Genomic DNA, 57,671 nt, shown 5'->3' on the forward strand with positions numbered 1-57,671 from the left:
TTCACATAGAGCTTTTCGACCTTCTCGCGGGCCCAGGGGGTCTTGCGCAGGAAAGTCAGGCTCGACTTGATGCTCGGGTCGCTCTTGAAGCAGCGAATGTCGATACGCTCGGCCAGCCCCGACCATTCGTAGTGTTGAACCAGCGCATTGAGGATCTGTTCAAGCGTCACGCCATGCAGCGGGTCAGTGGTGTGTTCGGTCATGCCGGGCCTTTGAACCTAATCAGGATGGGAAGGCGCGCACCTTAGCCGAGGGGGACAGCGGGTGGAAGGATTCTGTGCGCTCTGGGGTAAATGTAGGTCACCTGACCGGCTGCGTACGACTGTTACCGAATCCGAAAGGAAGCATGTCGAGAAAAGCCCTTTCTCTATTTGTAACAGATCATTATCCTTACGCCCTTAAGCTGAAACGCTTCCGCTGCCGGCCGCAGCTCTTACCCGCGCAGCTCACTCCCTTAGAAAAAGACCCAGAATTTCTTCTTTATGCCTTACTTGCAGATCTCCAGAGACAGCGCTGTCTCAACACCGGCTGCGCGCCGTAAAACCCTGAACCTGATCGGCGGCTTCACCGCCCTGGGTCTTGCCAACTGCGTTCAGGCCGCCCCGGCGTTCGATAGCCAATCGCCGTGGATGCTCGGCGATTGGAACGGCACGCGCACTGAACTCGCGCAACAAGGCTACGACTTCAAGCTCGACTACACCGGCGAAATGGGCAGCAACCTGCACGGCGGCTACGACCACGATCGCACTGCGCGCTACAGCGACCAGTTCGGCCTGGGCACCCACCTGGACCTGCAAAAGATCCTCGGCTGGGACGACGCCGAGTTTCAACTGACCATCACCAAGCGCAGCGGCAACAACATCAGCAACGACCGGATCAACGATCCACGGGTCGGCGGCTTCACCTCGGCCCAGGAAGTCTGGGGCCGGGGCCAGACCACACGCCTGACGCAGATGTGGTACCAGCAGAAATTCCTCGACCAGAAACTCGATATCAAGGCCGGCCGGTTCGGCGAAGGCGAGGACTTCAACAGCTTCCCCTGCGACTTCCAGAACCTGGCGTTCTGCGGCTCTCAGGTCGGCAACTGGGCTGGCGGCATCTGGTACAACTGGCCGGTCAGCCAGTGGGCACTGCGGGTCAAGTACCACCTGAGCCCGGAGGTCTACGCGCAGATCGGCGCCTATGAGCAGAACCCGTCCAACCTGGACAAGGACAATGGCTTCAAGCTCAGCGGCAGTGGCACCCAGGGCACCGTGGTCCCGGTGGAACTGGTGTGGACCCCGAAATTCAATGGCCTGCCGGGTGAATACCGCGCCGGTTACTACTACAGCAGCGCCAAGGCCAGCGATGTCTACAAGGACAGCAATGGCCAGCCCGCCGCCCTGAGTGGCGAGGCTTATCGCAGCTCGTCGAGCAAGCATGGGGTGTGGCTGGGTATCCAGCAGCAAGTGAGCAGCGTGGCCAGCGACAACTCGCGCGGCCTGAGCCTGTTCGCCAACGGCACGATGCACGACAAGAAGACCAACGCGATCGACAACTACGTGCAGGCCGGCCTGGTCTACAAAGGCCTGTTCGATGCCCGCGCCAAGGATGACATCGGCTTTGCCATGGCCCGCGTCCACGTCAACCCGGCCTATCGCAAGAATGCCGAGGCCAGCAACCAGGCCCGCGCGATGTTCGATTACGACAACCCGGCCTACCTGCCGCCGCAAGACACCGAATACAGCGCCGAACTCTATTACGGCGTGCACCTGACCAACTGGCTGACGGTACGTCCGAACCTGCAGTACATCCGCCATCCCGGTGGCGTGAACGATGTGGATGACGCGCTGATTGGCGGCATCAAGGTGCAGTCGTCGTTCTGACCCGAGCTACAAACCCTGTAGGAGCGAGTGCCCGCTTGCGGCCCGCTCGCGATGGATCCGAAAGCTACGCGGGGTGTCAGGCACCCACCGTCATCGTTCACGCCCATCGCGAGCAGGCTCGCTCCTACAGGGATCACCGTTTTTATCTGAACCACGCCCGCGCACGATCGTCATCTACAGTGAACTTGCGCAAGGCTACTTAAAACGTCACGGAGAATCGCACTATGAGCACTGAAGGTGCTTCAAGTCCAAGCCGCCTGATGCCGAGCCTGCTCGGTATCCTGCTGCTGCTAATGGGCCTGGCCTTGTTGGCCGGGGGGATCAAGCTGAGCATGCTTGGCGGCTCGTTGTACTACCTGCTGGCCGGTATCGGCCTGGTGCTGACCGGCATTCTGCTGCTGGCCGGCCGTCGTGCAGCCTTGGGCCTGTATGCACTGGTGCTGCTGGCCAGTACTGCGTGGTCGTTGTGGGAAGTTGGCCTGGACTGGTGGCAACTGGTGCCGCGGCTGTCGCTGTGGTTCGCCCTCGGCATCGTCCTGCTGCTGCCGTGGTTCCGCCGTCCGCTGCTGCGCCAGGGCCCTGCGCCGCTGGGCACCGCCGCCTTGAGCGTGGCCGTGGTCCTGGCCGGCGCCGCTGCTGTGGGCAGCCAGTTCACCAACCCGGGCGAAGTGCTCGGTGAGCTGGGGCGCGACAGTGCCGACACCACCAACACCGCACCGACCATGCCTGACGGCGACTGGCAGGCCTATGGCCGCACCGAGTTCGGTGACCGCTACTCGCCGCTCAAGCAGATCACCCCGGACAACGTCGGCCAGTTGCAGGAAGCCTGGCGCATCCGCACCGGCGACCTGCCAACCGCCGGCGACCCGGTGGAGCTGACCAACGAAAACACCCCGCTCAAGGTCAACGGCATGCTCTATGCCTGCACCGCCCACAGCAAGGTGTTGGCGCTGGACCCGGACACCGGCAAGGAAATCTGGCGCTTCGACCCGCAGATCAAGAGCCCGGTAGGCTTCAAGGGCTTCGCCCACATGACCTGCCGTGGCGTTTCCTACTATGACGAGAACGCCTACGCAGCCGCTGGCGCTTCTGCGACCGTGATCTCCGACGCCGGCAAGGCCGTGGCCCAGGCTTGCCCGCGCCGCCTGTACCTGCCGACCGCCGACGCCCGCTTGATTGCCCTGAACGCCGACACCGGCAAAGTCTGCGAAGGCTTCGGCAACCAGGGCGTGGTCGACCTGACCACCGGTATCGGCCCGTTCACCCCGGGCGGCTACTACGCCACCTCGCCAGCAGCCATCACCCGTGACCTGGTGATCATGGGCGGCCACGTTACCGACAACGAGTCGACCAACGAGCCGTCCGGCGTGATCCGTGCTTTCGACGTCCACGACGGTCATCTGGTGTGGAACTGGGACAGCAACAACCCGGACGCCACCGAGCCATTGCCGGCGGGCGAACACTACAGCCGCAACTCGGCGAACATGTGGTCGCTGGCCAGCGTCGATGAAAAACTCGGCATGGTCTACCTGCCACTGGGCAACCAGACTCCAGACCAATGGGGCGCCGACCGCACCCCGGGCGCCGAGAAATACAGCGCCGGCCTGGTGGCCCTGGACCTGGCCACCGGCAAGGTGCGCTGGAACTACCAGTTCACCCACCACGACCTGTGGGACATGGACGTTGGCAGCCAGCCAACCCTGCTGGACATGAAAACCGCCGACGGTATCAAGCCGGCACTGATCGCGCCAACGAAGCAGGGCAGCCTGTACGTGCTGGACCGTCGCGACGGTACGCCGATCGTGCCGATTCGTGAGATCCCTGTGCCGCAAGGCGCGGTCCCGGGCGATCGCACCGCACCGACCCAGGCCCGTTCGGACCTCAACCTGCTGGCCCCGGAACTGACCGAAAAAGCCATGTGGGGCGCCAGTCCGTTCGACCAGATGCTGTGCCGCATCCAGTTCAAGGAACTGCGCTACGAAGGCCAATACACCCCGCCGTCGGAACAGGGCAGCCTGATCTACCCGGGTAACGTAGGTGTGTTCAACTGGGGCGGCGTGTCGGTCGATCCAGTGCGCCAGATGCTGTTCACCAGCCCGAACTACATGGCCTTCGTCTCGAAAATGGTGCCCCGCGCCCAAGTGGCGGCCGGCAGCAAGCGCGAGAGCGAAACCGCCGGGGTGCAACCGAACACCGGCGCACCTTACGCGGTGATCATGCACCCGTTCATGTCGCCGTTCGGCGTACCCTGCCAGGCTCCGGCCTGGGGCTACGTGGCTGGCATCGACCTGACCACCAGCAAAGTGGTGTGGAAACGCAAGAACGGCACCAGCCGCGACAGCTCGCCACTGCCTATCGGCCTGCCGATCGGCGTACCAAGCATGGGCGGCTCGATCGTCACTGCCGGCGGCGTCGGCTTCCTCAGCGGCACCCTGGACCAGTACCTGCGCGCCTATGACGTCAACACCGGCAAGGAACTGTGGAAATCCCGCCTGCCAGCCGGCGGCCAGGCCACGCCAATGACCTACACCGGCAAGGACGGCCAGCAATACGTCCTGCTGGTAGTGGGCGGCCATGGCTCCCTGGGCACCAAAATGGGCGATTACGTCATCGCCTACAAACTGCCGAAATAAGCTGCATCGGCCGTAACCAGAAGGCGACTACCGCAGGGTAGTCGCCTTTTTTGTGCCTACCCACATCACAACCCGCGAGGCTTCGTTCGGCTGCGCAGCAGTCGTCTGAATCGCCATCAAGGCCTGGCGAGGACTGCGTCCTCGAACGCAGCCTCGCGGGCTCGGCAGCTGCTACGGGGGATTGGGGGTCATGTCGATATCTACGGTGTGGCGCAGATCGCCAGGAAGTGCAACGCAGCAACGGATCTGCCCCCCCCAAGTAACAACCCGCTTACCAAACAAACACCCCCCACCATTGAAACCACCCGCCACCTGCCCCATCTAACTCCCATACCCCATTGCGCAGGTGCCCCATGAGCGACCAGCAAGCATTCCCCGAAGACCCCAGCGAATACGCCGACCCGGAAAACGCCGAACACCCCGAACACCACGCCTCCTCCGGCACCGGCCTGGCCCTGCCCGGGCAGAACCTGCCGGACAAGGTCTACATCATCCCGATCCACAACCGGCCATTCTTCCCGGCCCAAGTCCTGCCGGTGATCGTCAACGAAGAACCCTGGGCTGAGACCCTGGACCTGGTCGCCAAGTCCGAGCACCACTCGCTGGCGCTGTTCTACATGGACACCCCCCAGGAAGACCCACGGCATTTCGACACCAGCGCCCTGCCGCTATACGGCACCCTGGTCAAGGTCCACCACGCCAGCCGCGAAAACGGCAAGCTGCAGTTCGTCGCCCAGGGCCTGACCCGTGTGCGCATCCGCACCTGGCTCAAGCACCATCGCCCACCGTACCTGGTGGAAGTCGAATACCCGCACCAGCCCAGCGAGCCGACCGACGAGGTCAAGGCCTATGGCATGGCGCTGATCAACGCGATCAAGGAACTGCTACCGCTCAACCCGCTGTACAGCGAAGAGCTGAAGAACTACCTCAACCGCTTCAGCCCCAACGACCCGTCGCCGCTGACCGACTTCGCCGCCGCCCTGACCTCGGCTACCGGTAACGAATTGCAGGAAGTGCTCGACTGCGTGCCCATGCTCAAGCGCATGGAAAAAGTCCTGCCGATGCTGCGCAAGGAAGTCGAAGTCGCGCGCCTGCAGAAAGAAATCTCCGCGGAAGTGAACCGCAAGATCGGCGAACACCAACGCGAGTTTTTCCTCAAGGAACAACTCAAGGTGATCCAGCAGGAGCTGGGCCTGACCAAGGATGATCGCAGCGCCGACGTCGAGCAGTTCGAGCAACGCCTGACGGGCAAGGTCCTGCCGCCCCAGGCGCAAAAACGCATCGAAGAGGAAATGAACAAGCTGTCGATCCTCGAGACCGGCTCCCCCGAATACGCCGTGACCCGCAACTACCTGGAGTGGGCGACGGCCGTGCCCTGGGGCGTGTACGGGAAAGACAAGCTCGACCTCAAGCACGCACGCAAGGTGCTCGACAAACACCATGCCGGCCTCGATGACATCAAGGACCGGATCCTCGAATTCCTCGCGGTCGGCGCCTACAAGGGCGAGATCGCCGGCTCCATCGTGTTGCTGGTAGGCCCGCCGGGCGTGGGCAAGACCAGTGTCGGCAAGTCCATCGCCGAATCCCTGGGGCGGCCGTTCTATCGTTTCAGCGTCGGCGGCATGCGTGACGAAGCCGAGATCAAGGGCCACCGTCGCACCTACATCGGCGCCCTGCCGGGCAAGCTGGTACAGGCGTTGAAAGATGTCGAAGTGATGAACCCGGTGATCATGCTCGACGAGATCGACAAGATGGGCCAGAGCTTCCAGGGCGACCCAGCCTCGGCGCTGTTGGAAACCCTCGATCCGGAACAGAACGTGGAATTCCTCGACCACTACCTGGACCTGCGCCTGGACCTGTCGAAAGTGTTGTTCGTGTGCACCGCCAACACCCTGGATTCAATCCCCGGGCCGTTGCTCGACCGCATGGAAGTGATTCGCCTGTCCGGCTACATCACCGAAGAAAAAGTCGCCATTGCCAAGCGCCACCTGTGGCCCAAGCAACTGGACAAGGCCGGCGTGGCGAAAACCAGCCTGTCCATCAGCGACAGTGCACTCAAGGCCTTGATCGATGGCTATGCCCGCGAAGCCGGGGTGCGCCAGTTGGAGAAACAACTGGGCAAACTGGTGCGCAAGGCGGTGGTCAAGCTGATGGACGATCCGCAGCAAGTGATCAAGATCGGCCCCAAGGACCTTGAGGCCTCCCTGGGCATGCCGGTGTTCCGCAACGAGCAAGTGCTGTCGGGCACCGGGGTGATCACGGGCCTGGCCTGGACCAGCATGGGCGGCGCCACCCTGCCGATCGAAGCCACCCGCATCCACACCCTCAACCGTGGCTTCAAGCTCACCGGGCAACTGGGGGACGTGATGAAGGAATCGGCAGAAATCGCCTACAGCTACGTCAGCTCCAACCTGAAGTCGTTTGGCGGTGACCCGAAGTTCTTCGACGAAGCTTTCGTGCACTTGCACGTACCGGAAGGTGCGACTCCAAAAGACGGCCCTAGCGCCGGAGTGACCATGGCCAGCGCCCTGCTGTCCCTGGCACGCAACCAGCCACCGAAAAAAGGCGTGGCCATGACCGGTGAACTGACGTTGACCGGGCACGTGCTGCCGATTGGCGGGGTGCGCGAAAAAGTGATTGCCGCACGCCGACAGAAGATCCACGAACTGATCCTGCCGGAACCCAACCGTGGCAGTTTCGAAGAATTGCCCGATTACCTGAAAGAGGGCATTACCGTGCACTTTGCCAAGCGTTTTGCCGACGTGGCCAAGGTGTTGTTCTGACAACTGTGTAACGCCTGGACTGACGCCATCGCGGGCAAGCCCGCTCCCACAGGTTACTGCAATCCTTGTGGGAGCGGGCCGGGCGGCGGCACTGACAACCCTATCCAGGCCTAACGGTCACATTTTGTCTCATCTTCAGTTATGCTCGCCGTTCGTCGCGAATTCCGGAGTGCCTGACTTGATGTCCCCCACCCGCCTGCTATTGCCCTTGAGCCTTGCCTTGCTGACGGCCTGCGCCTCGCAGCCGAAACAGAACCTGACCGTGGAGCAGCAGAGCCAATGCCCGGTGCAACTGCACAACGGGCAAAACCTGATCCTGACCTTGCCGAGCAACCCGACCACGGGTTATCGCTGGGCGATCCAGGATTCGGCCGGCGGTGTGTTGCGGGCCATCAGCCCCGAGGTCTACACCAACCCGGAAAACAGCGGCCTGGTGGGCAGCGCGGGGCAATCGACCTGGCGCTTCCAAGCCTTCACCAGCGGTAACGGGCGCTTGCGCCTGACTTCACAGCAGCCGTGGGCACCGGAAGTCGAGCCGGTAGAGATTTTCGACTGCGCAATCGTGGTGAACTGAGCATGGGCTGGCTGATTCTGGCATTGATGGGAGCCGTCACGTTCCTCTATGGCGTGAGTGTGCATGCCGAACTGCTGTGCCTGTTGGTCAAGCCGCTGCCGGTGCTGGCCCTGCTGGGTTGGTTGCACGATGCACCGCCCAGCGACTACCGGCGCTGGGTCAGCCTGGGCCTGATCTTTTCCCTGCTGGGCGATGTGCTGCTGGCCTGGCCCGGCGACTTGTTCGTGTTCGGCCTCGGCGCATTCCTGGTGGCCCACCTGGCCTACCTCAAAGCCTATCTGAGCGATTGCCGGCGCCTGGCCCCTGGGCCCTTGCTCCTGGCGCTGCTGGTCGGCGCACTGCTGCTGGGGATCCTGATCGCCCATGGCCTGGGGCCGTTGCTGATTCCGGTGATCGTCTATGGCACGGCCATCAGCGCCATGCTCTGGCGCGCCCTGGCCCGCCTGGGCACCGACGTGCCGAAACGCTCGGCACTGTTGGCCGCTGGCGGCGCCCTGGCCTTCGTGTTCTCCGACAGCGTGATCGGCATCGACCGTTTTGCCATGCCCTTCGCGGCCGCGCCGTATGTGATCATCCTCAGTTACTGGCTGGGGCAATGGGGCATCGCCGCGTCGGCGTTCCACACACGAACGCGCTGAATTCATCGCGAGCAGGCTCGCTCCCACACGTACGGTGTTTAGCCTGTGGGAGCGAGCCTGCTCGCGATACGCCAATACCTGCCAGGGCGCTTTATCAGACAAGCCGCGCATCTGCGCGCCAACTTGGCTAAAATGCCGGCCTTTTCCAATTCCGCCGCTGGAACCGCCGTGAGCAAAGAACCCGATCGCCTTTTCGCCCAGCCTTTGGCCCAGGTACCCGACTTCGCCTTTAACGAGGATGTGGTGCGAGTGTTCCCGGACATGATCAAGCGCTCGGTGCCGGGTTACCCGACCATTGTCGAAAACCTCGGTGTGCTGGCGGCGCAGTTTGCCCAGCCAGACAGCGTGCTGTACGACCTGGGGTCATCCCTCGGCGCGGTGACCCAGGCCCTGCGCCGGCACGTGCGTACGGACGGTTGCCGGGTGATCGCGGTGGATAACTCCGCCGCCATGGTCGAACGCTGCCGTGAATACCTCAACGGCCAGGACTCGATGTTCCAGGAACTGCTGCCGGTGGAGGTGATCGAGGGTGACATCCTGGCCCTCGAATTCAAGCCGGCCTCGGTGGTGGCGCTGAACTTCACCCTGCAGTTCATCGCCCCTGAACAACGCCTGGCCCTGCTCGGGCGTATCCGTCAGTCGTTGTTGCCCGGCGGCGCGCTGATCCTCTCGGAAAAACTGCGCTTTGCCGATGCCCAGGAGCACCAGCTGCTCGGCGACCTGCACATCGCGTTCAAGCGCGCCAACGGCTACAGCGAACTGGAAATTGCCCAGAAGCGCAGCGCCATCGAAAACGTCATGAAGCCCGACAGCCTCGAAGAACACACCGAACGCCTGCTGGCCGCCGGGTTCTCGAAAGTCGTGCCGTGGTTCCAGTGTCTTAACTTTGCCTCGTTGATTGCCTTGCCATGATTGATCTGTCTCCCCTCGCCCGCCGCCTGGCCGGCACGCCGCTGGCCGACTGGGCTAACACCCTGCAAGCGCAACTCGACGTGAAAATGGAGAAGGGCCACGGTGACCTGGAGCGCTGGCAAAGCGCGCTGGACGCCTTGCCGAAGATCCAGCCAAGCGAAGTCGATTTGCTCAACGGCCTGAAGCTGGACACCGATTGCGACGATGCAACCCGCGCGCAAATGCGCACGGCCCTGATGGGCCTTTCACCATGGCGCAAAGGGCCGTTCGACCTGTTCGGCGTGCACGTCGACACCGAATGGCGTTCGGACTGGAAATGGTCGCGGGTCGCCCCGCACCTGGACCTTGTGGGCAAACGCATCCTCGATGTCGGCTGCGGCAATGGCTACTACATGTGGCGCATGCTCGGCGCCGGGGCCGACAGTGTGATCGGCGTCGACCCCAACTGGCTGTTCTTCTGCCAGTTCCAGGCCGTGCAGCGCTACCTGTCCGAGCCCAATGCCTGGCACCTGCCGTTCCCGTTCGAAGACTTGCCAGCGAACCTGGAAGGCTTCGACACGGTGTTCTCCATGGGCGTGTTCTACCATCGCCGCTCGCCGATCGAGCATTTGCTGGCGCTCAAGGATTGCCTGGTCAAGGGCGGGGAACTGGTGCTCGAAACCCTGGTGATCGAGGGCAACGAGCAGCAGGTACTGGTGCCGGAAGACCGTTACGCGCAGATGCGCAACGTCTGGTTCCTGCCTTCGGTTCCAGCATTGATGCTGTGGCTGCGCCGCGCCGGGTTCAGCGACGTGCGCTGCGTGGATGTCAGCACCACCACGGTCGAGGAACAGCGCGGGACGGAGTGGATGAAGTATCAGTCGCTCAGTGATTTCCTCGATCCCGAGGATCACAGCAAGACCGTTGAAGGCCTGCCGGCGCCGATGCGCGCGGTGATTGTGGCCAGGAAGTAACCCGATCTTCCTGACACAAAAAAAACTGTGGGAGCGGGCTTGCCCGCGATAGCGGACTAACATTCAACATCTTCGTTGACTGAAAGGGCCTCATCGCGGGCAAGCCCGCTCCCACAGGGTTAGTAGTTATTCTGAAGATTTAGCTCTGCGGGCCTTGAAGAACTCGCTCAACACCGTCCCGCATTCCTCGGCCAGGACTCCGCCTTCGTACAGCACCCGGTGATTCAAAAAGCCCTGGGTGAAAAACTGCCCCTGGCTCTGCACGATCCCGGCCTTGGGCTCCAATGCGCCGTATACCACCCGAGCGATGCGCGAGTGGACGATCAGCCCGGCGCACATGCTGCACGGCTCCAGCGTCACGTAGAGGGTGCTGCCGGGCAGGCGATAGTTGTTCAGGGCCTGGGCGGCGGCGCGGATCGCGACCATTTCGGCGTGGGCGCTGGGGTCGCTGCCACTGATCGGGCAGTTGAAGCCGCGCCCGATGATCTCCCCGTCCTGCACCAGCACCGCACCCACCGGTACCTCGCCGAGGGCCGCTCCCTGGGCCGCCAGCAGCAGGGCTTCGCGCATAAAGTGCTGGTCACGGCTGCGGTCGATAATGGCGCTCGGGCGAATCTGGCGCATCACTTCACCTCGATCGCGGCCATCAGGCCGGTTTCCATGTGGTCGATCACATGGCAATGGAACATCCACACCCCAGGGTTATCCGCCACCAGCGCCACTTGCGCGCGCTCGTTTTTGCCCAGCAGGTAAGTGTCGGTGAAGTACGGGATCACCTTGTGCCGGTTCGAGGCAATGACCTTGAAGCTCATGCCGTGCAGGTGGATCGGGTGTTGGTACTGGGTCATGTTCTTCAATTCGAAAATGTAGCTTTGGCCTAGCTTGAGCGTAGCAATCGGGCGGTCGGCGCAGGTCTTGTCGGTGATGTCCCAGGCCTGGCCGTTGATCTGCCACAGGCTGGGGGGCTTGCCGTTTTCGACATTGACCGAGACCGAACCGACCCACTCGAAGTTGAAGTTGAGCTTCTGCGCAGTGGCCATGTCCGGCTCGGCAACCGGGTTGGCGGGCAGCGCCGGTGGCCACTCACCCGGTGCATCCGTGTTGGCCACCGAACGCAGGGTGCCCAGGCGCACAGGGCCGTTGCGCAGGGACAACTCAGTGCCCGCTGGCGGTGCCTTGATCGCCAGGCAGATGCGCATGCCCGGACCGAGCCAGTACTCCTTGCCCAGCGGCCGCGGCTGTACCGGGTTGCCATCCAGCGCGTAGATCTGCGCCTCGACCCCGGGAATGTTGATGCGATAGGTCAGGGTGTTATCGAGGTTGAGCAGGCGCACGCGAGTGATCTGCCCGGCAGGCAAGTCGATGACGGGCAACGGCACGCCGTTGATGGTCGACAGGCGCCCCGCCGTGCCGCCACGGGCCGCTTCCCGGGGGATGCTGAACTCGACAAAGTTGCCTTGTTCATCGATGTGCCAGTTTTTCAGGCTCAGGGTTTGTTCGTACTTGAAGCCGGTGGGCTCGCGCTCCTCGACAATCAACGGCCCGACCAGGCCGCGACCCAGCTCCTCGCTGCTGCTGACGTGCGGGTGGTACCAGTAGCTGCCGGCATCCGGCACGCGGAACTTGTAGTCGAAATACTCGCCCGGCAGCACCGGAAGTTGCGAGACGTAGGGCACGCCATCCATCTCCAGAGGCAGGCGGATGCCGTGCCAGTGAATGGTGGTCGCCACCGGCAGGTGGTTGATGAAACGCACCCGCAGCCACTCGCCCTGGCGCACCCGCAGTTCGGTCCCAGGCGCCGAAGGGCCAAAGGCCCAGGCCTGGGTCTTGTGCCCGGGTACCAGCTCCACGTCCAGCGGCGCGGCAATCAGCTCGTAGTCATGCCCGGCATTGGCATCCGCCACTTTCCCCAGCCAGTAACGCGATGCACCACCGGCCCCGACGCCAACCACTGCCAGACCGGCCAGACCACCGAGTATTTGTCGACGGGTAAAGGACATGGACTCAACTACCTCACGTATCTGCCGCAGGCCCAGGGCCCGCAAAAGGCGAATACGATACACCCGCAATTGTGAAAGAAACAGCAAAGCGGACGTGACCACGGGACGCAGGCAAATCAGACGAGCGCCCCCCACAACGCAAAAAGGCCGCATGAACACCAGGTTCACACGGCCTTTTTTGATACCGGCGATCAAGCCATCAAGGCTTGCGCGGGATCATTCCCACTCAATGGTCGCCGGCGGCTTGCTCGACACGTCGTAGGTGACGCGGGAGATGCCTTCGATTTCATTGATGATGCGGCCGCTGACGGTTTCCAGCAGTTCGTAAGGCAGGTGTGCCCAACGCGCGGTCATGAAGTCGATGGTTTCCACGGCACGCAGGGCCACGACCCAGGCGTAACGACGGCCATCGCCAACCACGCCAACCGATTTCACCGGCTGGAACACTACGAACGCCTGGCTGACCTTGTGGTACCAGTCGGCCTTGCGCAGTTCTTCGATGAAGATGTGGTCGGCACGACGCAGCAGGTCGGCGTATTCCTTCTTCACTTCACCGAGGATCCGCACGCCCAGGCCCGGGCCCGGGAACGGGTGACGGTAGACCATGTCGTACGGCAGGCCCAGTTCCAGGCCCAGACGACGGACTTCGTCCTTGAACAGCTCGCGCAGGGGTTCGACCAGCTTGAGGTTCATTTCTTCCGGCAGGCCACCCACGTTGTGGTGCGACTTGATCACGTGGGCCTTGCCGCTCTTGGCGCCAGCCGACTCGATCACGTCCGGGTAGATGGTGCCCTGGGCCAGGTACTTGATGTTGTCCAGATTGTTGGACTGGGCATCAAACACGTCGATGAAGGTACGGCCGATGATCTTGCGCTTCTTCTCTGGGTCGCTTTCGCCAGCCAGGTTGTTGAGGAACTGCTCTTCGGCGTTGGCACGGATCACCTTGACGCCCATGTTCTCGGCGAACATGGCCATCACTTGCTCGCCTTCGTGCAGGCGCAGCAGGCCGTTGTCGACGAAGACGCAGGTCAACTGGTCGCCGATGGCCTTGTGCAACAGCGCGGCAACGACCGAGGAGTCGACACCGCCGGACAGACCCAGCAGCACGTTGTCGGTACCTACTTGGGCACGGATGTTGGCGATGGCGTCTTCGGCGATCTTCGACGGCGTCCACAGGGCTTCGCAACCGCAGATGTCGAGGATGAAGCGCGACAGGATGCGCCCGCCCTGCTTGGTGTGGGTCACTTCCGGGTGGAACTGCACGCCGTAGTAGCCGCGTTCGTCGTTGAACATGCCGGCGATCGGGCAGCTCGGGGTGCTGGCCAGGATGTGGAAGTCTTCCGGCATCTTGGTGACCTTGTCACCGTGGCTCATCCATACGTCGAGGCCGAACAGGCCGTCGGCGTCGATGTGGTCTTCGATGCCGTCGAGCAGGCGGCTCTTGCCGACCACGTCAACGCGGGCATAACCGAACTCACGCAGCTCGGAACCTTCGACCTTGCCACCCAGCTGTTCAGCCATGGTCTGCATGCCGTAGCAGATACCGAAGACCGGCACGCCCAGGTCAAACACCGCTTGCGGGCAGCGCGGGCTGTCGGCGACGTGCACGGACTCGGGGCCGCCGGCGAGGATGACGCCTTTGGGAGCGAACTCGCGAATCGCTTCATCGTCCATGTCGAACGGGTGCAGTTCGCAGTACACGCCGATCTCACGCACGCGGCGGGCGATCAGTTGGGTGTACTGGGAACCGAAGTCGAGGATCAGGATGCGGTGAGCGTGAATGTCGAGGGCCATGATTCAGTCTCGTCTTAGTAATTCAGAAACAGTCTTGATTCAGAAACAACTCGGGGCTGAATAAAACAGCCCCGGTTGCTTGATGATTTGCCTGAAGCCTCAACCTACGCGGTAGTTTGGCGCTTCTTTGGTGATCTGCACGTCATGAACGTGGGATTCGGCCATGCCGGCACCGGTGATCCGCACGAACTCAGGCTTGGTGCGCATTTCTTCGATGTCGGCGCTGCCGGTGTAGCCCATCGAGGAACGCAGGCCGCCCATCAGTTGGTGAATGATCGCGCTCAGGGTGCCCTTGTAAGGAACACGGCCCTCGATCCCTTCCGGAACCAGTTTCTCGGCGCCTGCCGAGGAGTCCTGGAAGTAACGGTCGGAGGAGCCTTGCGCCTGGGACATGGCGCCCAGCGAACCCATGCCGCGATAAGCCTTGTACGAACGGCCCTGGTACAGTTCGATCTCGCCTGGCGCTTCTTCAGTACCGGCGAACATCGAGCCCATCATCACGCAGGACGCACCGGCCACGATGGCCTTGGACAGGTCACCGGAGAAACGGATGCCGCCATCGGCGATCAACGGCACGCCAGTGCCTTCAAGGGCAGCGGCAACGTTGGCGATGGCGCTGATTTGCGGCACGCCGACACCCGCGACGATACGGGTGGTGCAGATCGAGCCAGGGCCGATACCGACCTTGACCGCATCCGCGCCCGCTTCGGCCAGGGCCTTGGCAGCAGCGCCGGTGGCGATGTTGCCGCCGATCACCTGGACTTGCGGGAAGTTCTGCTTGACCCAACGCACGCGGTCGATCACGCCTTTGGAGTGACCGTGGGCAGTGTCGACCACCACCACGTCAACGCCGGCGTTGACCAGGGCTGCGACGCGATCACCGGTGTCTTTACCGGTACCGACGGCAGCGCCCACACGCAGACGACCTTGATCGTCCTTGCTGGCCAGCGGGTAAGCCTTGGCTTTTTCGATGTCGTTGACGGTCATCATGCCTTTGAGGGCAAACTTGTCGTCGACGATCAGCACGCGCTCGATGCGGTGCTTGTGCAGCAGTTCGCGCACGTCGTTCTTGTCGGCGCCTTCCTTGACCGTGACCAGGCGCTCTTTAGGCGTCATCACTTCACGGACAGTGGCTTCCATACGGTTTTCGAAACGGACGTCGCGGGAGGTTACGATGCCGACCAGGTCGCCATCGTGCAGCACAGGAACACCGGAGATGTTATGCAGGCCGGTCAGTTCGAGCAGTTCGCGAACGGTGGCGTCAGCCTCGATGGTGATCGGGTCCTTGACCACACCGGCTTCGTAACGCTTGACCTTGCGCACTTCGGCAGCTTGCTGCTCGATGGTCATGTTCTTGTGGATAATGCCGATGCCACCTTCCTGAGCCATGGCGATTGCCAGACGGGCTTCAGTGACGGTGTCCATGGCGGCGGAAACCAGTGGGATATTCAGCTCGATGCCACGGGTAAGGCGGGTCTTCAAACTGACTTCATTAGGCAGTACTTCGGAATAACCGGGCACTAAAAGAATGTCGTCGAAGGTCAGAGCTTCTTGGCTGATACGCAGCATCGCGGGGGCTCCCGAGCGGGAAATTGGAAGCGCGACATTATAGTCAGACACCCCCTCAGGTTCAATGTAAAACTCTGTCTATTATCGACGCGGTGATCGACGGGGGTTGTTGTCGCCTACAACTCGACCTTGACCCAACTGACCGGCAAGTCCAGCCACTCGGCAAATTCGTCGATAAAGCTCTGCTTGAAGCCGGCCTCGGCCCAGTTGTTGAAGATGAAGCCCAGGTTGGAAAACCCGCACTCCTGCAAGAACAGGAAGCCATTGATGTCGTCTTCATGCCCGCATTCGGGGCAGATGAAGTTGTCGGTGCGCCCGGGCATCCAGTCTTCCAGGCTGTCGAACAGCGCCTCGCCGACTTCCTTGCGGCACTCGGCGCAGCCGGCCTCCTCGAGAAACCCTTTGGCGGGGGTATAGATGCAGCGCTTGGTGATGATTTCCAGGCCGTTGATCGACTCACCGAACGGCAGCGCCTGCGGGTGCAGCACCACGTCGCGCGCGCCGGGGGCAATGGCGTGGGCCATGCGATTGCCAGTGCGCCCGCAGGTTGTGAGTTGTTCTTCGATGATGTTCTTGCGCACCAGCCACCGCACAATCGCCCGCGCCCGGGGTTCGTGCACCGGCAGGGTGGAGATTTTCGGGACGAGGATGCTTTGCGAGTTCATGACGAGTCCTGCTGTATGGCTACTGCCGCCATCGCGGGCGAGCCCGCTCCCACAGGTGATCGAGTCTGATGTGGGAGCGGGCTTGCCCGCGATGACGCCCTAAAGGCCGGCAGCTTAATCCCTGACAGACTCAGGTCAAGTGCTGAAGTAGCGGGTCAGCAAGGCAATCCCGCTGGCCAGCACCAGCCAGGTGACCAACCGCACGAAGGCCTCGCGAGACAACTTCAGGGCCAGGCGCCGGCCGATCCACAATCCCAGCGCCATGGCCGGCAACAGACACAGGGCCAACAGTAACAAGGGTAGCTCGGCGTAGACCCCGGCGATCAGGAACAGGCTCAAGCGCACTAGGGTGCTGCAACTGATCAAGGCACTTTGCGTGGCGCGGGCGGCGTCCTTGGACAGGCGGCTGTTGAGATAAATCGCATACAAAAAGCCGCCACTGCCGAACAACGCGCCAAACAAGCCACCGACCGTGCCCATGGGAATCGCCCAACCGGCGGCCAGCTGCGCCGGGCGTACCTTCACCCATAGGCTGTACATGGCGTAGGCCGTGATGAACAGGCCCATCAATAGCAACAACAGGTCAGACTTGAGGTTCAGCAGGAAGATCACCCCCAGGGTGCAGCCCAGCGCCATGCACGGCAGCAGGCGCAACAACTCCGGCCTGGCCACATCACGGCGCGAGGGCAGCAGGTTGCCGAACGCGGCGACAAAATCCAGCAGGACCAGCAAGGGCACGATTTTCGACAGCGGCAGGAACAGGATCAGGATCGGCCCCGCCACCAGGGCCGTACCAAAACCGGCAATGCCAAACACGATATAGGCCAGGCTGATTGCCAGGGCGATGATCAGCCAGTCCGTGGCGCCGAATGGCCATTGCTGCAATAACTCGATCAGGTTCATCAGGGCTTTCCTTAATTTGGCGCTGATCACTTTAGCCAGCGTGGAGCATTGCGACTAATATCTTCCCGACCCTCAACCCATCTCAAAAAGGCATGGCTTGTGCTTTCGACCCGTCAATTGCGTTACTTCGTGGAAATCGCCGAGTGCGGCAGTTTCAGTGCCGCCGCCGAACGCCTGTTCATCGCCCAATCAGCCCTGAGCCGGCAGATCAAGGACATGGAGAACCGCCTGCAGACCCCGCTATTCGAGCGCACGGCGCGTCAGCCACGGCTCACCGCCGCCGGTCAGGCTTTCCTGCCTCGGGCCGCAAGCCTGCTCAGTGAACTGCTCAAGGCCAGTGAGATGGCGACGCAGGTCGGCAACGGCCAACTCGGCACCTTGCGCCTGAGTCACTCCAGCACCGTTCCCATGAGTGGCCGGGTGCTGCGCGGCATCAGCGCTTACCTGGAGCAGCAGGTGGACGTGTCGATGGACATCGTCAAGCTGTCCTCCGAGGCCCAACTGCAGGAACTCGCCGAGGGCCGCCTGGACGTTGGCCTGCTGCGCCTGCCCGTGCTGCGCCAGCGCGAAGGGGTGCAGATCATCGAGCTGTACCGCGAACGCTTGCTGCTGGCGGTGCCGCCTGGGCATGCATTGGCGCGCAATACACCCGAACAAGGCATCGAGCTGGGGCAACTGAGGGAGTTGCCGTTCATCTCCATTCCGCACCCGCAACGCGGCGGCTTGAGTTACCTGTCCGCCGAGCTGTGCATGCGCCAGGGTTTCTTTCCCAAGGCCGCGCGGGTGGTGTCGCGCAAAACCACCCAGTTGCAATTGATCCAGGCCGGGTTCGGCATTGCCCTGCTCCCGGAATCGATGCAGGACATCGCGCCGCCGGACATTCACTTCCTGCCCTTGGCCGACCCGGATTGCTACAGCAGCGTCGCCCTCGCCTGCCGGCAAGATCCCAGCGCGCTGGTCGAGCAATTCGTTGAACACATCAGCCGGCCGACGTAGGGGATCGTGCATTGCGCGGGAGATTGGCTTTATCATGCGCCCCATGATTAAAGATCCCTTTGCAAGACTCGGCCTGGACCGCGAAGTCCTCACCGTCAGCCAACTCAATGGCCGCGCGCGGGTGCTGCTCGAAGACGTGTTCAGCAACATCTGGGTCGAAGGCGAAATCTCCAACCTCGCCCGCCCGGCATCGGGCCATGTGTACTTCACCCTCAAGGACAGCGGCGCCCAGGTGCGTTGCGCGCTGTTCCGGCAGAACGCCGCACGGGTGCGCCAGGCTCTCAAGGATGGCCTGGCCGTCAAGGTGCGGGGCAAGGTCTCGCTGTTTGAAGGACGCGGCGACTACCAGCTGATTCTCGATACTGTCGAGCCCGCTGGCGAAGGTGCACTGCGCCTGGCATTCGATGCACTGAAGGAAAAGCTCAGCGCCGAAGGCCTGTTCAGCGCCGAGCGCAAAGTGCCGCTGCCGGCCCATCCGCAACGCATTGGCATTATCAGTTCGCCCACCGGCGCGGTGATCCGCGACATCATCAGCGTGTTCCGCCGCCGTGCGCCCCAGGTGTCGCTGACCCTGATCCCCACCGCCGTGCAAGGCCGCGAGGCCACCGCGCAGATTGTCCGCGCCCTGCAACTGGCCGACGCCAGGGGTTTTGACGCCTTGATCCTGGCCCGGGGCGGCGGCTCGCTGGAAGACCTCTGGTGCTTCAACGAGGAAGCCGTGGCCCGTGCCGTGGATGCCTGCGTCACGCCAATCGTCAGCGCCGTCGGGCATGAAACCGATGTGTCGATCAGCGACTTTGTGGCGGACGTCCGTGCGCCCACGCCGTCGGCCGCCGCCGAACTGCTGGCACCGGACTCCAGCGACCTGCTGCGCCGGGTCGAAAGCCTGCATCGGCGCCTGGTGATGCGCATACGCGACCGCCTGATGCGCGATCGCTTGCGCCTGGAAGGCATGTCCCGCCGCCTGCGCCATCCGGGTGAACGCCTGCGCCAACAAGCACAACGCCTCGATGACCTGGACATGCGCCTGCGTCGAGCCTTCGAGCGCAGCCTCAACACCCGCCGCGAACGCTTGATCCGCCTGGAAACCCGCCTCGCCGGGCAACATCCGGGGCGGCAACTGGCATTGCTGCGCCAGCGCCTGGATAGTTTTGCCGAACGTTTGCCCCGGGCCATGCGTGAAGGGCTCAAATCCCGGCGCCTGCAGTTGCAAAGTCAGGTCCAGACCCTGCAGGTGGTCAGCCCGCTCGCGACACTGGCCCGTGGCTACAGCATTTTGCTCGATGAACGTGGCAATGCGATCCGCAGCGCCGGACAAACCCATACCGGCCAGCGCCTGACAGCCAAGCTGGGCGAAGGCCAATTGCAGGTCCGGGTCGAAGACAATCACCTGACACCCGTCACCCTTTCTCTACTGGATTGATCGATGCCGCGTTTTTTTGCTCCGCTGCTGCTGTTATGCCTGACCTTCAACGCCCACGCCGACAGTTACATCACCCGCCTGCTGAACAAGCCAGTGCCGGGTGGTGTGGCGGTGGTCGACCTCGGTTCTGCGGCGCAGGCGCCCAAAGCCAGCTACCAGGGCAAGCCGGTGTTGGTGGTCAAGGAACAGAACAACTGGCTGGCGATTGTCGGCGTGCCCCTGACCGTCAAGCCGGGTACCCAGCAAATCAGCAGCGCGGGACGCAACTTGAGCTTCGCGGTGGGTAACAAGAAATACCCGGAACAACGCATCACCCTGAAAAACACCCAGCAGGTCAACCCCAACCCGGCCAACCTCAAGCGCATCGAGAGCGAGCTGGCCGTGCAGATCCAGGCTTACCGCACTTTCAGCCCCAATACCCCGAGCAACCTGCTGCTGGACAAACCGGTCAACGGGCCACTGTCGAGCAAGTTCGGCGTGCGCCGTTTCTTCAACGGTGAAGAGCGCAATCCCCACTCGGGCCTGGACTTCGCCGTACCCGCCGGGACCCCTATCAAGACCCCGGCCAATGGCAAGGTGATCCTGATCGGTAACTACTTCTTCAACGGCAATACCGTGTTCGTCGACCACGGCCAGGGCTTCATCAGCATGTTCTGCCACATGTCGAAGATCGACGTGAAGCTCGGCCAGACGCTGGCACGTGGTGCTGTGGTCGGCAAGGTCGGCGCCACCGGCCGCGCGACCGGTCCGCACATGCACTGGAATATCAGCCTGAACGATGCGCGGGTTGACCCGGCGATTTTCATTGGGGCATTCCAGCCCTGATGGATTGGTGAGGCTAGCGGCCTCATCGCCAACTTTCAATTGCGCATTGCTCCACCCCTACGCAAACATCCAGATAATTATCAAAACAGCCCGCAATAAAATCTCGATAAAAGTGACTTTTCGAGTATTCCTATCAAAGTTTTTCGACTGCTTGCCATCTTTTCCCGGCGCGGTTAGGGTTGAAAGCATGAAAACCTCTCACACCCTCATTCAGCTTCGCCAGCACCGCAGCCTGTGCCTCGTCAGCGCACGACTGCCGGGCTGAATCGCAGCGCCTCGCCCCTAGATTTATCCAACGCAACAGTGATCCACCGGCAGGCCGCCTCTTTTCGGCCAACAACAGAATAAGGACTCCCAGATGAGCATGCTCAAAGACCCGTCTTCGAAATACCGCGCGTTCCCGACCATCGACATTCCAGATCGCACCTGGCCGTCGAAGACCATCACGTCCGCGCCGATCTGGTGCAGCTCCGACTTGCGCGATGGCAACCAGTCGCTGATCGAGCCGATGGATGCGGTGAAAAAGCTGCGCTTCTGGAAAACCCTGGTGCAGGTGGGCGTGAAGGAAATCGAAGCGTCCTTCCCGGCCGCTTCGCAAACCGATTTCGACTTCGTGCGGACCTTGATCGAAGACGGCCACATCCCTGACGACACCACCATCCAGGTGTTGACCCAGGGTCGTGAAGACCTGATCGCCCGCACCTTCGAATCCCTGCGCGGGGCGAAAAAGGCCATCGTTCACCTCTACAACGCCACCTCCCCGTCCTTCCGCCGGATCGTCTTCAACCAGGACAAGGACGGCATCAAGGAAATCGCGGTCAGCGCCGCCAAGCTGTTCGTCAAGTACGCCGCGCAGCAGCCGGAGACCGAGTGGACGTTCGAATACTCGCCAGAGACCTTCAGCGCCACTGAGCTGGAGTTCGCCAAGGAAGTCTGTGACGCGGTGATCGAGGTCTGGAACCCGACGCCGGAACACAAGATGATCCTCAACCTGCCTGCGACCGTCGAGTGTGCCACGCCGAACATCTATGCCGACCAGATCGAGTGGTTCGGCCGCCACATCAACCGTCGTGACAGCGTGCTCATCAGCCTGCACACCCACAACGACCGTGGCACTGGTGTTGCTGCCACCGAGCTGGGCCTGATGGCTGGCGCCGACCGTGTCGAAGGCTGCCTGTTCGGCAACGGCGAGCGCACCGGCAACGTCGACCTGGTCACCGTGGCCTTGAACCTCTACACCCAGGGCGTGAACCCTGAGCTGGACTTCTCCGACATCGACGGCGTGCGTAAAGTCGTCGAAGAGTGCAACCAGATTGCCGTGCACCCACGTCACCCTTATGTCGGCGACCTGGTGCACACCGCGTTCTCCGGCTCCCACCAGGACGCTATCCGCAAGGGCTTCGCCCAGCAGCAGGCGGACGCCCTGTGGGAAGTGCCGTACTTGCCGATCGACCCGGCCGACATCGGGCGCAGCTACGAGGCGGTGATCCGCGTCAACAGCCAGTCCGGCAAAGGCGGGATTGCCTACCTGCTGGAACAGGAATACGGCATCAACTTGCCGCGCCGCATGCAGATCGAGTTCAGCCAGGTGGTGCAACGCGAGACCGATCGCCTGGGCCTCGAGATGAGCGCACAACAGATCCACGCCTTGCTGCACAGCGAGTACTTGCAGGCCAACACCCCGTACGCGCTGGTCAGCCATCGCCTGCAGGAAGAAAACGGCCACAGCGCCGTGGAAGTGGAAGTCTCGAGCAAGGGCCAGGGCGAAACCAACCTGCACTGGCGCGGCAAGGGCAATGGCGCCCTGGAAGCCCTGGTGGCCGGTTTGCCGATCCCGGTGGAGATCATGGACTACAACGAACACGCCATCGGCGCGGGGACCAATGCCAAGGCCGCGGCCTACATTGAACTGCGAGTCAACGGCGAACGCGCAGTGCATGGCGTGGGCATCGATGAAAACATCACCACCGCCAGCTTCAAGGCCCTGTTCAGCGCGCTGAACCGCTCCCTGAGCCAGCCACAGGCCAAAGCGGCTTAAGCCTACGCGGCAATGCAAAAGGCCCCGAATTTCGGGGCCTTTTTGTTTGTCCTTGAGGGCCTCATCGCGGGCAAGCCCGCTCCCACAGTAGAGGGTGTGCAATCCATTGTGGGAGCGGGCTTGCCCGCGATGAGGCCAGATCAGACGATGCGAAATTCAGGTGAACTCGAAGGTATCGGCATCCAGGTTCGCCGGGAACCGCGTGCGGTAGGCGGCCAGTTCGGCCGCGTCGAGCACCACCTGGAACACCCCGTCCGCCTCGCCAGCGCTGAGCAGGGTCTCGCCCTGGAAGTCCAGCACCTGGCTGTCGCCGGTATAGGCAAAGCCCTTGCCATCGGTACCCACCCGGTTCACCGCGGCGACGTAACACAGGTTCTCGATGGCCCGGGCCGGCAGCAGGCGATTCCAGTGCTGGCGGCGCGCGCCCGGCCAGTTGGCGGTGTACAGCAGCAGGTCAGTGTCCTGGGGATCGCGGCTCCACACCGGGAAGCGCAGGTCGTAGCAAATCAACGGGCGTATGCGCCACCCCTTGAGTTCGAACTGCACTTGGCGCTCGCCAGGCGTGAAGTGATTGTGTTCGCCCGCCATGCGGAACAGGTGACGCTTGTCGTAATGCCAGACTTCGCCATCGGGTCGCGCCCACAGCAGGCGGTTGCGGTGGCTGCCATCGGCGGCCTGGACGATGATGCTGCCGGTAATCACCGCATCCAGCTTCGCCGCCTGGGTCCGCAGCCATTTGCTGGTCGGGCCGTTTTCCGCTTCGGCGAGGGTGGCCGACTCCATGGAGAAACCAGTGGTGAACATCTCCGGCAGGATGATCAGGTCCGCGCCGCGCGCCTGCTCCAGCAACAGTTCGAAGTGCTCGAGATTGGCCTGGCGGTCGTGCCAGGCCAGGGTGGTCTGGATCAGCGCCAGGTTGAGGTTGGGCAGGTTGCTCAGATCACGCATAATTTTTCCGCCGCCTCACGCAGCGTCTCCTCTCGCTTGGCAAAACACAGGCGCACCAGGCGCTGTTCCTGCGGTGGGTTCTGGTAGAACACTGACACCGGAATCGCCGCCACGCCGTGCTCACGGGTCATCCAGACAGCCATGTCGACATCGTTCAGGTCCGGGCGGATCTGCGAGTAATCGACCAGTTGGAAATACGTCCCGGTGACCCGGGTAAAGCTGAATCGCGATGGCTGCAACAGATCGCAGAACAGGTCACGCTTGGCCTGATAGAACGCCGGCAGTTGTTCGACGTGCTCCGGATGGGCCGCCATATAGTCGGCCAGCGCGTACTGCAACGGGGTCACGCCGCAAAAGCTGACGTACTGGTGCACCTTGCGCAGCTCTGCCGTGAGGGCCGGTGGCGCCACCACGTAGCCGGTCTTCCAGCCGGTGACGTGGTAGGTCTTGCCGAACGAACTGACCACAAAGGCGCGTTGATACAGCTCTTCATGGGCCAGCACGCTGACATGGGGTACGCCGTCATAAACGAGGTGCTCATAGACCTCGTCGCTGACCAGGTAGATGTCGCGGTCACGGATCAACTCGGCCAGTTGCTCCAGCTCGGCACGGGAAATCAGCGCGCCACTGGGGTTGTGCGGCGAGTTGAGGATGATCATCCGCGTGCGCGGGCTGAGCGCATCCTTCAGAGCCTGGAAGTCGATCGAGAAATCCTTCGCCGCCAGTTGCACGTGCACGCAGCGCCCGCCTGCCAGGGCCACCGAGGGCTCGTAGCTGTCATAGGCCGGGTCAAAGACGATGACCTCGTCACCGCTGTGGATCACCGCCTGGATCGCGCAGAAGATCGCCTGGGTGGCACCCGGGGTGATCGTCACCTCATCCTCGGCATCGACGCTGACCCCATAGCTGCGGGCGATCTTGGCCGCCACCTGTTGGCGCAATGCCGGCAGGCCGGTCATGGGGCAATACTGGTTGTGCCCATTGGCAACATGCCACCCCAGCGCATCGCGCAGGGCTTGCGGGCCATCGAAATCGGGGAAACCCTGGGACAGGTTGAGCGCGCCGCTCGAAGCCGCGAGCTGGGACATTTGGGTGAAGATAGTGATGCCGACATTCGGCAGCTTGCTGGTGATCATCAGTGGGCCCCTGCTGGTGAGCCATGAGTTTCAAGCGACAAGCGGCAAGTGGTCAAGCCTCAACCCAGCAGATGCAAAAAAGGGTCCTGAAGAGGACCCTTTTTCTGGTTTGAGCTACAAGCTACAAGCTCATCACTCGAAGCGGCTCACTTTTTATCGCGGCGCTTCTTGTCGGCTTTCTTGTGGTGCGACATCAAACGACGCTTCTTGTTGACCTGGCGGTCGGTGAGCGTGTTCTTCTTCGCCTCATACGGGTTCTCGCCACCCTTGAACTCGATGCGGATCGGCGTACCGACCAGCTTCAGCACACGGCGGTAAGTGTTTTCCAGGTAACGCACGTAGGAATTCGGAACCTTCTCGACCTGGTTACCGTGGATCACGATCAGCGGCGGGTTGGCACCACCCAAGTGGGCATAGCGCAGCTTGATCCGGCGGTTGTTGACCATCGGCGGCGCGTGCTCGCCCACGGCGTCTTCGAGGATCTGGGTCAGGCGGTTGGTCGGCCAGCGAGTGATCGCCGACTTGAACGAGTTCTGTACCGACTGGTACAGGTTGCCCACGCCAGTGCCGTGCAAGGCCGAGATGAAGTGGATGTCGGCGAAGTCGACGAAGAACAACCGACGCTCCAGCTCGATCTTCACGAAGTCGCGTTCCGACGACGTCATGCCGTCCCACTTGTTCAGTGCGATAACGATGGCGCGACCGGCTTCCAGGGCAAAGCCCAGCAGGTTCAGGTCGTGGTCGACCACGCCTTCACGGGCGTCCATCACAAAGATCACCACGTTGGCGTCTTTGATCGCTTGCAGGGTCTTGACCACCGAGAACTTTTCGACTTCCTCGTTGATCTTGCCGCGCTTGCGCACACCCGCGGTGTCGATCAGCGTGTACTTCTCGTCGTTACGCTCGAACGGGATGTAGATGCTGTCGCGAGTGGTGCCGGGTTCGTCATAGACGATCACCCGGTCTTCACCGAGCATGCGGTTGACCAGGGTCGACTTGCCGACGTTCGGCCGGCCGATGATAGCGATCTTGATGCCGTCTTTTTCGCTTGGACCAGGAATCCGTACCGCTTCTTCGCCTTCGGCGACGTTGGCGTTCAGATCCTCTTCTTCGGTGTCACGCGGGAATTCGGCGAGGGCGGCTTCCAGCAGGGTGTTGACACCGCGACCTTGTGCACCGGCAACGCCAATGGCGTGGCCCATGCCCAGGGGGGCAAATTCAGCGCGGGCCATTTCCGGATCGATGTTGTCGATCTTGTTGGCAACCAGCAGGGAGCGTTTGTTGCGCTTGCGCAAGTGCTCGGCAATCATCTGGTCAGCGGCGGTGAAGCCCGCCTTGGCGTCTACCAGGAACAGAACGACATCGGCTTCTTCGATGGCCAGCAGCGACTGCTCGGCCATCTTTTCGTCCATGCCGTGTTCGTCACCGGAAATACCACCGGTGTCGACCAGGATATAGGAGCGCCCTTGCCACTTTGCCTCACCGTATTGGCGATCACGGGTCAGACCGGAAAGGTCGCCGACAATAGCGTCGCGGCTTTTGGTCAGGCGGTTGAACATGGTGGATTTGCCGACGTTCGGTCGGCCCACCAGGGCGATTACGGGAACCATGCGGCTCTCCACTTCGTTATTTCAGAAAATACAAAAGCCGCTGCGAGGCAGCGGCTGGTGCTCGTGTAGGAGCGAGCTTGCTCGCGAAGAACGTCACCACACCGCGTTTATCCAGACTGCACGCGTAATCATTGACGTCCATCGCGAGCAAGCTCGCTCCTACCTATAGGTCCAGCATAGTTCTTACTTGATGGTCAGCGCTTCCAGTTTGCCGCTGTTGCCATACACATAAATCGTGTCACCCACCACCAGCGGACGGGCACGAAGGCCGTCGCTGTCGATGCGTTCACGGCCGACGAAACGGCCATCCACCTGACTCAACAGGTGCAGGTAACCTTCCAGGTCACCGACTGCAACGTAGCTGGAGAACACTTCCGGGGCCGACAGTTGACGACGGGCCAGCGAATCGTTGCTCCACAAGGCTGTGGTGGAACGTTCGTCGACGCCTTCAACGGTACCCGAAGACAGACTCACATAAACGTTGCCGAAACCTTGAGCGACACCGGCGTAGCTGGAAGCATCACGCTGCCACAGCTGACGACCGCTCTCCAGGTCCAGTGCCGCAACGCGACCCTGGTAGCTGGCGACATACAGGGTACCGCCGGACAACAGCAGGCCACCGTCGATGTCGACTACACGATCCAACTCGGAACGGCCCTGCGGGATCGCTACACGCGTTTCCCACATCGGCACGCCGTTGTTGATGTTCAGCGCCACCACTTTACCGGTCGACAGACCGGCCAGCGCCAGGCGGTTGGTCACGATCGGCGCACTGGTACCGCGCAGGGTCAGGACCGCCGGGGTGCTGTCGTACAACCAACGCTGGTTGCCAGTGGCGGCGTCCAGACCGATCAGGCGATCGTCCTGGGTTTGCACCACGACCACATCACCGTTGTTGGCAGGCGGGGCCAGCACTTCGCTGGTGACCCGGGCACGCCACTTCTCTTCACCGTTGATGGCATCCAGGGCAATGACTTCACCCTTGAGGGTACCGACCATGACCAGCCCGTAACCCACGCCGACGGCGCCGGAAACCGGCAGCTCGAGGTCTTTCTCCCACTTGACGTCACCGTTGCCGCGATCCATCGCCATGACCGTGCCATTCACGTCACCGGCATAGATGGTATCGCCGTCGATGGCCGGCACCAGCATGTTGTAGGTTTCGCCCTGACCGTCACCGATCGAACGACTCCACTGCTTTTGCAGGACCACTTCTTCCTTGAAGTCGACCAGTTCGGCCGGTGGCAGTTCTTTTTTGCTGTTGCTGCTGCAACCCGCGGCCAGGACGGCCAGAGCCAGCAATGCTGCATGTTTCCAACGAATCACGTCACGCATCCCCTTTGGCCAGGTCGTCCAGCTTGATTTGTAGGCCACCGACCGCTGCTTCATCCGACAGCGCCGCCTTGGCTTTCTGGTATGCCGCATGGGCTTCGTCGGTACGACCCAACTGGACCAGCAGGTCACCCTTGAGTTCCTCGCGAGTGGCCAGGAATGCCTTGTCCGCGTCGCCTTCGAGCAGCTTCAGGGCTTCGTCGGTCTTGTTCTGCGCCGCCAGCACCTGGGCCAGACGCTGACGCGCCACTTCGCCCAGGGTCGGGTTGACCGGCTTGTCAGCCACGGCCTTGAGTTCGTTGGCAGCGTCGTCGAGCTTGCCGCTGTCGACCGCGACCTTGGCCACGAACAGGCGACCGTACTGCGCGTAGGCAGTACCACCGAACTCGCTGTTGAGCTTGTTGGCGAGGTCCGCGACACGGGCCGCGTCAGGCTTGCCGTCCGGGGTCAGCGTGGTTTCCAGCAATTCCTGGTAGAGCATCGAGGCGCCTTGCGACTGGTTGCTCTGATACTTCTGGAACGCCTGCCAGCCGAACACGATGACCAGCGCCAACAGGCCGCCAGTGACCAGGGGTTTACCGTTGCGCGTCCACCAGTCCTTCAAATCCGCCAGCTGTTCATCTTCGGTACTCGACACCCCAATACTCCTTATTCGCTAAATCGGCTGTTTGACAGCTTCAACCCTGCACGACGCAGGTGGCCAGGTGAGCGGCGAGCGCGTCCCAGGCAATGCTTTGTTGTTCGCCCTGGCCACGCAGGGGTTTGAAACCTACCACTTGCTGGGCCATCTCGTCGTCACCGAGGATCAGTGCGTACAGCGCACCGCTCTTGTCGGCTTTCTTGAACTGGCTTTTGAAGCTGCCAGCGCCGGCGTTCACTTGCAGGCGCAGGTTGGGCAACTGGTCACGCACCCGCTCGCTCAGGGTCAGGGCGGCCAGTTCGGCAGCCTCGCCAAAGGCGCACAGGTAGACGTCGACCTGCCGGGAAATCTCTTGCGGGATCTGCTCCAGGGTTTCCAGCAGCAACACCAGGCGCTCGATGCCCATGGCGAAACCCACGCCGGTGGTCGGTTTGCCGCCCATCTGCTCGACCAGGCCATCGTAACGGCCGCCCGCGCACACGGTGCCCTGGGCGCCGAGCTTGTCGGTGACCCATTCGAATACGGTCTTGCTGTAGTAATCCAACCCGCGCACCAGCTTGGGGTTGATCACATAAGGAATGCCGGCGGCGTCCAGGCGGGCCTTGAGGCCTTCGAAGTGCGCGCGCGACTCGTCATCCAGGTAGTCGGCCATCTTCGGTGCATCGACCAGTACCGCCTGGGTATCGGCGTTCTTGGTGTCGAGCACGCGCAGCGGGTTGGTCTTCAGGCGACGCTGGCTGTCTTCGTCCAGTTGGTCCAGGCGTGCCGAGAGGTACTCGACCAGCGCCTCGCGGTAACGCCCACGGGACTCGCTGGTGCCCAGGCTGTTGAGCTCGAGCTTGACCGCATCGCGGATCCCCAGCTCGCCCCACAGGCGCCAGGTCAGCACGATCAGCTCGGCATCGATGTCCGGACCGTCGAGGTTGAACACTTCGACACCGATCTGGTGGAACTGGCGATAGCGGCCTTTCTGTGGACGCTCGTGGCGGAACATCGGGCCGATGTACCAGAGTTTCTGCACCTGGCCACCGCCGGTGATGCCGTGCTCCAGCACGGCCCGGACGCAGGCTGCGGTGCCCTCGGGACGCAGGGTCAGCGAATCGCCGTTGCGGTCCTCGAAGGTGTACATCTCTTTTTCGACGATATCGGTCACTTCACCGATGGAGCGCTTGAACAGCTCGGTGAACTCGACGATCGGCATGCGGATCTGCTTGTAACCGTAGTTATCCAGCAGACGCGAAACAGTGCCTTCGAAATGACGCCACAGTGGGGTCTGTTCGGGCAGGATGTCGTTCATGCCACGGATGGCTTGCAGAGACTTGCTCACAAAAATTCCTTAATTCGTTTGATCAGCCGCGAGCGATCAGCGCTGCGTCGGCTTCGACCTTTTCGGCCGCTTTCTGGCGGATCAGCCGTTCCAGCTCATCCACCAGATTGTCATTCGTCAGTTTCTGCGCCGGCTTGCCGTCGATGTAGATCAGGTTCGGCGTGCCGCCAGTAAGGCCGATATGGGCCTCCTTGGCTTCGCCAGGACCGTTGACCACACAGCCGATGACCGCGACATCCAGCGGCACCAGCAGATCTTCCAGGCGCCCTTCCAGCTCGTTCATGGTCTTGACCACATCGAAGTTCTGCCGCGAGCAGCTCGGGCAGGCGATGAAGTTGATGCCACGGGAACGCAGGTGCAGGGACTTGAGGATGTCGTAGCCGACTTTCACTTCCTCGACCGGATCAGCCGCCAGCGAGATGCGGATAGTATCGCCAATCCCTTCGGCGAGCAGCATACCGAGGCCCACCGCGGATTTCACTGTGCCTGAACGCAATCCACCGGCCTCGGTGATGCCCAGGTGCAACGGCTGGACGATTTCCTTGGCCAGCAAGCGGTAGGCTTCGACGGCCATGAACACGTCGGAGGCCTTCACGCTGACCTTGAAGTCCTGGAAATTCAGGCGCTCAAGGTGCTCGACGTGACGCAAGGCCGACTCCACCAGCGCCGCCGGCGTTGGCTCGCCGTATTTCTTTTGCAGGTCTTTTTCCAGGGAACCGGCGTTGACCCCGATGCGGATCGGGATCCCACGGTCGCGGGCGGCATCGACCACCGCACGCACACGATCTTCACGACCGATGTTGCCCGGGTTGATCCGCAGGCAATCGACACCCAGTTCAGCGACCCGCAAGGCGATTTTGTAGTCGAAGTGAATGTCGGCCACCAGCGGCACCTTCACCAACTGCTTGATCCGACCGAAGGCTTGCGCAGCGTCCATGTCCGGGACGGAAACCCGCACGATGTCGACGCCAGCGGCTTCCAGACGGTTGATCTGGGCCACGGTGGCAGCAACATCGTTGGTGTCGCTGTTGGTCATGCTCTGCACAGCGATAGGCGCATCACCGCCCACCGGTACCGAACCGACCCAGATCTTGCGGGATTCGCGACGTTTGATTGGAGATTCGCCGTGCATGACTTATTGACCCAACTTCAGGCGAGCAGTCTCGCCACTGGTGAACGGAGCTACATCGACTGCTTGCCCGTTGTAGCTGACTTGCGCGCCGCGGGCAAAGCCCAGGCGGACAGCAAAGGGTGGCTTGCCGCTGACATCGACGGTCTCGCCCTTGCGTTTCAGACCGCTGAACAGCACTTTGCCGTTGCCGTCGGAGACCTGCGTCCAGCAGTCGGACACGTACTGGATACGGACCTGGCCAGAGCCGGCCACCGGTGCGGTTGCCACCGGGGCAGGCACAGCAGGCGCTACCGGCGCACTGACCACGGGTTCCGGGGCCACGGGAGCAACCGGGGCGACAGGTGCCGCCGGGGTGACTGGCGTCGCAACCACAGGCGCAGCAGGCGTCGCCGCCGGGACCTGGGTAGTTTGCGCGGCAGGGGCCTCGGAGGCACCTTCAGGCAAGGCCAGTGGAGTGGTGCTTTCGGTCTGGGCTTGGACGACGGCCTGGTCTTCCGGCTCGTCCAGCGGATGGATCTGGGTAGTGCCGTCGGCGCCTTCGACTTCGACGTGCTCGGGGTTCAGGCCGATCAGGTCCTTGGTGCGCAGCGAGGTTTGATCCTGCCACCAGACAAAACCGCCGCCCACGACCGCAATCAGCAACAGCAGGCTGACAATGCGCAGGATGGTATGGGAAATACGGCTGGGCTCCTCGATACGTCCCAGGCTATGGACGTTGCTGCCCTGGGCGTCGGTGCCGGTGTGCTGGTCGAATTGCTGAACCAGGACGGCCTGATCCATGCCGAGCAATTTGGCATAGGTACGGATATAGCCGCGGGCAAAGGTATGCCCTGGCAACTTGTCGAACGCGCCAGCTTCCAGGTTACCCAGGGAAATCACGGTGAGATTGAGCTTTACCGCTACTTCAGCCAACGACCAACCATTGCTTTCGCGGCCCTGACGCAAGGTCTCTCCGGGGTTTACGCGAGTCGCTGCTACAACTTCGGGATGCGCCGCTTTCATCATTGCTCCGACAGGTATTGCTGATATTCCGGCGTACCGGGATAGAGTCGTTTTAATTGCAGGCCCAGACTGGCAGCCTTGTCGCGATCTTCGAACACACTGGCCAGCCGAACGCCGAGCCATAGACTACGTGCATTTTGCTCGGCGAGCAGGCTAAAACGGTCGTAATAGTCACGCGAGGGCACATAATGCCTGTCTTCGAAGGACAACTCAGCCATTTCCAGCAAGGCCCGCGGTTGCTGGCGGTTCAGGCGCAGGGCTTTTTCCAGCTGTTGCCGGGCCAGATCACGCTGACCGAGCATCGCGGCCGTCATGCCGAGGTTCTCGAAGACCCGCGAACGTTCAGGATAAAGGCTATCGGCAGCGGCCTGTTGAAAGCGCTCGTAGGCTTCTTTGTAGCGTTTCTCTTCATAGAGAAAACTGCCGTAGTTATTGAGGATACGCGCATCGCCCGGGCGGGCCGCGAGGGCCTTGCGAAAGTGCTGCTCGGCCAGTTCCGGTTCCATTTCTGCCTGGAACACCAGGCCCAGGGCGGCGTTGGCATCGGCGTCACTGCTGTCGAGCTCGAGGGCTTTGCGTAGCGGGACTTTCGCCTGCTCGCTCATGCCCTGGCGCAGGTAGCCCATGCCCAGTTGCACATAGGCACCTCGCGCCTCGTCACGGCCCTTGCTGGTCTTCATTGGATCGAAATCACCCGATGAGACGCAGCCAGCCGAGAGGCTGGCCAACAGCAGGAGCAGCGCAACGCGCAGGGACATAGAGATCCTCTCTTAGGTACGATTCGCAGCGTCTTGCGCCAGATCGCTGTCGGCGTTCAATTCCCGCACAGCAATGTAACGTTCGCTACGGCGGGTGCGATCCAGCACCTGCCCGACCAATTGACCACAGGCGGCATCGATGTCTTCGCCGCGGGTGGTGCGCACCGTGACGTTGAAGCCAGCGTGGTGCAGTTGGTCCTGGAAACGCCGGATAGCGTTGTTGCTCGGCCGCTCGTAACCGGAGTGCGGGAACGGGTTGAACGGGATCAGGTTGATCTTGCACGGGATGTTCTTGAGCAACTCGATCATTTCCACCGCGTGCTCGACCTTGTCATTGATGTCTTTGAGCAAGGTGTACTCGATGGTCAGCACACGTTTTTCGCCCAGGGACGACATGTAGCGCTGGCACGACTCGAGGAGCATCTTAAGTGGATACTTCTTGTTGATCGGCACCAATTGGTTACGCAATGCGTCATTGGGTGCGTGCAGCGACAACGCCAGGGATACGTCGATGTGCTTGGACAGCTCGTCGATCATCGGCACCACACCGGAGGTCGACAGGGTCACGCGGCGCTTGGAAATGCCGTAGCCCAGGTCGTCCATCATCAGGTGCATGGCGGCGATGACGTTGTCGAAGTTCAGCAGCGGCTCACCCATGCCCATCATCACCACGTTGGTGATGGCACGGTCGGCGGTCGCCGGGATGCTGCCAAACGATTTATTGGCAATCCACACCTGGCCGATGACTTCGGCGGCGGTGAGGTTGCTATTGAAGCCTTGCTTGCCGGTGGAGCAGAAACTGCAATCCAGGGCACAGCCTGCCTGGGACGAAACGCACAAGGTGCCACGTTTGCCCTGGGGAATGTACACGGTCTCGACACAGCTGCCGGACGCCACGCGCACCACCCACTTACGGGTGCCATCGCTGGAAATGTCCTCGCTGACCACTTCGGGACCACGGACTTCAGCAATGACCTTGAGCTTGTCGCGCAGGGCCTTGCTGACGTTCGTCATGGCGTCGAAATCGTCGACGCCAAAGTGGTGAATCCATTTCATTACCTGACCGGCACGGAAACGCTTCTCCCCGATTGAGTCGAAGAATTTTTCCATTTCCAGCTGAGTCAGACCCAGCAGGTTAGTTTTAACAGTCGATGTAGTCATGGATTCACCTTCACTCTTAAGCCAATGCTTAGCGAGTGGTTACTTCAGTAGCTGCGAAGAAGTACGAGATTTCGCGAGCAGCAGCGGCTTCGGAGTCCGAACCGTGTACAGCGTTGGCGTCGATGGAGTCAGCGAAGTCAGCGCGGATGGTGCCGGCAGCAGCTTCTTTAGGGTTGGTAGCGCCCATCAGCTCACGGTTCAGAGCGATAGCGTTTTCGCCTTCCAGAACCTGTACAACAACCGGGCCGGAGATCATGAAAGCAACCAGGTCGCCGAAGAAACCACGAGCGCTGTGCTCAGCGTAGAAGCCTTCGGCTTCAGCTTTGGACAGTTGCTTGAGTTTCGAAGCTACAACGCGCAGGCCAGCTTTTTCGAAACGAGTGGTGATCTCGCCGATAACGTTTTTTGCAACAGCGTCAGGCTTGATGATGGAGAAAGTACGTTGAACAGCCATGGTGTAACTCCAGAAACGGTAATTTGCGAAAAATTAAACCCGCGAATTATACGCGGGTTCTTGGGTATTGCCTAACCTGCGGGGACGATCAGTCCAATTCTTCAGCCCAGAGCGTCTGAACCGCTTCCAACACCTTCTCGCCAACACGACCAGAGGTATTGTCAAAATCCGGCAGCTCTTTGATCCATTGCTGCAGATCGACGAAATTGACAGAAAACGGGTCTACGCCCGGCTTGGCCTCGGCCAACTCTTCTGCAATGCGTTGAACATCATTCCAACCGTAGCTCATGACAGTCTTACCAGTCAGTGCGGCGCTTCAGCCGCATGGTTAAGCGAATATTTCGGGATTTCGACGGTGATGTCTTCTTCACCCACTATAGCCTGACAGGCCAGGCGGGACACAGGCTCCAGACCCCAGGCCCGATCAAGATAGTCCTCTTCCAGCTCGTCGGCCTCTTCCAGCGAGTCAAAACCCTCACGAATCAGGCAGTGACAAGTAGTGCAAGCACAGACGCCGCCGCAGGCGCTTTCCATCTCGATGTGGTGTTCGTGGGCCAGCTCGAGAATAGAGGTGCCGGGCTCAGCCTCGACAACCATGCCGTCCGGGCAGAACTTCTCGTGTGGCAGAAAAATGACCTGCGGCATCAGATATCCTCGATTTCATTCAGATTGCGCCCCGACAGAGCGGCTTTCACCGTCTGATCCATGCGACGGGCTGCAAAAGCATCGGTCACTTGCGACAGACGCTTGGTCTGCTGCTCGATGGCGTAACCATCAGTACCTTTCATCAGTTCGATCAGTTCCTGCACCTGCAGGTCGATAACCATGCGCTCTTCGGCGTCGAGCAAGCGCTCACCATCAGCCTCCAGGGCACCCTGCACCGCCTCGACCAGGCGCTGGGCATCAACTTGCTGCTCGCGCAGGACGCGGGCGGCCTTGTCGTCATTGGCGTGTTGGAACGAATCCTTGAGCATGCGGGCAATTTCGCCGTCGGTCAGGCCGTAGGACGGCTTGACCTGGATGCTCGCCTCGACGCCCGAACCCAGCTCGCGCGCCGAAACGCTGAGCAGGCCGTCGGCGTCGACCTGGAAGGTCACACGAATCTTCGCTGCACCGGCAACCATGGCCGGAATCCCGCGCAATTCAAAACGCGCCAGGGAGCGGCAATCGCTGATCAGCTCACGCTCGCCCTGCAGCACGTGAATCATCATGGCCGACTGGCCGTCTTTGTAAGTGGTGAAGTCCTGGGCGCGCGCCACCGGGATCGTGGTGTTGCGTGGAATCACCTTCTCCATCAGGCCGCCCATGGTTTCCAGCCCCAGCGACAACGGAATCACGTCGAGCAGGAGCAGTTCGCCACCGTCACGCTTGTTGCCCGCCAGGGTATCGGCCTGGATCGCAGCACCAATGGCCACCACCTGATCCGGATCGATTTCCGTCAGCGGCTGGCGACCAAACGCCTCAGCGACAGCCTCACGCACCCGCGGCACACGGGTGGAACCACCGACCATGACCACCGCGTGCACGTCGTCCAGCTCAATGCCAGAGTCACGCACGGCACGACGGCAGGCCTTGAGGCTGCGCGCGACCATTGGCTCGATCAGCGCATCAAAGGCTTCACGGGTCAGCTCGGCTTTCCAGGCACCATGGACCACTTCGACCGACGAGGCATTGGTCAACGCTTCCTTGGCCGCGCAGGCGGTTTGCAACAGTTGACGCTGCGCGCCCGGATCGAGGTCGGCGGACAAGCCGGCGCTCTCGATGATCCAACCCGCAATCGCGTGGTCAAAATCGTCGCCACCCAGGGCGCTGTCGCCGCCGGTAGCCAGGACTTCAAACACACCGCCGGTCAGGCGCAGAATCGAAATATCGAAGGTGCCGCCGCCCAGGTCATAGATAGCGACCAGGCCCTCGGCGTGCTGGTCCAGCCCGTAGGCGACCGCCGCAGCCGTTGGCTCATTGAGCAAGCGCAGCACGTTCAGGCCGGCCAGCTTGGCCGCATCCTTGGTGGCTTGGCGCTGGGCATCGTCGAAGTAGGCCGGAACCGTGATCACGGCACCCACCAGCTCACCACCCAACGCCGCTTCAGCGCGCTGACGCAGGACCTTGAGGATGTCGGCGGAGACTTCGACCGGGCTTTTCGGCCCTTGAACAGTGTCGATGAACGGCATGTGCGACTCGCCACCGACAAAGCGGTACGGCAGTTGCTCGCCCAGCTGCTTGACGTCGGACAGACCACGACCCATCAAGCGCTTGACCGACAGCACCGTGTTCAACGGGTCGGTAGCAGCAGCCAGCCTGGCGGACTCGCCCACTTCGACGCGATCTGCGTGATAGCGCACGGCAGACGGCAGGATGACCTGCCCGTCAGCATCGGCCAGCGGCTCGGAAAGACCACTGCGCAACGCAGCGACCAGCGAATTGGTAGTGCCCAAGTCGATCCCCACAGCCAGACGACGCTGGTGCGGTTGAGGACTTTGGCCGGGTTCGGCGATCTGCAGTAGGGCCATCGTTATCAGGACTTATCTGTATATCAGGCGTGCGACCGAGGCGGCACTGGGTTAATCGTCGAGGCGCTCTTCTAACTGGCGCACTTCGTAGGTGAGCTTGTCGAGGAACTGCATGCGCCGCATCAGGCGTTCGGCCTGTTCGCGTTGCGCGGCATCGTTCCAGCAAGCTGCGAAGCTTTGGTTCAGTTCTTCCTGGGCGACCTTCAGGCGGCGCTTGAATACCGCAACCCCGGCCAGGTCGGCACTGTCTTGCAGGTCTTCGAGCTCTTCGCGCCATTGCATCTGCTGCAGAAGAAATTCCGGATCATGCACCGTGACCTCCAGCGGCAACTCACCACCACCCATGGCGAGCAGGTAACGCGCGCGTTTGGGGGGATTCTTGAGCGTCTGGTAGGCCTCGTTGAGGCTCGCGGATTGCTCTAGCGCCAGCCGTTGCTCACGCTCGGAAGCATCAGCAAAGCGGTCCGGATGAACGCCGCGCGCCAACTCACGGTAGCGCGTAGCCAGCTGGTCGAGGTCCAGGTTGAAGCTCGGTTGCAGCTCAAATAAAGCGAAATGACAAGGAGTACCCACGACAAGCCTCAGATGTTGAAGCTTTCGCCGCAGCCACATTCACCGCGTACGTTGGGATTGTTGAACTTGAAGCCTTCGTTCAACCCTTCCTTGACGAAATCGAGTTCGGTGCCGTCCAGGTAGGCCAGGCTTTTCGGGTCGATGATCACTTTCTCGCCGTGACTTTCGAACACCTGATCCTCTGCCACCACTTCGTCGACAAACTCCAGCACGTAGGCAAGGCCGGAACAGCCCGTGGTGCGAACACCCAGGCGAATCCCCTCACCTTTGCCGCGCCCGTCGAGGGAGCGTCGCACGTGTCGAGCAGCCGCTTCTGTCATGCTGATAGCCATCGTTGACTCCTTACTCGTCGCCAAAACCTGAAAGTCAGATCAAGCCTTTTTTCTGCTTGTAGTCGCGAACAGCTGCCTTGATGGCGTCTTCAGCGAGTACCGAGCAGTGGATTTTCACTGGCGGCAGGGCCAGTTCTTCAGCCAGCTGAGTGTTCTTGATGGTCTCGGCTTCATCCAGGGTCTTGCCCTTCATCCACTCGGTAGCCAGGGAGCTGGAAGCAATGGCGGAACCGCAGCCGTAGGTCTTGAACTTGGCGTCTTCGATGATGCCTTGCTCGTTGACCTTGATCTGCAGGCGCATCACGTCGCCGCACGCCGGAGCGCCGACCATGCCGGTGCCGACATCAGGATCTTCCGCGTCCATCTTGCCGACGTTGCGCGGGTTCTCGTAGTGGTCGATGACCTTTTCGCTGTAAGCCATGATTCTTAATCCTCACTCATCAGAGAGTCGCTCTTTGGGCCCTGCAAACCGAAATTTCAAGACAGGACCCGTGTGCGGCGACTTATATATCAGTGTGCCGCCCACTCGATCTTCGAAATGTCGACGCCGTCTTTGTACATGTCCCACAGCGGCGACAGAGCGCGCAGCTTGGTAACGGCCTCGCAGACTTTCTGCGCGGCGTAATCGATTTCTTCTTCGGTGGTGAAGCGGCCGAAGGTGAAGCGGATCGAGCTGTGTGCCAGTTCGTCGTTGCGGCCCAGGGCGCGCAGTACGTACGAAGGCTCAAGCGAAGCCGAGGTGCAGGCCGAACCGGAGGAAACCGCCAGGTCCTTGAGCGCCATGATCAGCGATTCGCCTTCAACGTAGTTGAAGCTCAGGTTCAGGTTGTGCGGAACGCGGGCGGTCAGGCTGCCGTTGACGTACAGCTCTTCCAGATGCTCGACCTGCTTGTAGAAGCGGTCGCTCAGGGCCTTGATGCGCACGTTCTCGGCAACCATGTCTTCCTTGGCTACGCGGAAGGCTTCGCCCATGCCGACGATCTGGTGAGTGGCCAGGGTGCCGGAGCGCATGCCACGCTCATGACCGCCACCGTGCATGGTCGCTTCGATGCGCACACGCGGCTTGCGGCTCACGTACAGTGCGCCGATGCCTTTAGGGCCGTAGGTCTTGTGGGCGGAGAACGACATCATGTCGACTTTCAGCTTCTGCAGGTCGATTTCGACCTTGCCAGTGGACTGTGCGGCGTCGACGTGGAACAGGATGCCCTTGGAACGGAGCAACTCACCGATGGCGGCGATGTCGTTGATGGTGCCGATCTCGTTGTTCACATGCATGACCGAAACCAGGATGGTGTCGTCACGCAGTGCAGCTTCGATCATTTCCGGAGTCACCAGGCCATCAGTGCGCGGCTCGAGGTAGGTCACTTCGAAACCTTCACGCTCCAGTTGGCGCATGGTGTCAAGGACAGCCTTGTGCTCAATCTTGGTGGTGATCAGGTGCTTGCCTTTGGTGGCATAGAAATGTGCCGCACCCTTGATTGCCAGGTTGTCGGACTCGGTGGCACCGGAGGTCCAGACGATTTCACGCGGGTCGGCGTTGACCAGGTCGGCGACCTGGCGACGAGCGTTCTCGACCGATTCTTCGGCTTTCCAGCCGAACACGTGGGAGCGGGACGCCGGGTTACCGAAGTTTCCGTCGACCAGCAGGCATTCACTCATCTTTTGCGCGACACGCGGATCAACCGGGGTGGTCGCAGAGTAATCAAGGTAAATCGGCAATTTCATGGACTATCTCCTAAATCAGGCTGGCTGGCGTGCCGCTAGCTCTTTGGCTGTCATTCGACGGCGGACGCTTCAATCTTGTCCAGGCGCGGCGACTTGCTGTTGCAACGACGCTGGTCCTGACGCTGGGCTACTTCTTGTACCTCACGGCGAGTGACAAGATCAGCCAAGCTGATACCGCTGAGAAATTCGTGGATTTGCAGGCTCAGATCACACCACAAGTGGTGGGTCAGACAGGTATCGCCGCCGTGGCAATCACCCAGACCCTGGCACTTGGTAGCGTCAACCGATTCATTTACCGCGTCGATTACCTGAGCAACCTGGATCCCCTGCATGTCACGCGACAGCTGGTAGCCGCCGCCAGGACCACGAACGCTGGAAACCAGGTTGCTGCGGCGCAACTTGGCAAAAAGCTGTTCGAGGTAGGACAGGGAAATGCCTTGGCGCTCGGAAATGTCAGCCAGGGACACAGGCCCATGCTGCGCGTGCAACGCCAGGTCAAGCATGGCGGTGACAGCGTATCGGCCTTTTGTAGTCAGTCGCATGGACAATTACCGCGGAGTTTCGGGATGGGAGGAGTATGCAATTCCCGAGTATTTAAGTCAACTATAAGACCTAGTACTTTAGTCAGGTTTACCTGCAAAAGAGCGCGCGTATCATAGCAAAGGCTGGCCGCTAACAGCCAGTAGTACCGCGTTATCGTTCATCGCGGGCAAGCCCGCTCCCACAGGGATTTTCGGTGCTAATGCAAGCTGTGTATCACCGAAGACCTTGTGGGGGCGACTCGGTCTAGCTGGCCTGGGTCTGATCCTTGTCTTTCACACAGGCGAAATCTTCTTCGCGCAACTCAGGCAGGTCCTTGGCACAGTACGGGCTGCCGAGGTCTTTCAGCGCGCCGCACATCCCTTCCAGACGACCATCCACCGCCTGCAGGTGGTCGAGCAACTGACCAATGGCCCGTGCCACCGGGTCAGGCATGTCTTCGCCGACACCGTAGGCATCAAATCCGATCTTCTCGGCCATGGCCTTGCGCTTGGCCTCCTGCTCGTCGTCGGACTTGACGATGATCCGCCCTGGAATCCCGACCACAGTCGCACCGGCCGGCACCGCCTTGGTCACCACCGCATTGGAGCCGACCTTGGCGCCCGCCCCCACGGTGAACGGCCCCAGCACCTTGGCGCCGGCACCCACCACCACACCATCTTCCAGCGTCGGGTGGCGCTTGCCTTTATTCCAGCTGGTACCGCCCAGGGTCACGCCCTGATACAGCGTCACGTCATCACCGATCTCGGCGGTTTCACCAATGACGATGCCCATACCGTGATCAATAAAGAAGCGTCGGCCGACCTTGGCACCCGGGTGAATCTCGATCCCGGTCAACCAGCGACCGAAGTTCGATACCAACCGCGCCAGCCATTTCCAGCCCCACCCCCACAGCGCCGCCGACAGGCGATGAATCCAGATCGCGTGCATGCCCGGGTAGCAGGTCAGCACTTCGAATGCATTACGTGCCGCCGGGTCTCGGTGGAAAACGCTCTGGATATCTTCACGCAAACGCTCGAACATCATTAATCCTTCCGCTTAAGGAGCTCACCACGGGCCGCTTTCTGGGTTTCCGTGAGGATGCCACGCAAAATATTCATCTCCGCCCGGCTGACCGAGCTTCGTCCGTACAGCCGGCGCAGGCGCGCCATCAAGTGCCGCGGTTTTTCCGGATCGAGAAACTCGATGGCCACCAGGGTCTGCTCCAGGTGCTCATAGAATCGCTCCAGCTCATCCATGGTCGCCAGCTCACCGCTCTTGGTGGACGCCACTTCTTCCTTCTCGACCTTGCTTGGCTGGCCTTGCGCGGCCAACCAGGACATGCGCACCTCATAGCTCAACACCTGCACCGCGGCCCCCAGGTTCAGCGAGCTGAACTCAGGGTCCGAAGGAATGTGCACGTGATAATGACATCGCTGCAGCTCTTCATTGGTCAGGCCGGAATCTTCACGACCAAACACCAGGGCAATCTCGGCACCGGACGCCGCTTCCTCGACCACCTTGGTCCCGCACTCGCGCGGATCGAGCAGCGGCCAGGGAATGCGACGATCGCGCGCGCTGGTGCCAAGCACCAGGTTACAGCCCACCAGCGCATCTTCCAGGGTGGCGACCACTTGTGCGTTTTCCAGGATATCGCCGGCACCCGAAGCCCGTGCATCGGCCTCGTGATGGGGAAACAACCGCGGCTCCACCAGCACCAGGCGCGACAGCCCCATGTTCTTCATGGCACGCGCAGCCCCACCGATGTTTCCCGGATGACTGGTATTGACCAGGACGACACGAATGTTCTGCAGCAAGGGAGGCGCTCTCTGACAGGGAATTTGGTCGCAAATCTTACAGTTCATCCTAAAGTTAAGCTACGAAAGCAAACGTCGTCGTTCACCTGTAGAAACTTTCTGCTAGAATGCTCGGCTTTCTTTAACAACCTTAGGTGACACATCCATGCAGCCCATGCTGAATATCGCGCTGCGCGCCGCCCGCAGCGCCAGTGAATTGATTTTCCGCTCCATCGAGCGCCTGGATACCATCAAGGTCGATGAAAAAGACGCCAAGGACTACGTGTCCGAAGTGGATCGCGCGGCCGAACAGAAAATCGTCGACGCCCTGCGCAAAGCCTACCCGAACCACTCGATCCTCGGCGAAGAGACCGGCATGCACGCCGGCACCGGTATCGAAGGCGAAGAGTACCTGTGGATCATCGACCCACTGGACGGCACCACCAACTTCCTGCGTGGCATCCCCCACTTCGCCGTCAGCATCGCCTGCAAATACCGTGGTCGCCTGGAACACGCCGTGGTCCTGGACCCGGTTCGCCAGGAAGAGTTCACCGCCAGCCGTGGCCGTGGCGCCCAACTGAACGGTCGTCGCCTGCGCGTCAGCGGTCGTACCAGCCTGGACGGCGCCCTGCTGGGTACTGGCTTCCCGTTCCGTGACGACCAGATGGACAACCTCGACAACTACCTGGGCATGTTCCGCGCCCTGGTTGGCCAGACTGCCGGCATCCGCCGCGCTGGCGCCGCGAGCCTGGACCTGGCGTACGTCGCCGCCGGCCGTTTCGACGCATTCTGGGAGTCGGGCCTGTCCGAGTGGGACATGGCTGCAGGCGCCCTGCTGATCCAGGAAGCAGGCGGCCTGGTGAGCGACTTCACCGGCGGTCACGACTTCCTCGAAAAAGGCCACATCGTTGCCGGCAACACCAAATGCTTCAAGGCAGTCCTGACGGCCATCCAGCCGCACCTGCCAGCCTCGCTGAAACGCTAAGCTTCCAGCGACAGAGAAAGCACCCTGCGGGGTGCTTTTTTTATGCCTGCCATTTGCCCTCGTACAGGGGATTGCGGCGGTGCATGGATCGCGGGCACAAAAAAGCACCCCGCAGGGTGCTTCTTTTTTAATCTGAACCCTTTATTGAGCCGGTTCGTTCTGGCCCAGGACCAACTGGCCCTCCTTGTTGACCGGAATCTGGTTGCCTGGATCGCGATCCATGCGCACCTTGCCTTCCTTGCCGTCGAGCGAATAACGCACGTCGTAGCCTACGACCTTGTCGCTGATGTCATTGACCGTGTTGCAACGGGTCTGCGTGGTGGTGTAGGTGTCACGCTCCTGCATGCCTTCCTGCACCTTGTTACCGGCATAACCGCCACCTACCGCACCAGCGACCGTGGCGATCTTCTTGCCGGTGCCGCCACCGATCTGGTTACCCAACAGGCCACCGGCCAGCGCACCGACCACGGTACCTGCGATCTGGTGTTGATCCTTGACCGGCGCCTGACGGGTCACGGTCACGTCCTTGCACACTTCACGTGGAGTCTTGATCTGTTTCTTGACCGGTTCAACGGCCAGTACTTGCGCATACTCAGGGCCGCTTTTTACCAGGCTGTAGGTGGCAACAGCACCCCCGGCAGTCACACCGACAGCACCCAATACCGCACCAACCAGCAACGACTTGTTCACATGAACCTCCTGACCATCACATGCGGGACATGCCCGCGCTTCTCCCAGCCTTGGAGCACAAAAAAAGGCGCGAGTTCAATACTCGCGCCTTTTTGGGTACTACCAAGTGGGAAAACGTCTCAAGGACGGTCGTCCACTTCCTTATCGGTGTTGACCGTAGGGATCAGGTCTTCACTGCTCAGGTTCAGCCAGATCAGCACCACGTTGGCGATGTAGATCGACGAGTAAGTACCCGCCAATACACCCACCAGCAGGGCCAGGGAGAAGCCGTACAGGTTGTCGCCACCGAAGAACAGCAGCGCGGCGATCGCCAACAGGGTCGAAACCGAGGTGGCAATGGTGCGCAGCAGGGTCTGGGTGGTCGAGATGTTGATGTTCTCGATCAGCGTCGCCTTGCGCAGCACACGGAAGTTCTCACGCACCCGGTCGAACACCACGATGGTGTCGTTGAGCGAGTAACCGATGATCGCCAGTACCGCCGCCAGCACCGTCAGGTCGAAGGTGATCTGGAAGAACGACAGGATACCGATGGTCACGATCACGTCGTGGATCAGCGACACGATGGCCCCGACCGCAAACTTCCACTGAAAGCGGAACGCCAGGTAGATCAAGATGCCGCCCAGCGCCATGAGCATGCCGAGGCCGCCCTGGTCACGCAGTTCTTCACCTACCTGCGGGCCGACGAACTCGACGCGCTTGACCACGGCCGGGTTGTCGCCGCCGACCTTCTGCAAGGCCTCGGCTACCTGGTGACCCAGTTGTGGGTCTTCGCCTGGCATGCGCACCAGCAAGTCGGTGGTCGCACCAAAGCTCTGCACCACCGCCTCGTGATAACCCGAGGTAACCAGTTGCTCACGCACCTTGGTCACATCGGCCGGACGCTCATAGGTCAGCTCGATCAGCGTACCGCCGGTGAAGTCCAGGCCATAGTTCATGCCCTTGGTGGCAACACTGAACAACGCCAGCACCGTGAGGAACAATGTGACGCCGAACGCTACGTTGCGAACGCCCATGAAGTTGATTGTACGTAACATGGCAGCCCCTTAAATCCACAACTTCTTGAAGTCACGACCGCCGAAGATCAGGTTGACCATCGCACGAGTAACCATGATGGCCGTGAACATCGAGGTCAGAACCCCGAGGGACATGGTCACGGCGAAGCCCTTGACCGGACCTGTGCCCATGGCAAACAGAATCCCGCCCACCAGCAAGGTGGTCAGGTTGGCGTCGAGAATCGCAGTGAATGCGCGCCCGAAACCTTCGTTGATCGCCCGCTGCACCGTCATGCCCGCCGCAATCTCTTCACGAATCCGCGAGAAGATCAGTACGTTGGCGTCGACCGCCATACCCATGGTCAAGACAATACCGGCGATGCCTGGCAGGGTCAGGGTTGCACCCAGCAGCGACATCAGGGCCAGCAGCAACACCATGTTCACGCCCAGCGCCACGGTGGCGATCAGGCCGAAGAAACGGTAGATGGCCATGATGAACAGCGACACGAACAGCATGCCCCACAGCGACGCATCGATACCCTTGGTGATGTTGTCAGCACCCAGGCTTGGACCGATGGTACGTTCTTCAGCGAAGTACATCGGGGCCGCCAGACCACCGGCGCGCAGCAGCAACGCCAGCTCCGAGGATTCGCCCTGGCCGTTCAGGCCAGTGATGCGGAACTGCGCGCCCAGCGGCGACTGGATAGTCGCCAGGCTGATGATCTTCTTCTCTTCCTTGAAGGTTTGCACCGCCACGTCTTTCTCGACGCCGTCGACGACCTGCTTGACGTAGGTGGTCACCGGACGTTGCTCGATGAAGATCACCGCCATGCTGCGACCGACGTTGGAGCGGGTCGCACGGTTCATCAGCTCGCCGCCATGACCGTCCAGGCGAATGTTCACCTCTGGGGTGCCGTGCTCGCCGAAACCGGCCTTGGCGTCAGTTACCTGGTCGCCAGTGATGATCAGGCCACGCTCGATCTGCGCAGGAGGACGCTTGCCCTCGCGGAATTCGAACATCTCGGAAGTGGCTTTGGACGCGCCCGGCTCTGCTGCCAGACGGAACTCAAGGTTGGCCGTCTTGCCCAGGATTCGCTTGGCTTCGGCAGTGTCCTGCACGCCTGGCAGTTCAACCACGATGCGGTTGGCACCCTGACGCTGAACGATAGGCTCGGCAACACCCAGCTCGTTGACGCGGTTACGTACCGTGGTCAAGTTCTGCTTGATGGAGTACTCACGGATTTCCGCCAGCTTGGCCGGGGTCATCGCCAGACGCAGTACCGGCTGACCATTGAGGTCGGCGGGAACAATGTCGAAATCGCTGAAGCTCTTGCGGATCAGTGCACGGGCCTGTTCGCGGGCTGCTTCATCAGTGAAGCCCAGCTGGATGGCACCGTTGAGTTGCGGCAGGCTGCGATAGCGCAGGCGCTCTTTGCGCAACAGGCTCTTGACGTCGCCTTCGTAGACTTTCATGCGGGCGTCGATGGCTTTGTCCATGTCCACTTCCAGGAGGAAGTGCACACCACCGGACAAGTCCAGACCCAGCTTCATCGGGTGCGCGCCGAGGCTGCGCAGCCATTGCGGGGTAGTTTGTGCCAGGTTCAGTGCAACGACATAGTCATCACCCAAGGCCTTGCGCACGACGTCCTTGGCCGGAAGCTGGTCTTCCTGCTTGGTCAGGCGAATCAGGCCGCCCTTGCCGTTGGCTGCCAGCGTGGCTGCCTTGACGGTGATCCCGGACTCGTTGAGCGCTTTGCTCACACGATCCAGATCCGCCTGATTGACCTGCAGCGCAGTGCTTGCACCGCTGACCTGAATGGCCGGGTCATCAGGGTAAAGATTGGGAGCGGAATAAACCAGACCGATCGCCAGCACCGCCAGGATCAGTACGTATTTCCACAGAGGGTATTTGTTCAGCATCACGCCGCCCGCTTATGACGCGGGGCGCCTTGCGCGCCCCGTCGATTGGTAGAAGATGAAACTCAGATCGCTTTCAGCGTGCCTTTTGGCAGCGTGGCAGCGATGGCGCCTTTCTGGAACTTCAGCTCTACCGAGTCAGAAACTTCGAGAACCACGAAATCATCCGCTACTTTGGTGATCTTGCCGGCGATGCCGCCAGAGGTCACAACTTCATCACCTTTTTGCAAGTTGCTCAGCAGGTTCTTCTGCTCTTTGGCGCGTTTGGCCTGTGGACGCCAGATCATCAGGTAGAAGATGACCAGGAAACCGACCAGGAAAATCCACTCAAAGCCAGTGCCAGCAGGGCCGGCAGCAGGTGCAGCGGCGTCTGCCATCGCATTCGAGATAAAAAAGCTCATTTAGCACTCCAGTTGCAGAATTAGTGTCTTAAACGTTTTAAAACTCAGTCCAAAGGCGGAACAGGCAACCCGCGCTTGGCATAGAAGGCATCGACAAAGGCGGCCAATGTACCCTGTTGAATAGCCTCGCGCAAACCAGCCATAAGCACTTGGTAATGGCGCAAATTGTGGATGGTATTGAGCATGCTTCCCAGCATTTCGCCGCACTTGTCCAGATGATGCAGATAAGCGCGGGAGAAGTTCTGGCAGGTATAGCAATCGCAGGTCGGATCGAGCGGCGAATCATCATGGCGATGAAACGCGTTACGGATCTTCAGCACACCAGTATCAATGAACAGATGCCCATTGCGGGCATTACGGGTTGGCATCACGCAATCGAACATGTCCACCCCGCGGCGCACACCCTCAACCAAGTCTTCCGGCTTGCCAACACCCATAAGGTAACGAGGTTTGTCAGCCGGCATCTGACCCGGAAGGTAGTCCAGCACCTTGATCATCTCGTGCTTGGGCTCGCCCACCGACAGGCCGCCAATGGCCAGGCCGTCAAAACCGATCTTGTCGAGGCCTTCCAGGGAGCGCATGCGCAGGTCCTGGTGCATGCCGCCCTGGACGATCCCGAACAGCGCCGCGGTGTTCTCGCCATGGGCGTTTTTCGAACGCTGGGCCCAGCGCAGCGACAGCTCCATGGAGATCCGCGCCACGTCTTCGTCGGCCGGGTACGGCGTGCATTCGTCAAAAATCATCACGATGTCGGAGCCCAGGTCACGCTGGACCTGCATCGACTCTTCCGGGCCCATGAACACCTTGGCGCCGTCCACCGGCGAGGCGAAGGTCACGCCCTCCTCCTTGATCTTGCGCATGGCGCCCAGGCTGAACACCTGGAAACCACCGGAGTCGGTCAGGATCGGGCCTTTCCACTGCATGAAATCGTGCAGGTCGCCGTGCTTCTTGATCACTTCAGTGCCAGGACGCAGCCACAGGTGGAAGGTATTGCCCAGGATGATCTCGGCGCCCGTGGCCACGATATCCCGCGGCAACATGCCCTTGACCGTGCCGTAGGTACCCACCGGCATGAACGCCGGGGTCTCGACGGTGCCACGCGGGAACGTCAGGCGCCCGCGACGGGCTTTGCCGTCGGTGGCCAAAAGTTCGAAAGACATACGACAGGTGCGACTCATGCTGTTTCCTCTGGGCCGCGCGGTGCGGGATTGCGGGTGATGAACATCGCATCACCGTAGCTGAAAAAGCGGTACCCATGCTCGACGGCTGCCTGATAGGCGGCCATGGTCTCGGGGTACCCGGCGAACGCCGAAACCAGCATCAACAGCGTGGATTCGGGCAAATGGAAGTTGGTGACCAGGGCATCGACCACATGGAACGGCCGGCCCGGGAAAATAAAGATATCGGTGTCGCCGCTGAACGGCTTGAGCACGCCATCGCGCGCTGCACTTTCCAGCGAACGCACGCTGGTGGTCCCCACGGCCACCACCCGCCCGCCGCGCGCCCGACAGGCCGCCACTGCATCCACCACGTCCTGGCCAACTTCCAGCCACTCGCTGTGCATGTGGTGGTCTTCGAGCTTCTCGACACGCACCGGCTGAAAGGTGCCAGCCCCCACGTGCAGGGTCACGAACGCGGTCTCGACGCCCTTGGCGGCAATCGCCTCCAGCAGCGGCTGATCGAAATGCAGCCCCGCCGTCGGCGCCGCCACTGCGCCCAGGCGCTCGGAGTACACCGTCTGGTAGCGCTCGCGGTCGGCGTCTTCATCCGGACGGTCTATATAAGGAGGCAGCGGCATATGCCCGACGCGGTCGAGCAGCGGCAACACTTCCTCGGCAAACCCCAGCTCGAACAGCGCATCGTGGCGCGCCAGCATCTCGGCCTCGCCCCCACCGTCGATGAGGATCTTCGAGCCAGGCTTGGGCGACTTGCTGGAGCGCACATGGGCCAGCACGCGGTGACTGTCGAGCACCCGCTCCACCAGAATCTCCAGCTTGCCGCCGGAAGCCTTCTGGCCAAACAGCCGCGCCGGAATCACCCGGGTATTGTTGAACACCATCAAGTCGCCCGGGCGCAAATGCTCAAGCAAATCAGTGAATTGACGGTGCGCCAGGGTGCCGCTAGGCCCATCCAGGGTCAGCAGGCGACTGCCGCGCCGCTCAGCCAAAGGGTGGCGAGCGATCAGCGAATCAGGGAGTTCGAAAGTAAAGTCAGCAACGCGCATGATGGGGTTCGTCTAGCAGGGCCGGGAAGTCTAGCGGAAATATCAAAAATTCTCCATGTACCTGATTGACCGACGGTTATCTCCTCTCTATACTTCGCCGCCATTGAGCCCTGATGGCGGAATTGGTAGACGCGGCGGATTCAAAATCCGTTTTCGAAAGGAGTGGGAGTTCGAGTCTCCCTCGGGGCACCAAAATTAAGAAAGGTCTTGCTTAGCAAGGCCTTTTTTTTCGCCTACAGAAAAGCCACCCCACCCCTGTGGGAGCTGGCTTGCCAGCGATGCTTTGTAAGCGCTCCATGAACCCCACCTATTCAAAAATAGGCGGTGCGCTTAGCGGTGCGATGCGAACGAGCAGTTCCAAGGCAGTAAGGCTTCGTAATCTTCAACCGAAGTTGCCTGTGGCAGGCGTTCAAGTGCGTGGCGCAACCACGCATAGGGCTCTTGGCCGTTGGCTTTAGCCGTCTCGACCAGGCTGTAAAGTTGAGCGCTGGCCATCGCGCCTTTGGGCGTGTCGCTGAACAGCCAATTCTTGCGCCCGATAACGAAGGGCCGGATCGCACGCTCGGCCGCATTGTTGTCGATCGGCAAGTAACCGGCTTCGGTGTAGCGCACCAACTTGATCCAGTTGCTGGCCAGGTAGCTGATGGCTTTGCCCAGTGCATTTTGCGCCGTCACTTGTGGCTGGGTTTTCTCCAGCCATGTGTGCAACTGCGCCAACACCGGCAGGCTGTTTTGCTGTCGGCTCTCGTGGCGATATTCATCGCCGACTTCTTTCAAATCTCGCTCGATACCGTACAGCTTGTTGATCAGATTCAGGGCGATATCGGCACGTCCGGTTTTGCCTTTAGGCTGCACTTTTTGCGCCTCGACAAACTTGCGCCGCGCATGTGCCCAACAGCCTAAACGGTCAACACCGGATTGCGCCCCCAAGGCGTTATAACCAGCGTAATCATCGGTCATCAGGTAGCCGCGATAACCTTCGAGCAGGCGCGACGGAACCTCCTGCGCCCGGCTGGTCGAGTAGTCAAATAAGATAACGGGTTGATCCGGCGGCCCGCCGGTTTGCATCCACATCCAGGATTGGCTGGTGGGCTCTCGATCTGGCTCTTTCAGCACCTGTACACGCGTTTCGTCGCAGTGGATGACGCGGCTTTCCAGTAGCCGGTCGCGCATCAAATTCAGCAACGGCTGCAAGTGTTCACCGCACTGGATAACCCATCGAGCCAAGGTCTGGCGTGGGATATCGATACCGTGGCGGCCCAGCACTTTTTCGAAGCGGTGAAGCGGTAAGCCGTCGACGTATTTGGTCGTCAGCAGCATCGCCAGGACACTCGGGCTGGCCATGCTTTTTTCAATCAGTTGAGCGGGCTTGTCCGCTGTAACCGGTGCGGTTTCGCAATCGCGGCAACCGTAGATCTTGCGCACATGTTTGATCACGCGGATTTGCATCGGCACGATCTCAAGCTGCTCGCTGATTTCCTCGCCAATGGTGTGTTTACGGCAACCGCAGGCGCAGATCAGTTCGTGCTCGGGCAGTTCGTGGATGACTTCAATGCGCGGAAGATCGGCGGGCAGAGGCTGGCGTTTACCGCGATGTTTGGTCGGAGCTACGACCTCTTCTTCCACCGTTTCGTCGACAGACTCGGCCACGCTTTCAGCTTCGTTGAACAAGGCCATTTGCGGGGTCGCGGGATCGGCTGTTTGCTCTGACTTGCGCCCGAAAAGGCGCTGACGCAACAGCGCGTTTTCTTCTTCGAGATGAACGATTTTGCTCTTATCCGACTCGCGCTCACTCAGCATTTGCTCAAGCAGTCGCTTGAGCAAAACAGGGTCGTCAGGAAGGTCTTTGGGCATGGAAATCATGCCCTGGATTATACCGAATCAAGCGACGAATCGAGGCGTCAAAACTTGATGCGGACGGTTGCGCCACAAATCAAAACCGTCCAGTAACCAGTTGAGTTCTTGAACCGTCAGTACGATGGCTTCATCCGAACAATCCGGCGATGTTTTGAAGCGCTCGGATTCCAGCCGCTTTAGCCAAAGGCAAAAGCCGTTGCGCTCCCAATACAAAATCTTCACTCGGTTGCGAGGCTTGTTGAGGAACACGAAAAGCACCGGGTCAAACACCGCGACCTTGATGTCCAGTTCGACCAGAGCGGCGAGGCCGTCGATGGATTTTCGGAAGTCGACGGGCTTGGGGTAGAGATAGACTTTTTCGACTTTTGCGTCGGGACGCATCATGAGGTGCTGGCTCCGGAAAGGAATCGGGAGCACAGCATCGGGGATCAGGTGGTGAGTTTGAATGTGGGGTTTATGGAGCGCTTACCTAAGACTCAGCAGCACCCACATTTGCTAGAGCCTGAGCTGGCTGAATTCCTCCAAGCGCTCAGAAACACACCACTCGCAGCCTAACCCAAAACAGCCCGCGCTCGCGGGCTGTTTATATATCAATTGCAAGGTCTCACAGACACTCAATCTTCGGGGGCCTTCCATGGGTGGACAGCGATTGATGGAAGTTCCTGATGCTCCGTCAACGTTAAACTCACATCAATCCAGTCATAAAAAGCAGGCGCGGCGAATAGCCCAAGAGAGCCTTTGGGTGCGTTCGGTTGCATATCACCATTGTTATGATGGGCCTTTGCGCGAGACAAAAGCGGACTAGCATCGGGAAACTTCCGCCACAGGTCACCAAGATTTGTCTCATCAAGCGTGTCTTTGGATCGCCCAACCGTCTTCCAGAATTCACCCTCGTCTTGCGGACGTTTTTTGCTTTTTTCTTTTGAAGCAAGAACGTTTTCAGGTAGGGAGATGGAAAGTGCTTTAAGTAAATTCGATTGCGTACGCTCCCAGTCAATGGACTCGACCAAAGGTAAATAAGCTACAAGCTGAAGTGGAGACGGCATCGTCTGAGCACGAGGTTTACCTTCGAGCATATTATGCGGATCCACGTCTGCAATCACCAATGCTTGATCATTTTTACTTAAAGCATCATCTCTATTATTGTAATAAATCCCCTTAGACCATCCGTGATAAGGAGTTATCTTGGCAAGATAGCCCATTGTAGTCTCTTCAGACTTCCAACTTCCCTGCCCGATAAAACAGCTCCCCCCTACCAGCGTTTTACTATCTATACTATTGCAGAATACCGTTGTTGTACCCGCAGCCAAAAATCCGGACTGTCCAGCGAACCAATAGTCGGCAGAACGCGATGTGGCTGCAGGTACCGCGAGAATTGATCTTCGTGCCTCAGCCCCATTACCAGTGATAGAGAGCTTCTCGGACAATGCCTTAAGATCGCTAAAAACCTCATCAATTTCCGCTGGCCGACCAAATCTACGCCACATTGCCTTAAGATCCTCCCCCATTTGAATGTAATTAGCCGGACTAGAGACCAAGAAAGCCTCAGAGCAAATTAATTCCAAAAGATATTTGAGAGGAAGCTTTGCCTCTGTGAAAAGATGAGTAATAACATCGGCCGATGGTTCGAATCCGATAACACTTTCTAATTTACTTGCGAGTTCCCCAGGATTAAACAACGGCTTCAAAGGTAATACAGAGGGTCGAAAAAACTCTTCTAATGCGATAGAACGATATTTTTTATTTCTCGAAAACTCCAGAACATGCCCCCGCTGTAACGCATCATAATCTTTATCGGAACCCAATTTTTTCTTCTGCAGGGAAGCAAGAAATACTTTCGACGCTGACTTAGGCAACGGCCAAAGCAAAGTCAGTGGAGCAGACAAGTGATTTTCATCAGCTTTATCACATATATTCATATACGTCCCAGCCAAAACCGAAACACCTTTATTTATGATATACGTTTTCAACCACTCAACTGTTTCACGTCTTACGGAATATTCAGGAAGAACAAGCAAGTCGACCCCGAAATTTTGACATGTATCCACGACACGCTTCAGAATCGAGCGACGGCGGTGTTCTGACCAACTAGGCAGAAATTCTAATTTTGTCCACATATGTGCGGTATCGTGCCTTTCTGCGGCATTTAGCAATCGCCCATATTTCGAGTCAGCATTAACCTTTAGATTTAAGGAAATACCCTCATTGACCTTTGAACCAAAAGGCCAATGTGTCGGGCAAGCCTCAACGAAAGGGTGCTGATACGTCAAATCAAAATCAGCCTGAAGCAATGCAATACGAACCAGCCCTCTGGGTTTGCAAGCTTCACCGCGCCGAGTCCACTGCTCTGCCTGCTGTTTTCTGAATGCATTAGCGTCGCGGCCCAAATCATGCTCAACCACGGTTCCCACTGGAATATCAGCGTTGCTGGAGGGTGAATATTGAAACTCTGATAAGGCATCTTCAACCAAACCACCTACTGCACCTTCCTCATCACCGTGAGCACTAATAGTTGACATGGAAGCTCGTGGCAAGGAAAAAGCAGACGGCGAATTGATCCCGACAGACCCAATTATAGAATCTGCATGAAACTCATAGTTCTCCTCCCTTATCGCTGGTACCGAGCCACTTGCATTTTCTTCCTCTGCCATTTCAACCTGGGGAGAAGCATTAATACCTGGCTTAATAATAGCGATCGAAGCAAATGGCTCACCAAGCGCGGAGACAGATAAAAGCTTGCCGCTCTCGCGATCAAAAATCTCTGACCAAACTCGCAAAAATCGCCCATCGTGAGTTATTTCTTCAATATGCTTAGAGAATCGGGGAAACTGGGAAATCATCCACGGAGTGACATCCCTGACTCCGTTTCTTGAATCGGTGAAGCGCTTTGTCTGAGGGTTATAACCATAAGACTTCTCAATTACTGTTATTGACTCAAAACCAAGCTCTTCATCTATCCTTCTAACCAGCAACACAACAGACTCTAATAGCTCTAGACTGAGCAACCCCAAACAATGATCACTCAACACTTCAAATGGCCACTCGAGAAAGGAGTCGGTCTCACTATCATGATAATCAATTGAAGCTAGTGCCTTAGCAATTATCCCTAATTGCTCATATAGGGAGTCAGATAGTCGTTCTAAATTATCTTGAACCAATCGATGCCCAAGGTGTTGTACTACCCTACGACATTGTTCAATCAATAAGACCCTGCTGTTTGATTGGACAGCATTGTCAGAGACTGCTTTTTCCTCCAAGGAATGAGGCGGAGCTGAAGGGATACCCCAAGCCTCTGGAAAATCAAAACTCTCATATCGTTCAAATGCCCCATGGCTTCGTAGAGAAGCGATCAGCCCTTCAAAAGCTACGTTAATACCTGTGCTGATAACACCTGCACGCAGTGCCTTCCATGATGGAATTTCAGAGATCGAGGATTCGGCTGAAACAGAAAACAGCCGTTTAGAAAAACACAGTAAACCAAAGAGATCACGCCTTACACCGGTACTCTCTTCATCACTTATTGCAAGCACTTGACTGACTGATAGAGGTAAGCGCCCTAGAACCTTATTTGCTAACAACACCAGAAATGACGCGGCATCACTGCATTTCCAACTCTCGCGAAATGCCAGGTACATGCCTGCCGACTCGGCTTCCGAGGCGAGGACATAAAGAATGGGATCTAGAGAATCTTCTACTTGCTCTGGAAATGTTTCTAACAATCGAAGAGAGCGATTGACAGTGGCAGGCAATAAACCATCATCACTTCTTCTTTTGCTTATTTGGGAGTCAGCATACGCTCCTCGAAGTTTACGAAGTTGCGCCCGGAGAACGTATCGAGCAGGGTTTGTTAGTGCTACAGCGTCGAGTGTAACATCCGATTCTGCATCGCCAAATTTGGAGACATCATCATAAAGTCCCAAATAATCTGAAATCGCAACGCCGACCCTCCAAAGACTTGCCTCATAGATAGGCACTTCAGCCGTCCGCAAAGCTCTTCCACCATCACGTACAAAAGCTCTGTTACCGAGCTCATCTCGTGATACTCCCTCCGCGACTAGGTAATACATCTGCTTATTTAGATCAGTTGCAATGTAGGGCCACGCAGGAACAAGTTCTTTGCCCTCATTATTCTCAGAATAGGAAACGACCACTTGTGCAACTGATCTGAACAATTTCGCAGCAAGCTTCAAAGTCTCGGTGGACACATTGATGTTTACTGGTAGGACCCGCTCTCGCAGATTAATATAATCGTCCGCTGGCAAATCGCTCCGAAGCCGAATCAGAGAGCCTGTTAGTGGTACAGACGTCCACTCAGTATTCATTAACCGGACAATGCTACCATTATCTGCACCGATAAAGGCCGGAGTGGCGTCCATAGCAGAAAAATCGAGAGCTTCGATTGCATCTACCAATACCGTTCCATCTTCGCTTGCAACGCTTCCTAGACATGACAAAAGACGGTGCGTTTTAATACCTGGCAGCGGTGGAAGTATTAGCCGATTCACAACATTAGTTGATGTGGTGTTCCATATGAGGTGATTACGTCGACTTAAGCAAACTGGCAGCTGCTCTTTCGGAACAATGCTAACAATGGTTTGCAAGGCAATATTTATCGCCGCCGCTTGACTTCCATCATTTAAAAACGTTGAGCGAATATCGTCTCCCGGTAGTAATGCAATAAACACATCGGCGGCAAAACCTGAAATTGTGCCCTTCCGCACATGATCTTCAGTTGGGGCGACAAAAGGAGTTAGTGGATCTTCTGTGGATTGGTCTGAATCTGAAAGCAATGCTACTGCTTCATGCATCCACTCAAATGGTTGCCAGACTTGTACCAGCTTAGAACGTTCTACGTGTAGATGTGCTTCTGAGCTTTTATGCACTCCCAGAAGCCGCGCTGCTTTCCAGCGTACAAGCTCCAAACGCACATCCAGTTGATGCTGAGGACCTGGTGTTGAATTAAACACATAAGCTTCGAATGCCGTACTTAAAACTAGATCAGCAAGCCATGCTATACGACGTCGTCTTAGTGCGTTCTCTTCAGCGGAAAGTTCAGCAATATCGCGAGTCTGCTTGTCAATTAAATGCTCGAGGCCTTCGAGCGCAAACAAAACAGGTGATTCCCACTCATTTTCCTCAGGTCGAAGGCTCCAAGCTGCGTCGTGCACGCAGTTATCCCAAGTTTCTAGATATTGTGACAAAACCTCAGCAGCCTCAATACTCCCAAGATGTTCTACAGCAATTGAGTACCAAATTAATCTCGCAGCCTTGGGAAGCTCTGATGCACGAAGGTCTGGCGCCTGAAACGCAGTTTTAACAGTTTGCAAGAGTGTTGATTTAGATGCCTTGTATAGTTCTACGTTATGCAGTAACTGCAAAGCTGACTGACGATCAGTTGCTGGTGCCGCAGACCAAAAATCCCAACCTGACTCACCATCACCGACTAATGGCGGTTCCCATGCTGGCCCATAGGCAGCTAGAGCTCTTCCTTGATTAATATATGAAGCAAAGTCCTCGGCGCTCATCGCCGGAATTTCGTCAGCCTTCGCAAGGAGCGTCAGTTCAAGCTTACGGGCACATCGATCGACAGCCTCCCTCAAGTTGGCCAAAGTCTCCGGATCATCTGCGAGTAGCACGATATCATCCACATATCGAGCATAACCAACACGCTTGGAATCAACATTCAGCGCGGACATGAGGCGATGAGCTTCTTCATCGATAGGAAACAAAGCTACTGAACCAATCCAGGCAGATAATACGGGACCCTGTGGAATCCCCATTAAAGGATTAGTCTCTTCCCTAAGCCCCGTATCAGGCCTTGCGTAATTTACACCAAATAGATGCTCGTCAAGCCGATCAAGAACAAAAGCTGCTTTCGCAGCGGCATTTGGGTTTTGCGTATCAAATTGAAGTAGCTCTGCGAACTCTGGAGTATTATCAGAAACCGATGATATTGCAGATTGAAGCGGTGCTAGCAATCGATCGCGAACGACATATCGCCGAAGCCGATCATAATACCGTTTTACATCTAACCTTATTGAGTAAACATATCCAATATCTGTGGCCTGCTTGGTTAAGGAGGCCATAAAATCACGCCAACACTCAGCGTACGGGCGATACATCCCCTGATCTGTTGCAGGCTGACGCCCTTCAAGTACATCCATGTCGATCTGATAGGCGAAACTGAGAGTCTGCGAAGTTATTGCCTCGCCATTTCCGTCACCTTTGATATCGAAGCCCGTAGTAACTGTTCTGCGACTCTCTCGATAGTAGCGTACCGCAGGTATTCTTCTGCTAAACGGGAAATCAGTAAAACCTTCATGATCCCATCGCTCAGTAAGAATCTCGTTCAGTAAATATTGTTGAACAATCAAGTCCTCAGGGAGAGGCATAATCTTCAACCTGAACTCTGAACCACCAAAAGAGCGAGGCACCCAGACCGCATTGTAGGGACCGATCGGCCCACTGACTCGTATGCTTTTCAAGCGATCCGTCAACAATGTATTGAACGCTGTTGCGGCAATATCTAAGCGTTCCCACCGCGGTTCGTCACACGGAAGTTCACCTCGTCTCGACCCCATGTATGCAAGTATGCGAGAGTGGTTAAGACGTGCGCCTGCATTGTTTAAAAAATCTTCAGAATACGACTTATGAATTTCAGAGGCAGACTCTCTAATGAAGCTGAGCCACTCCGCGAAGACAGGGATGCTATTTGATGAGCCTGTGTCTGAAAGCGACCGCTGAAGATACTCTTTGGAATTAGATCCTATCGATTTTTCGATCTGACTAAACGCTTGACTGAAGGCTCTAAATCTACGAGTTCGCGGCGCCGCACCCCATACATTTTCATCTAAAATGTCCTCAGCAGTAGCACTAAATGAATATGCAAGAATGGAAAGCTGGGGCGGATATGTTGCGCTCTGTAATAAATTTTTCGCCGACTCAACTGAGCAAAGTTCAAGATAGTCGTTTGGATCTTTTCTGCTTTCACTACTGACGCCAATATCTTTAAGCTGGAGATCCGTCGGCCATAGGAAGGCACACTCAACTGGAGCATTCATGAGCTTCAAGCACGCATC

At 59.4% G+C, this 57,671-nt stretch carries 49 protein-coding genes and 1 tRNA gene (2 of these 50 cut by a window edge); 13 read left to right on the forward strand and 37 right to left on the reverse strand.

Annotation, left to right across the window (positions count from 1 at the left end):
- On the reverse strand, positions 1-203 hold the 5' portion of the coding sequence (locus PspS04_RS22060) for a VF530 family DNA-binding protein (protein WP_095166001.1). 28 nt of this gene lie to the left of the window's left edge; the window shows 203 of its 231 coding nt (coding positions 1-203); its start codon is at positions 201-203; its stop codon lies beyond the left edge, outside the window.
- A 279-nt stretch (positions 204-482) separates the two neighbouring features.
- On the opposite strand from PspS04_RS22060, the gene PspS04_RS22065 reads away from it, so the two are divergent.
- The 7 genes from PspS04_RS22065 (at position 483) to cmoB (ending at position 10,358) form a co-directional block, all read left to right on the forward strand.
- Complete coding sequence (locus PspS04_RS22065; RefSeq protein ID WP_159997781.1) at positions 483-1,865, forward strand: carbohydrate porin; 1,383 nt, start codon at positions 483-485, stop codon at positions 1,863-1,865.
- A 224-nt stretch (positions 1,866-2,089) separates the two neighbouring features.
- Positions 2,090-4,498, forward strand: a complete 2,409-nt coding sequence (locus tag PspS04_RS22070; RefSeq protein ID WP_095166004.1) for a glucose/quinate/shikimate family membrane-bound PQQ-dependent dehydrogenase — start codon at positions 2,090-2,092, stop codon at positions 4,496-4,498.
- A 353-nt stretch (positions 4,499-4,851) separates the two neighbouring features.
- Positions 4,852-7,281 (forward strand): endopeptidase La, encoded by a 2,430-nt coding sequence (gene lon / locus PspS04_RS22075; protein WP_159997783.1) that lies wholly within the window; start codon positions 4,852-4,854, stop codon positions 7,279-7,281.
- A gap of 181 nt (positions 7,282-7,462) precedes the next feature.
- On the forward strand, positions 7,463-7,855 hold the full coding sequence (locus PspS04_RS22080; RefSeq protein WP_095166008.1) for a protease inhibitor I42 family protein: 393 nt from the start codon (positions 7,463-7,465) through the stop codon (positions 7,853-7,855).
- Positions 7,856-7,857: 2 nt separating this feature from the next.
- Positions 7,858-8,493, forward strand: a complete 636-nt coding sequence (locus PspS04_RS22085) for a lysoplasmalogenase (RefSeq protein WP_159997785.1) — start codon at positions 7,858-7,860, stop codon at positions 8,491-8,493.
- Between the two features lie 168 nt (positions 8,494-8,661).
- Positions 8,662-9,405, forward strand: coding sequence for a carboxy-S-adenosyl-L-methionine synthase CmoA (cmoA, locus tag PspS04_RS22090; RefSeq protein WP_095166012.1), 744 nt, complete (start codon positions 8,662-8,664; stop codon positions 9,403-9,405).
- Positions 9,402-10,358 (forward strand): tRNA 5-methoxyuridine(34)/uridine 5-oxyacetic acid(34) synthase CmoB, encoded by a 957-nt coding sequence (gene cmoB, locus PspS04_RS22095; RefSeq protein ID WP_159997787.1) that lies wholly within the window; start codon positions 9,402-9,404, stop codon positions 10,356-10,358. Before cmoA ends, cmoB begins: the two co-directional genes overlap by 4 nt.
- A gap of 126 nt (positions 10,359-10,484) precedes the next feature.
- On the opposite strand, the gene tadA is transcribed toward cmoB, so the two are convergent.
- From tadA to PspS04_RS22125, 6 genes are all read right to left on the reverse strand, one after another.
- Complete coding sequence (tadA, locus tag PspS04_RS22100) at positions 10,485-10,982, reverse strand: tRNA adenosine(34) deaminase TadA (RefSeq protein WP_095166016.1); 498 nt, start codon at positions 10,980-10,982, stop codon at positions 10,485-10,487.
- Entirely contained in the window at positions 10,982-12,358 is a 1,377-nt protein-coding gene (locus PspS04_RS22105) for a multicopper oxidase family protein (RefSeq protein ID WP_095166140.1), read from the reverse strand. The genes tadA and PspS04_RS22105 overlap by 1 nt, the downstream gene beginning before the upstream one ends.
- Before the next feature lie 216 nt (positions 12,359-12,574).
- The gene (gene guaA, locus PspS04_RS22110; protein WP_095166018.1) at positions 12,575-14,152 is read right to left on the reverse strand and encodes a glutamine-hydrolyzing GMP synthase; all 1,578 of its coding nucleotides are present in this window, start codon (positions 14,150-14,152) and stop codon (positions 12,575-12,577) included.
- 99 nt (positions 14,153-14,251) lie between these two features.
- A complete protein-coding gene (gene guaB / locus PspS04_RS22115; protein WP_095166020.1) occupies positions 14,252-15,721 on the reverse strand; it encodes an IMP dehydrogenase in 1,470 nt (489 codons plus the stop codon).
- Positions 15,722-15,837: 116 nt separating this feature from the next.
- Positions 15,838-16,386, reverse strand: a complete 549-nt coding sequence (locus PspS04_RS22120; protein ID WP_159997789.1) for a sugar ABC transporter ATPase — start codon at positions 16,384-16,386, stop codon at positions 15,838-15,840.
- Between the two features lie 135 nt (positions 16,387-16,521).
- Positions 16,522-17,289, reverse strand: coding sequence for a sulfite exporter TauE/SafE family protein (locus PspS04_RS22125; protein WP_159997791.1), 768 nt, complete (start codon positions 17,287-17,289; stop codon positions 16,522-16,524).
- A gap of 99 nt (positions 17,290-17,388) precedes the next feature.
- On the opposite strand from PspS04_RS22125, the gene PspS04_RS22130 reads away from it, so the two are divergent.
- The 4 genes from PspS04_RS22130 (at position 17,389) to leuA (ending at position 22,571) form a co-directional block, all read left to right on the forward strand.
- A complete protein-coding gene (locus PspS04_RS22130) occupies positions 17,389-18,285 on the forward strand; it encodes a LysR family transcriptional regulator (RefSeq protein ID WP_159997793.1) in 897 nt (298 codons plus the stop codon).
- Positions 18,286-18,328: 43 nt separating this feature from the next.
- Positions 18,329-19,708, forward strand: a complete 1,380-nt coding sequence (xseA, locus tag PspS04_RS22135) for an exodeoxyribonuclease VII large subunit (protein ID WP_159998906.1) — start codon at positions 18,329-18,331, stop codon at positions 19,706-19,708.
- A 3-nt stretch (positions 19,709-19,711) separates the two neighbouring features.
- Positions 19,712-20,533, forward strand: coding sequence for a peptidoglycan DD-metalloendopeptidase family protein (locus tag PspS04_RS22140; RefSeq protein WP_159997795.1), 822 nt, complete (start codon positions 19,712-19,714; stop codon positions 20,531-20,533).
- A 358-nt stretch (positions 20,534-20,891) separates the two neighbouring features.
- Positions 20,892-22,571, forward strand: coding sequence for a 2-isopropylmalate synthase (gene leuA, locus PspS04_RS22145; RefSeq protein WP_095166031.1), 1,680 nt, complete (start codon positions 20,892-20,894; stop codon positions 22,569-22,571).
- 156 nt (positions 22,572-22,727) lie between these two features.
- Here leuA and PspS04_RS22150 read toward each other — a convergent pair whose 3' ends face one another.
- The 21 genes from PspS04_RS22150 to trmJ all read right to left on the reverse strand — a co-directional run bounded on the left by PspS04_RS22150 (position 22,728) and on the right by trmJ (position 41,547).
- Positions 22,728-23,519 (reverse strand): amidohydrolase, encoded by a 792-nt coding sequence (locus PspS04_RS22150; protein ID WP_095166032.1) that lies wholly within the window; start codon positions 23,517-23,519, stop codon positions 22,728-22,730.
- On the reverse strand, positions 23,507-24,655 hold the full coding sequence (locus PspS04_RS22155; protein WP_095166034.1) for a pyridoxal phosphate-dependent aminotransferase: 1,149 nt from the start codon (positions 24,653-24,655) through the stop codon (positions 23,507-23,509). The genes PspS04_RS22150 and PspS04_RS22155 overlap by 13 nt, the downstream gene beginning before the upstream one ends.
- Positions 24,656-24,801: 146 nt before the next feature.
- The gene (gene der / locus PspS04_RS22160; RefSeq protein WP_159997797.1) at positions 24,802-26,265 is read right to left on the reverse strand and encodes a ribosome biogenesis GTPase Der; all 1,464 of its coding nucleotides are present in this window, start codon (positions 26,263-26,265) and stop codon (positions 24,802-24,804) included.
- Between the two features lie 183 nt (positions 26,266-26,448).
- Positions 26,449-27,600: an outer membrane protein assembly factor BamB gene (bamB, locus tag PspS04_RS22165; protein WP_095166036.1), complete on the reverse strand. Its 1,152-nt coding sequence runs from the start codon at positions 27,598-27,600 to the stop codon at positions 26,449-26,451.
- Positions 27,593-28,234, reverse strand: coding sequence for a tetratricopeptide repeat protein (locus tag PspS04_RS22170; RefSeq protein ID WP_095166039.1), 642 nt, complete (start codon positions 28,232-28,234; stop codon positions 27,593-27,595). Before PspS04_RS22170 ends, bamB begins: the two co-directional genes overlap by 8 nt.
- A 40-nt stretch (positions 28,235-28,274) precedes the next feature.
- Positions 28,275-29,564, reverse strand: coding sequence for a histidine--tRNA ligase (gene hisS / locus PspS04_RS22175; protein ID WP_095166040.1), 1,290 nt, complete (start codon positions 29,562-29,564; stop codon positions 28,275-28,277).
- A 22-nt stretch (positions 29,565-29,586) separates the two neighbouring features.
- Positions 29,587-30,696, reverse strand: coding sequence for a flavodoxin-dependent (E)-4-hydroxy-3-methylbut-2-enyl-diphosphate synthase (gene ispG / locus PspS04_RS22180; protein WP_159997799.1), 1,110 nt, complete (start codon positions 30,694-30,696; stop codon positions 29,587-29,589).
- Between the two features lie 3 nt (positions 30,697-30,699).
- Positions 30,700-31,698: a RodZ domain-containing protein gene (locus tag PspS04_RS22185; RefSeq protein ID WP_159997801.1), complete on the reverse strand. Its 999-nt coding sequence runs from the start codon at positions 31,696-31,698 to the stop codon at positions 30,700-30,702.
- Positions 31,698-32,456, reverse strand: a complete 759-nt coding sequence (gene pilW, locus PspS04_RS22190; RefSeq protein WP_159997803.1) for a type IV pilus biogenesis/stability protein PilW — start codon at positions 32,454-32,456, stop codon at positions 31,698-31,700. The genes PspS04_RS22185 and pilW overlap by 1 nt, the downstream gene beginning before the upstream one ends.
- A gap of 12 nt (positions 32,457-32,468) precedes the next feature.
- Positions 32,469-33,617 carry a 23S rRNA (adenine(2503)-C(2))-methyltransferase RlmN gene (rlmN, locus tag PspS04_RS22195; protein WP_095166047.1) on the reverse strand — a complete coding sequence of 383 codons (1,149 nt, stop codon included), beginning with the start codon at positions 33,615-33,617 and terminating at the stop codon, positions 32,469-32,471.
- A gap of 28 nt (positions 33,618-33,645) precedes the next feature.
- Positions 33,646-34,071, reverse strand: a complete 426-nt coding sequence (gene ndk / locus PspS04_RS22200; RefSeq protein WP_007916882.1) for a nucleoside-diphosphate kinase — start codon at positions 34,069-34,071, stop codon at positions 33,646-33,648.
- 88 nt (positions 34,072-34,159) lie between these two features.
- Positions 34,160-34,360, reverse strand: a complete 201-nt coding sequence (gene iscX / locus PspS04_RS22205) for a Fe-S cluster assembly protein IscX (RefSeq protein ID WP_008084655.1) — start codon at positions 34,358-34,360, stop codon at positions 34,160-34,162.
- Positions 34,361-34,374: 14 nt separating this feature from the next.
- Positions 34,375-34,716 carry an ISC system 2Fe-2S type ferredoxin gene (gene fdx / locus PspS04_RS22210; RefSeq protein ID WP_095166049.1) on the reverse strand — a complete coding sequence of 114 codons (342 nt, stop codon included), beginning with the start codon at positions 34,714-34,716 and terminating at the stop codon, positions 34,375-34,377.
- Complete coding sequence (gene hscA / locus PspS04_RS22215; protein WP_159997805.1) at positions 34,716-36,581, reverse strand: Fe-S protein assembly chaperone HscA; 1,866 nt, start codon at positions 36,579-36,581, stop codon at positions 34,716-34,718. Before hscA ends, fdx begins: the two co-directional genes overlap by 1 nt.
- Positions 36,582-36,632: 51 nt before the next feature.
- Positions 36,633-37,154 (reverse strand): co-chaperone HscB, encoded by a 522-nt coding sequence (hscB, locus tag PspS04_RS22220; protein WP_095166052.1) that lies wholly within the window; start codon positions 37,152-37,154, stop codon positions 36,633-36,635.
- An 8-nt stretch (positions 37,155-37,162) separates the two neighbouring features.
- Positions 37,163-37,486 carry an iron-sulfur cluster assembly protein IscA gene (gene iscA / locus PspS04_RS22225; protein ID WP_003227904.1) on the reverse strand — a complete coding sequence of 108 codons (324 nt, stop codon included), beginning with the start codon at positions 37,484-37,486 and terminating at the stop codon, positions 37,163-37,165.
- Between the two features lie 34 nt (positions 37,487-37,520).
- A complete protein-coding gene (iscU, locus tag PspS04_RS22230) occupies positions 37,521-37,907 on the reverse strand; it encodes a Fe-S cluster assembly scaffold IscU (RefSeq protein ID WP_003443374.1) in 387 nt (128 codons plus the stop codon).
- A gap of 89 nt (positions 37,908-37,996) precedes the next feature.
- Entirely contained in the window at positions 37,997-39,211 is a 1,215-nt protein-coding gene (locus PspS04_RS22235; RefSeq protein WP_095166053.1) for an IscS subfamily cysteine desulfurase, read from the reverse strand.
- Between the two features lie 50 nt (positions 39,212-39,261).
- Positions 39,262-39,753, reverse strand: coding sequence for a Fe-S cluster assembly transcriptional regulator IscR (iscR, locus tag PspS04_RS22240; protein WP_095166055.1), 492 nt, complete (start codon positions 39,751-39,753; stop codon positions 39,262-39,264).
- A 244-nt stretch (positions 39,754-39,997) separates the two neighbouring features.
- Positions 39,998-40,774: a serine O-acetyltransferase gene (gene cysE / locus PspS04_RS22245; RefSeq protein WP_095166057.1), complete on the reverse strand. Its 777-nt coding sequence runs from the start codon at positions 40,772-40,774 to the stop codon at positions 39,998-40,000.
- A 2-nt stretch (positions 40,775-40,776) separates the two neighbouring features.
- On the reverse strand, positions 40,777-41,547 hold the full coding sequence (gene trmJ, locus PspS04_RS22250; RefSeq protein WP_159997807.1) for a tRNA (cytosine(32)/uridine(32)-2'-O)-methyltransferase TrmJ: 771 nt from the start codon (positions 41,545-41,547) through the stop codon (positions 40,777-40,779).
- Between the two features lie 145 nt (positions 41,548-41,692).
- Between trmJ and suhB the strand changes: the two genes are divergently transcribed.
- Positions 41,693-42,511, forward strand: a complete 819-nt coding sequence (gene suhB / locus PspS04_RS22255; RefSeq protein WP_003185165.1) for a type III secretion system regulator SuhB — start codon at positions 41,693-41,695, stop codon at positions 42,509-42,511.
- A gap of 141 nt (positions 42,512-42,652) precedes the next feature.
- On the opposite strand, the gene PspS04_RS22260 is transcribed toward suhB, so the two are convergent.
- The 6 genes from PspS04_RS22260 to queA all read right to left on the reverse strand — a co-directional run bounded on the left by PspS04_RS22260 (position 42,653) and on the right by queA (position 48,735).
- The gene (locus PspS04_RS22260) at positions 42,653-43,201 is read right to left on the reverse strand and encodes a glycine zipper 2TM domain-containing protein (RefSeq protein WP_095166060.1); all 549 of its coding nucleotides are present in this window, start codon (positions 43,199-43,201) and stop codon (positions 42,653-42,655) included.
- 119 nt (positions 43,202-43,320) lie between these two features.
- Positions 43,321-44,235 (reverse strand): protein translocase subunit SecF, encoded by a 915-nt coding sequence (secF, locus tag PspS04_RS22265; protein ID WP_095166062.1) that lies wholly within the window; start codon positions 44,233-44,235, stop codon positions 43,321-43,323.
- A 9-nt stretch (positions 44,236-44,244) separates the two neighbouring features.
- Positions 44,245-46,113, reverse strand: coding sequence for a protein translocase subunit SecD (gene secD / locus PspS04_RS22270; protein ID WP_095166064.1), 1,869 nt, complete (start codon positions 46,111-46,113; stop codon positions 44,245-44,247).
- A 62-nt stretch (positions 46,114-46,175) separates the two neighbouring features.
- Positions 46,176-46,511: a preprotein translocase subunit YajC gene (gene yajC, locus PspS04_RS22275; RefSeq protein ID WP_095166066.1), complete on the reverse strand. Its 336-nt coding sequence runs from the start codon at positions 46,509-46,511 to the stop codon at positions 46,176-46,178.
- A 44-nt stretch (positions 46,512-46,555) separates the two neighbouring features.
- Positions 46,556-47,671 carry a tRNA guanosine(34) transglycosylase Tgt gene (gene tgt / locus PspS04_RS22280; RefSeq protein WP_162530238.1) on the reverse strand — a complete coding sequence of 372 codons (1,116 nt, stop codon included), beginning with the start codon at positions 47,669-47,671 and terminating at the stop codon, positions 46,556-46,558.
- 14 nt (positions 47,672-47,685) lie between these two features.
- The gene (gene queA / locus PspS04_RS22285; RefSeq protein WP_159997809.1) at positions 47,686-48,735 is read right to left on the reverse strand and encodes a tRNA preQ1(34) S-adenosylmethionine ribosyltransferase-isomerase QueA; all 1,050 of its coding nucleotides are present in this window, start codon (positions 48,733-48,735) and stop codon (positions 47,686-47,688) included.
- 107 nt (positions 48,736-48,842) lie between these two features.
- Between queA and PspS04_RS22290 the strand changes: the two genes are divergently transcribed.
- A tRNA-Leu gene (locus PspS04_RS22290) sits at positions 48,843-48,927 on the forward strand.
- A 138-nt stretch (positions 48,928-49,065) separates the two neighbouring features.
- On the opposite strand, the gene tnpC is transcribed toward PspS04_RS22290, so the two are convergent.
- The 3 genes from tnpC to PspS04_RS22310 all read right to left on the reverse strand — a co-directional run.
- Positions 49,066-50,598, reverse strand: coding sequence for an IS66 family transposase (gene tnpC, locus PspS04_RS22295; RefSeq protein WP_159997811.1), 1,533 nt, complete (start codon positions 50,596-50,598; stop codon positions 49,066-49,068).
- Between the two features lie 18 nt (positions 50,599-50,616).
- A complete protein-coding gene (gene tnpB, locus PspS04_RS22300) occupies positions 50,617-50,976 on the reverse strand; it encodes an IS66 family insertion sequence element accessory protein TnpB (protein ID WP_019412232.1) in 360 nt (119 codons plus the stop codon).
- A gap of 230 nt (positions 50,977-51,206) precedes the next feature.
- A protein-coding gene (locus PspS04_RS22310) for a CHC2 zinc finger domain-containing protein (RefSeq protein WP_159997815.1) crosses the window boundary here: on the reverse strand, positions 51,207-57,671 show its 3' portion. Its footprint extends 1,062 nt past the window's final position; 6,465 of the gene's 7,527 nt are visible here — the last part of the coding sequence; its start codon lies beyond the right edge, outside the window; its stop codon occupies positions 51,207-51,209.

This window comes from Pseudomonas sp. S04, assembly GCF_009834545.1.
GTDB lineage: Bacteria > Pseudomonadota > Gammaproteobacteria > Pseudomonadales > Pseudomonadaceae > Aquipseudomonas.

Bases quoted from the DNA above. Each gene is read 5' to 3' on its own strand.
- PspS04_RS22065 (WP_159997781.1), top strand. From the start codon at position 483: ATGCCTTACTTGCAGATCTCCAGAGACAGCGCTGTCTCAACACCGGCT.
- PspS04_RS22070 (WP_095166004.1), top strand. From the start codon at position 2,090: ATGAGCACTGAAGGTGCTTCAAGTCCAAGCCGCCTGATGCCGAGCCTG.
- lon (WP_159997783.1), top strand. From the start codon at position 4,852: ATGAGCGACCAGCAAGCATTCCCCGAAGACCCCAGCGAATACGCCGAC.
- PspS04_RS22080 (WP_095166008.1), top strand. From the start codon at position 7,463: ATGTCCCCCACCCGCCTGCTATTGCCCTTGAGCCTTGCCTTGCTGACG.
- PspS04_RS22085 (WP_159997785.1), top strand. From the start codon at position 7,858: ATGGGCTGGCTGATTCTGGCATTGATGGGAGCCGTCACGTTCCTCTAT.
- cmoB (WP_159997787.1), top strand. From the start codon at position 9,402: ATGATTGATCTGTCTCCCCTCGCCCGCCGCCTGGCCGGCACGCCGCTG.
- tadA (WP_095166016.1), bottom strand. From the start codon at position 10,982: ATGCGCCAGATTCGCCCGAGCGCCATTATCGACCGCAGCCGTGACCAG.
- PspS04_RS22105 (WP_095166140.1), bottom strand. From the start codon at position 12,358: ATGTCCTTTACCCGTCGACAAATACTCGGTGGTCTGGCCGGTCTGGCA.
- guaA (WP_095166018.1), bottom strand. From the start codon at position 14,152: ATGGCCCTCGACATTCACGCTCACCGCATCCTGATCCTCGACTTCGGT.
- guaB (WP_095166020.1), bottom strand. From the start codon at position 15,721: ATGCTGCGTATCAGCCAAGAAGCTCTGACCTTCGACGACATTCTTTTA.
- PspS04_RS22120 (WP_159997789.1), bottom strand. From the start codon at position 16,386: ATGAACTCGCAAAGCATCCTCGTCCCGAAAATCTCCACCCTGCCGGTG.
- PspS04_RS22125 (WP_159997791.1), bottom strand. From the start codon at position 17,289: ATGAACCTGATCGAGTTATTGCAGCAATGGCCATTCGGCGCCACGGAC.
- xseA (WP_159998906.1), top strand. From the start codon at position 18,329: ATGATTAAAGATCCCTTTGCAAGACTCGGCCTGGACCGCGAAGTCCTC.
- PspS04_RS22140 (WP_159997795.1), top strand. From the start codon at position 19,712: ATGCCGCGTTTTTTTGCTCCGCTGCTGCTGTTATGCCTGACCTTCAAC.
- leuA (WP_095166031.1), top strand. From the start codon at position 20,892: ATGAGCATGCTCAAAGACCCGTCTTCGAAATACCGCGCGTTCCCGACC.
- PspS04_RS22150 (WP_095166032.1), bottom strand. From the start codon at position 23,519: ATGCGTGATCTGAGCAACCTGCCCAACCTCAACCTGGCGCTGATCCAG.
- PspS04_RS22155 (WP_095166034.1), bottom strand. From the start codon at position 24,655: ATGATCACCAGCAAGCTGCCGAATGTCGGCATCACTATCTTCACCCAA.
- der (WP_159997797.1), bottom strand. From the start codon at position 26,265: ATGGTTCCCGTAATCGCCCTGGTGGGCCGACCGAACGTCGGCAAATCC.
- bamB (WP_095166036.1), bottom strand. From the start codon at position 27,600: ATGCGTGACGTGATTCGTTGGAAACATGCAGCATTGCTGGCTCTGGCC.
- ispG (WP_159997799.1), bottom strand. From the start codon at position 30,696: ATGCACGGCGAATCTCCAATCAAACGTCGCGAATCCCGCAAGATCTGG.
- PspS04_RS22185 (WP_159997801.1), bottom strand. From the start codon at position 31,698: ATGAAAGCGGCGCATCCCGAAGTTGTAGCAGCGACTCGCGTAAACCCC.
- pilW (WP_159997803.1), bottom strand. From the start codon at position 32,456: ATGTCCCTGCGCGTTGCGCTGCTCCTGCTGTTGGCCAGCCTCTCGGCT.
- rlmN (WP_095166047.1), bottom strand. From the start codon at position 33,617: ATGACTACATCGACTGTTAAAACTAACCTGCTGGGTCTGACTCAGCTG.
- ndk (WP_007916882.1), bottom strand. From the start codon at position 34,071: ATGGCTGTTCAACGTACTTTCTCCATCATCAAGCCTGACGCTGTTGCA.
- iscX (WP_008084655.1), bottom strand. From the start codon at position 34,360: ATGAGCTACGGTTGGAATGATGTTCAACGCATTGCAGAAGAGTTGGCC.
- fdx (WP_095166049.1), bottom strand. From the start codon at position 34,716: ATGCCGCAGGTCATTTTTCTGCCACACGAGAAGTTCTGCCCGGACGGC.
- hscA (WP_159997805.1), bottom strand. From the start codon at position 36,581: ATGGCCCTACTGCAGATCGCCGAACCCGGCCAAAGTCCTCAACCGCAC.
- iscA (WP_003227904.1), bottom strand. From the start codon at position 37,486: ATGGCTATCAGCATGACAGAAGCGGCTGCTCGACACGTGCGACGCTCC.
- iscU (WP_003443374.1), bottom strand. From the start codon at position 37,907: ATGGCTTACAGCGAAAAGGTCATCGACCACTACGAGAACCCGCGCAAC.
- PspS04_RS22235 (WP_095166053.1), bottom strand. From the start codon at position 39,211: ATGAAATTGCCGATTTACCTTGATTACTCTGCGACCACCCCGGTTGAT.
- iscR (WP_095166055.1), bottom strand. From the start codon at position 39,753: ATGCGACTGACTACAAAAGGCCGATACGCTGTCACCGCCATGCTTGAC.
- cysE (WP_095166057.1), bottom strand. From the start codon at position 40,774: ATGTTCGAGCGTTTGCGTGAAGATATCCAGAGCGTTTTCCACCGAGAC.
- suhB (WP_003185165.1), top strand. From the start codon at position 41,693: ATGCAGCCCATGCTGAATATCGCGCTGCGCGCCGCCCGCAGCGCCAGT.
- secF (WP_095166062.1), bottom strand. From the start codon at position 44,235: ATGTTACGTACAATCAACTTCATGGGCGTTCGCAACGTAGCGTTCGGC.
- secD (WP_095166064.1), bottom strand. From the start codon at position 46,113: ATGCTGAACAAATACCCTCTGTGGAAATACGTACTGATCCTGGCGGTG.
- yajC (WP_095166066.1), bottom strand. From the start codon at position 46,511: ATGAGCTTTTTTATCTCGAATGCGATGGCAGACGCCGCTGCACCTGCT.
- tgt (WP_162530238.1), bottom strand. From the start codon at position 47,671: ATGTCTTTCGAACTTTTGGCCACCGACGGCAAAGCCCGTCGCGGGCGC.
- queA (WP_159997809.1), bottom strand. From the start codon at position 48,735: ATGCGCGTTGCTGACTTTACTTTCGAACTCCCTGATTCGCTGATCGCT.
- tnpC (WP_159997811.1), bottom strand. From the start codon at position 50,598: ATGATTTCCATGCCCAAAGACCTTCCTGACGACCCTGTTTTGCTCAAG.
- tnpB (WP_019412232.1), bottom strand. From the start codon at position 50,976: ATGATGCGTCCCGACGCAAAAGTCGAAAAAGTCTATCTCTACCCCAAG.